Raw genomic sequence first — 56,009 nt, forward strand, 5'->3', positions numbered from 1 at the left:
CTCGCTTTGCGGCGCGCCCTGTTGGACGCCGACGCGTCACCCGCAGACGTCGACCATGTCAACGCCCATGGAACCAGCACCCAGTTGAACGACCGGGTCGAAGGGGCGTTGATCGAACGGCTGTTGACCGGCCGCCCGTCCGTGACCGGGACGAAGGGCGTCACCGGCCACACGATGGGCGCCGCCGGAGCGATCGAGGCCGCGCTCACCGCCCTGACCGTGTTCCACGAGATCACGCCGCCCATCGCCAACCTCCTACGCCCGCTTGAGGAAGCCGAGTTGGACTTGGTGAGCGACACGGCCAGAACCGGCAAGGTCTCCCTGGCGCTCAGTGACTCGTTCGGCTTCGGCGGGCAGAACGCGGTGCTGGCTTTCCGGCCCGCCTGAGCGGGCGGGTTCGGCGTAGCGCATGTCGAACGGATCAATCACCGTGGTCACGCCTCTCGATGAGCTGGAAACGGTGGGCCGGGAATCGAGGGAAGGATAATGATCAATATCTTGTGCGTGGACCGAGACGCGGCGCCCTACCGCCGAATGAGTTGTCCCGATCTTCGGTCGATGCGTCCGTGCGCTGGACCATGCGCCCCACCAGGGGTGATGTGATACCGGAACGCCGACGGGCGACCCGGCTCGCCCGACAGGAGACGCGGATGGCGCGAACGCGCATTCCCAACGCCCGGCTGCGCGCGCTGATCGAGGAGACGGACTGGACCCAGGGTGGCCTCGCGCGGGCGGTGAACGCGGTGGCGGCCGAGGCGGGGCTGGTCCTGCGGTACGACCGGACCACGGTGGCCCACTGGCTGACGGGCAGCCACCCCATGCCGCGCGTGCGGCCGTTGGCCTGCGAGGCACTCAGCCGGCGCTGCGGCCGGGTCGTCACGGCCGAGGAGGCGGGGTTCGCGGTCCAAGACCCCTTTGTTCCGGCGCAGTTGGCACCTCCACACGCCAACGACCTTGTCGGTCTGCTGCACGAGTTGTCCGGCCCGGTCGCCTACCGGCCCGCGCGGACCCGGCCCGCGAGCCGGGCATCGAGTACGGCGGCGGTGGTGGAGGTGGTGAGGGCGCCGAGCACGAGGAGTTCGGCATCGTTGTTCTTCACCCGGATCCTTCAGGCCCAGGGCGGCGGCTTCGCCCGCGGCACCCTGCGCACCTACCTGGCCGAGGCGGTGGCCGGTCAACTGCGCGCTGCGCGGGGCGAGTTACGGCGCGAGCGGTACGCCGAGGCGTCACAACTCGCCCTCGTCCTGGGCCGTATGTACGCGGACGACCTGCGCAACGGTGAGGCCCAGCGCTGCTACCTCGCGGCACGGGAGTTGGCGGTCACGGCCGGGAACCGGGAGTTGACCGTGATCGCCCTGCGAACCCTGAGCGTTCAGGCATACGGCCTGGGACATCTGCGGATCGCCGACGAGATCGCCCGCGCCGCTGTCAGCACCGCGCGTGACGCACCTCGTGCGGTACGGGCCTTCGCCCAGGCCCAGTTGGCGGTGACGGCCGCGAGTCGCGGCGAGCGCGGGGACGCGTTGCGCGCACTCTCCGAGGCCGAGGGGGGAGTCGGTCCGGAGGAGGCGGGGCGGCACCCGTTCGAGTCCTATGCGCGCGCCGACTTCGAGTTCCAGAGGGGCGAGGCCCTGATGGCGCTCCGCGAGCCCGCGGAGGCGGTGCCCGCCTTCGAGTACGCGCTCGCTGCCCGCACCCCGGATGATCGACGGGGCGCCGCACTGACCCGGCTACGGCTGGCGGACGTACTCCTGCCGCTGGGACGTGTCGATGAAACGCGCGCCCTGGAACGGGAGTTGAGGGAGGGCGCGGAGGGATTGCGGTCGGCGGCGGTCACGCGGCGGAAGGTGGAACTGCGGCGGTCGCTGTCGCGGTTCAGCGAGGACCGGAGCGCTGTTTAGCGGGCGGCGGGGCGGGACCCGGTACGACCCGATGACGTGGTTGCGCCAAACCGCTCGAAGATCCCGTGATCGACCCGCATGTGGACGTCGCCGCCCTCGAAGAGCAGGGGTTCCATGTCAGACCACCCGCCGGTCACACCACCTGCCGGGACTCACAGTGCGACAGCAACTGCCCCCACCGCGAACGTGGTTGCTCCGATGACAAGCGACAGGACGCTGAAGACGATGTCGGATGTGCGGGAACGCTGTTCGGACGCGAGGTTCAGGGTGAAGAGGGCCGGGTTCTCGGGCGTGTAGTGGATCGTCACGTCGCGGCCGTATGAATTCGTCGGGTCCGGCAGTCCGTCGGGGCAGTAGGCGGTGACGGTCGTGCCCTCGTGGGTGGTGAAGGTGATGATCGGCGTGTGGCTGGTGGAGGTGTAGCCCTCGTTGTCGGTGCTGGTGTCCGTGAGGACGGCGACGACACGGCCCTGAACGGGGGGTCGGGAGGCCAACGCGTCGATACGGCGCCGTGTCGTGCGTGCGCTCTGGGGCAGGTAGAGGGCGACGGAGGCGGTCCAGGGCACGCCGAAGCCGAGCAGGGCCCAGGGCCAACCCCAGTCGATCGCGGCGAGGACCACGAGCCCGACGTAGAGCAGGAAGACCGCGAAGTCGGGCCAGGCGCGACCGTGCCGGTTCGCCGAGAGGTCGGTGGTGAAGCGGTAGGCGTGCGGTCTGCCGCGCCGGTAGCGGATGCCGATCTCGCGGCCCGTCCAGGCCGCGGTGATCCGGTCGCCGTGATCGGCGTCGTTCGTCACGGTCAACTCCTGTCCGGTGGACGGGTCTTGGAAGGAGACGACCACGGGTATCCCGTCCTTCTGGGAGCTTCCGTGCCGGGGTTCCCGCACCCGCTCGATCCGGCCCACCACCCGGACCGTGCGCTGGGCCCGGGTCACCCCGGCCAGCGACAGGCCGTATCCGAGCAGCGCCCACGTGCCGGACACCGCGCACCACAGCACCAGGTACTCGTGCCAGCTCATGTCTCTTTCTCCTGTTTGTGATGGGGCCCTGCCGAGTGCCGGGTACGCCGGTGCCGGCCCGGAGCGGTGCTGTCAGCGGGCCGGGGTGCGTCGTACCACCTCGCCCTTGCCGTTCGCCTCCAGCGAGGCGGCGCCTTCGGAGCCGGTCACGCCTACGCGGATGGTGAGGGTGCCGGTGAGGCGGTCGGTGGTGATCTGCCAGGTCTGCGGGGAGCGGACGCCGAGGGAGGACCTGGCCTCCTCGACCAGCGCGGGAAAGCGCTCGTACGGGACGGAACTCGGGTCGAAGTGCGGGGCCTGCGAACCGGTGGGGGCGAACACGACCGAGAGCAGGCGTTCTTGTACGACGACGGTGAGCGCTTGGCCGGTATCCGGGCCCGTGCCCGTGCCTTTGCTTTTGCCCTTGGTCAACGAGTCGACTGCTCGGCGTAGTTCGCCCTTGTCGAGGAACGACTGGCCGGGGCCGAGAGCGACCGTGCCGGACGCCGACGACACGACCGTGGTCGACGACGTGGAGGAGACGGAGGGCTCGGCGGAGGAGGGCGGCTGCACGGAGGTCTCCTTGTCGACCAGGTCGGCGCGGAACTGCAGGATCACAGCGGCCGCGGCGAGCAGGAGCGCGAGGAGCGTGACGAGGCCGACTGCACAGCCCGCGGACGGCTCGCTCACGACGGCTGGTCCCGGCGCCGAGTCGAGGCGGGCCCCGGCCGCCCGCTCCTCCCACTCCGGTGTCGGCCGCTTCAGGATCCGTACCCGCCACAGCCGGTCCGGTGGGTACTGGACCACCACGACGCCGCCGGGGCGGTAGTCGGGCAGATCGGCGAGGTTGATGTGCTGGGTGAACTGGACGCGGTAGGCCGGTACTTCGTCGTCCGGGGCGACCGTGACGTCGAAGCGGACCGCCACGTCGCTCGTCGCCTCGCCCCCGACGGCCTCCAGACTCGCGATCTGCGCGAGAGCCGTACGGGGCGGGATCGCCGCCTCCCGGGCACGTCTCGGCACACCGGCGAGGAAGAAGAGCAGGCCGTAGACCGCGGGCAGGCCCACGCCCGTGACGCACAGCGGCACGCTCTCGATGACGCAGCCGACGACGAAAGCGGCCAAGGACGCGCCGATCACACCGCCCGTCAGCATCCCTCGGGCGAGGGCGACGGGAGTGTTGCGCGTGGGCGGCGATGTGCCCTTGGTGATCGTCACACGGGCGATTGTGCCGGGACCGGGTGATCACGAGTAGGTGGGGAAGGTATCGATACCGGCACGTATGCGGCACCGCATCGGCAGCTGGGCGGCACCCCTCCGCCGCTCCTGCCGTATACATGCACCGCTTCGGCCGTCGATCGTGGAGCCCTTTTCCGGCCCGTCCGTAGTGCTCACCGTTGCGCATCTTGCATGCTGGGAACGGGAGTTGAGTTCGTCCGTGCTCCGGGAAGGGGGCGTTCGTGAGGAACGGGTCCGGGAAGCGGCCTCGACGTGTCGCCGTCGTCGGAGTGGGCATCCTCGGAGCCTGCGTGGGCTGGAACCTGGCCCGGCGCGGTGCCGAGGTGGTCCTCGTCGACGCGGGTCGGCCGGGCGAGGGCGTCACCAACTGGTCCTTCTCGTGGGCCAACGCCAGCAACAAGACCGTGACCAGGCCCTACTTCGACCTGAACGTCGCGGGCCTGGCAGCGCACCGTGAGCTCGCCGGGATCATCGGGCCGGACTCGTGGTGGTATCCGAGCGGCCATATGCGCTGGGCGGACGATCCCGTGGCGGAGGCGAAGTTCCTCAAAACCGCTGAGCTGCTGGGCAGTTGGGGCTACCGGGTCGAGGTGTCCACGGGGGCCGAGGTGCGCCGCCGCCTCGAACCCGCGCTCGCGCTGCCCGACGAGGTTCCCGTCATGCTCTACCCCGATGAGGCCTGGGTGCACGGACGCCACCTCGTCGACCGCCTGGTCGGCCAAGTCGTCGCAGCGGGCGCGGAGTTACGGTCCGGCACCGAGGCGCGTGACATCGGGACCGATACCGACGGGAGCGTCCGGACCGTCGCCCTGTCCGACGGCAGCCGTCTCGACGTGGACATCGTCGTGAACGCGGCGGGCCCGGGCGCCTCCCACGTCGCCGGGCTCGTCGCACGGCAGTTGCCGATGCGCCGGGAACCCGGCGTCGTCACCCGGATCGACTGTGCGCAGGTCCCGATCGGCCGGGCCATGCACGCGCCGCACATCGAGATGCGCCCTGACGGAGACGCCTCGATGGTCCTCCACAGCCGCGAGATCGACGCGCTCATCGACACAGTCGACCCGGTCGACACGGCCGATACCGGGGAAGGAGCGGCGGAACTCGCCCGGCTGCTCCACGAGTTGGCGCGGCAGGTCGTTCCGGAACTCGCCAACTCCCGTATCGCACAGGCCCGGGTGGCTCACCGGCCGATCCCGGGCGACGGTTTCCCGTCAGTGGGAGCGGTGCCGTCCGTACCGGGCTACTACGAGGCGGTCTCCCACAGCGGCATCACGCTCGGGCCGGTGATCGGCCGGCTGCTCGCTGCCGAGATCCTCGGCGGGGAGAGGGACGAGTTGCTCGCGGACTTCCGGCCGGAGCGGTTCCCGCAGTAGTTCGGTGCCGTAGGTGCGTCCGTGTGTTTGTGGACCGTGTCCGGTTGGGACTCGGCCGGTCAGGCGATGAGCAGGTAGTCCTCGACGGGGTCGAAGGGGACGCCGTCGGGAGCGGTGTCGCCCGGGCCGGGAGAAGAGCAGCCTGTTCGACGTGTCGTACCCCATGGGGCGCGGTCGTCGGAGTCGGTCAGCTCGCGTCAGCCGATGGACGGCGGGGGAGTGGCCGGACGGGTGGACTCCGCCAGCCAGGTGTCGTACGCGGCGTAGGGCGGTACGACGCGCGACGCCGAAGTGGGACGCGGCGACCAGACCGGCGAACGACGCCGTCCCGTCCTCGGCCGGTATTTCCGTCCGGACCTCTCACCGGAGTCCTGACCAGGTCTCTCGCCGGAGTCCCGACCGGACCTCTCGTCGGCCTCCGCGGCTGCGGGCTCTCCCTCGGGCGTCGTGGTGTCGTACCAGAACACCTTGCCCGCTCGGCGCTCCCTGACAAGCAGGTACAGGGCGGTGACGAGTGATTCGGGGGCCATCGCGCAGGCCAGCCAGAGAGTCCACCAGACGCCGGCGAAGAAACCGAACAACAGGGAGAAGACCGTCGGGAGGGTCAAGAAGCTCCACTCCGCGCCGTGTGCCAAGGATGTGCTCGCGGTGGGCAGTACCGTCCCGGGCGCCAGTGGTCGTGCGCTCCTCGCTTCCGCCCGTACTCCGCTCATCCTTCCGGGCCAGAAGGCGAAGACCGCGCTCCCGACCGCCCAGCAGGACAGGTAGAACACGGTGTCGTTGTCGAACGGTTCGTCGAAGCCCCGCACGGCTCCCACCACCAGGAGCGAGATCGCCGAACCGATCAACGGCACGACACACCACATCACGTGAAAGTGAACCAACCGGTACATTCCACCCCCGCTTTCATCCCCTCTTCCACCGTCATTGCTACGACGAACTCGAACCGGGCTCGGGTTCGGCATACCTGGGCCTTTTCGTGGTAGGCGCCAGGGCGGCGGCAGATGCCGCGATCGGGCGGGGTGCGGCAGCCAAGGGCGCCGGGCACTCGCCGTCATGGATCACTCGGTGCGTACCGAGTCTTGAGACACGTTTTACGCGACGCACGCAACTGAGGCCCCCTCTGTCGCTGTCTGACAGTGAGTCGGGCCCGTCAGGGTCGAGGTCGAGGAGCTAGAGAGTGGGGCAAGTCGTGGGACGGCGCAAGGGCAGCATAGGGATCGCACTCGTCACGGGTGCGGTGCTGGTGGGTGCGAGTGCCTGTGGTGGGGGTGGCAGCGACAAGGCGAGCGGGGACGACGCCAAGGCGTCGGGCAAGGCGAGCGCGACTGCCTCGCCGTCGCCGACGAAGCCCGCGGGCCCGCCGATGCTGCTGGACACGATCACCCCGCAGACGGGAACCACGGTCGGCGTGGCCATGCCGATCTCGGTGATCTTCACGAACCCGGTGGCGTCCAAGGCGCGGGCCACGGTCGAGAAGCACATGAAGATCAGCGCCTCGCAGTCGGTGCTCGGCGCCTGGCACTGGATGGGCGACAAGCGCGTCGACTGGCGGCCGAAGACGTACTGGCCCTCCGGTACGACGGTGAAGATCGACGCCGACATGGAGGGCGTCAGCAACGGCAACGGGCGCTACGGCGTGCACAGTTACACGCACACCTTCAAGATCGGCGACGACGTGCGCGCGGACGTCTCCGTCACCAACCACACCATGAAGGTGACGAAGAACGGCTCGCCGGTGCGCACCCTGTCGATCAACGCGGGCAGCGCCGAGTACCCGACGTGGGACGGCACGATGGCCGTCATCGACAAGCAGAAGAAGGTCCACATGACCTCCTGCAGCGTCGGCATCAGCTGCGACAAGGGCAGCGCGAACTACTACGACCTGACGCTGCCCTGGGACATCCACCTCACCCAGTCCGGCACCTACGTGCACTACTCGACCGGCGACCCGAACCCGGGCAGCGGCAGCGCCCGCGGCTCGCACGGCTGCGTCCACCTGTCCCTGTCGGACGCCAAGTGGTTCTACGGCCAGGTCAAGCAGGGCGACCCCATCACCATCACCGGATCGCCCCGCGGCAAGGCCCCGGCCGACAACGGCTACGCCGACTTCAACCTCGGCTGGGACCAGTGGCTCGCGGGCAGCGGCTCCGGCGAGGGGACGACCGCGGCGCTGTGACGCGCCGCGGTGACGTCACCGGGCAGCACGACGATCGGTGTCAGCAGGTGCGCCCGGCGTAGTGGGCGCCCTGGATCTTGCGGGCCGAGCCCAGCCAGGTCGTACCGTGTGCGACGCACCGCTCGTAGTCGCGCGCCCGGGCGACCTCGACCTTGATGACGACCTGCGAACCGTCGGTCGTGCAGTGACGGTAGTAGGCGTCGGACCCGGTCTCGTAGAAGCCGCAGGGGTTGGCCGCCGCGGGACTCGCGGCGGCCACCGCACCGAGCGAGCCGATCACGAGGGCGGCGGAACCGAGGGCGCTGATCACCGTACGACGAAAACGCAAAGGAACTCCTTGGTCAGTGGAGGGAGCGGCCGTGGAAGCGGCTGCTTGTCCCGTCCGATCGGTCGGACAGTCGCCCCGATCGCTCGGACAGCCGCTCCAGGAATGCCGTACCGAGATTGCCGTACTGACCTGCGCGGTTGGTCGTATGCCGCCGTGTTCACCCGGTGAATCGATTTGTCGCTACGGCAATCGGATGGTTCTGGCGGAGGGGCCGCATGAATTGCGTCTGCCTCTGACGGCCCTTCCACCGCAAGCTGCCCGGCCGGACGACGGCGTCCGGGCTCGGGCAGCTGTCGGCGACGTGCGGTAACCAGTGGGCGGGGGTGCCTACGCCCAGCACCCGTTGACCGTGGCCGCGAGCCCGTCAAGGGCATCCTTCGTGGCGGCCGGATCGGCGGTGGAGTTGTTCTCGATGAAGGAGAAGACCTTCCAGCGCCCGTCCTCGGCCTTGGTCAGGCCGCTCAGCGCGATCGCGCCGGTGAGCGTGCCCGTCTTGGCGCTGACCTTGCCGACCGCGCACTGGGAGTCCGCGGTGTCGAAGCGGCCCCACTCGGGGCCCAGGGTCGAGCCCGCCTCGCCCGCGATCGGCAGGCCGTCCACGATGTACTTCAGGGTCTGGCTGTTGGCGGGGTCGTCGGCCAGGTCGAGGATGTCGGCGATCGTCTGGGCCGGGATGCGGTTGGCGCGGGAGAGGCCGCTGCCGTCGTGGATCTCGAGGTTGGCCAGCGAGATGCCGTAGCGGGTGAGGACCTGGCGTACGACGGCCGTGCCGTCCTCGAAGGTGGCCGGGCGTCCGGCGGCCAGCGCGGTGCTCCGGAGCAGTGTCTCGGCGATATCGTTGTCACTCACCTTGAGCATGTGCTCCACGATGGACGACAGCGTGCCGGACCGGTGCTGGGCGACGGGGACGGCCCCGGTACCGGCGGTTCCGTGCGTGACGCTCCCGGTGACGGTGACGCCCTGCCGGGCGAGGAGCTTCGCGAAGATCTGGCCGGCGTCCAGGGACGTGTCCGTGACGTGGCGGCCGTCGACCACCAGCGCCCGTACGGGGGCGATGGAGTCGGGGTAGTAGCCGTCGTTCCAGCCGGTCGCGAGGGTGGGCGCGGGGAAGAGGCTGTCGTCGACCGTCACCTTCACCGTGGTCAGGCCCGCGTTCTTCAGACCGGCTACGGCAGTTGTGGCCATCGCGGTCAGGTCTGCGGTGGTCAGGGTGCGGTCCCCGCCTCCGACCAGGGTGAGGGTCCCGTTGCCGTAGACGACCTTCGTGGTGAAGCGGTGATCGGGGCCGAGGACCGTCAACGCGGCGGTCGACGTGGCGAGTTTGGTGTTGGACGCGGGCATCAGCGCGGTGGTCGCGTCGTGGCCCCACACGGCCTTGTTGGTCTCAGCGTCGATGACGACACCGCTGAACGTGCTGCCCAGACGGACGTCCTGGACACGGGTGTCGAGGCTGTCCGCGATCTTCTGCTCGGCCGTGTCGAGCGTGGCCGCGGTCGAGGCGACGGACTTCTCGGCGGCGAAGGCCGAGGTGCCGAACAGGATCGTCCCGGCGACGGGGGCGGTCACCGCGATGACGGCGGCGCGGCGGAACGCCGGACTCATCGTCCTGCTCCTGCGGTGGCGTCCGCTCGCGCCGTCTACGGAGGGGGAGTTGGGCATGGGGGCCTCGCCGCGGGGTGTGTGGGTGGGGGAGGGGACAGAGATCCGGGGATCTTGAAAGGGAAAGTAACAGCTGTGAGGGGCCTTTGTTGTGCGATCGGCCGATGCCGTCCCCGTGACGCACGGCGACGCCTCCCCCGTGACGCACATCGAAGTCCCCGTCGGGGGCACGCGACAGTACGGGACGCGTACCGCGCGTCCGTGTCTCGGCTCGTCCAGTGTTTCCAGGAAAGGCATCATGACCTCGTCGCACACGCACAAGTGGGGCCTCCGGAGGGCGAGTTCGACCGCCCGGAGCCGCGCACCGGGACAGGCCGAGGGCAAGCAGGCGCTCGCCGTCACAGGGCGCGCGGGATTCGTCGCACGTGGTGTCGTGTACGTCCTCGTCGGTGCTCTCGCCCTGCAGATCGCGTTCGGCGGCGGGGGCCGGGAGGCGGACCGGCAGGGCGCGTTGCAGCAGGTCGCGGCGCAGCCCTTCGGGAAGGTGATGCTGTGGATGCTCGTCGTCGGCTTCGGCTGCATGGCGATCTGGCGGGCCTCCCAGGCGCTGCTGGCGAACGGGCCCAAGAACAAGGTCGGTTCGCGCCTGCTGGACGGAGGCCGGGCCGTGTTCTACGGCTTCGTCTGCTGGGGTACGGCCTCCTTCGCCGCCGGGGCCGGCGGGTCGTCCGGCGGTGATGCCGAGTCGCAGGACTGGACCGCCTCGGCGTTGAAACTCCCGGGCGGGCAAGTGCTGGTGGGGCTCGTCGGCTGCGTGCTGATCGGAGTCGGCGTGGTCCTCGCGGTACGTGCGCTGATGCGGCGATTCCTGCGGCGGCTGGAGACCGGGAAGATGAGCCGCCGGGTACGGCAGGTCGTCACCGGCCTGGGCGTGGGCGGCGGCGCGGCCCGCGGTGTCGTGTTCGCCGGGGTGGGTGTGTTCGCTCTGGTGGCCGCCATCCGCTTCGACCCCCACCAGGCCAAGGGCATGGACGCCACCCTGCGCACCTTCGCGCACACTCCGGCGGGGCCGTGGCTGCTGGTCGCGGTCGCCGTCGGACTGGTGCTGTTCGGTGGCTTCTCGTTCGCCTCGGCACGCTGGCGCCGCCTGTGAACCCCGGCACCGCGGCAGCGTCGTAGAACATCCGAAGGCGTACGCCATCGTCGTAGAACCCATGAAGTGGTGTGAAGGAACCGCGAATTGGTGTGAAACCGCGGGTGTTCCCCGTGTCGGTGGAGTCTGGCGGGGCAGGCTTTTCGGTCGGTCGCGGAATTGTGAGGTCCGGGGAGACATGGTTGTGCCGGAAGGGGGCACGCGACGTTCGTCCTGTTCTCCAGTTAAGGCGGCATCGTGGCTTCCTCCGTGAAGGTCCTCGAAGCAACTGCTCCTGCCCGCGCGGGAGCACCGGATGTCGTGGACGAGCTCCCGTGGATCGAGGACGGGGCCAAGGTCGCGCCCAAGGACGCTCGTGTCCTCTCCCGGCTCTTCCTCGACCGGCTCCAGGAGTTGGAGGAGGGCACCCAGGAGTACCAGTACGCGCGGAACACGCTGATCGAGATGAACCTGTCGCTGGTGTCCTTCGCCGCGCGCCGGTTCCGCAACCGGGGCAGCGGTGACATGGAGGACGTCATCCAGGTCGGCACGATCGGTCTGATCAAGGCCATCGACCGCTTCGACCTGACCCGCGAGGTCGAGTTCACCTCCTTCGCGATCCCCTACATACTCGGCGAGATCAAGCGGTTCTTCCGCGACACCACCTGGGCCGTGCACGTCCCGCGCCGGCTTCAGGAACTCCGGGTCGACCTTGCGAAGAGCAAGGAGACCCTCGGCACCGAGCTGGGCCGCACCCCCACGGTGAAGGAACTCGCCGCCCACCTGGAGCTGTCCGAGGACGAGATCATCGAGGGCCTGGTCGCCGCGAACGGCTATGTCGCCGGTTCCATCGACACCCCGAGCGGTGACGACGAGTCCGACAGCGCGCCGAAGTACGCGGACACGATGGGCGACGCCGACCCGGCGCTGGAGCTGTTCGAGGACCTGCACACGCTCGGCCCGCTGCTGCAACAGCTCGACGAGCGGGAGCGGACCATCATCGAGATGCGCTTCGGCCAGGAGCTGACCCAGGCCGAGATCGGCCGCGTGCTGAACCTCTCGCAGATGCACATCTCCCGCCTGCTCAACCGCACCCTCGCCAAGCTAAGGACCGGCCTCCTGCCCACGTGATCCGCCCGCCCGGCAGTTCTCCCCTCGCGCGGCACCGAAAGGATCACCCCGCATGAGCACCACGAGCACGGACCACGATCCGCTGCACCAGCCCGCCGCACCGATCGTGACGGAGCCCGTGCCCGACCTCCAACTCCAGATGCTGGTACGGCTGATCGGCCAGGACGCACAGGCCGCCCTCCCCATCACGCTCACCGTCTCGGGCGCCTTCCTCTACGGCGACCTGATCTCACACGAGGCCTGGACCACCGACTGGGCGCGCAGCCTGCACGGGATGGACGGCGCCGGCGCGCAGCTGCTGGAGCGGTTCCCGCGGCAGGTGGACGAGGTGGTCGAGGACAGGCAGGGGGGACCCGGCCCGCAACGGCTGCCGCAGTGGATCCACCTGCGCGACGCCACCGGTGTCACCGGCGGGGGCGGGTCCGCCGTCATGCCGCTGTGGCGCGGCCGGCTCACGGACGTGTCCGGCTGGTCCCTGGGCAAGCCGAAGCAGTCCTGAGGCGCCGGAGGAGTCGGTACAGGGCAGGCGTGGCGGGCGGAGAAGGAAGCGGTCTGTGAGGATGTGCCGCATGCCTATGCGGAGCAGGAACCATGTCACGGTGTCGGGCCGGGCCGGTGGGCCGGTCGTGATGCTGGCGCACGGGTTCGGGTGCGACCAGCACATGTGGCGGCTGCTGGTACCGCTCCTGGAAGGTGACTACACCGTGGTGCTCTTCGACCACGTGGGCGCCGGCCGCTCCGACCTGTCGGCCTGGAGCCACGAGCGCTACTCCACGCTGGACGGCTACACCGATGACGTGCTGGAGATCTGCCGTGAGCTGGCGCTCGGCCCGGTGACGTTCGTGGGCCACTCCGTGAGCGCGATGATGGGCGTCCTCGCCGCGGCACGCGAGCCGGAGGCGTTCGCCGGGCTGGTGCTGCTCGCCCCGTCGCCCTGTTTCATCGACGATCCCGCCGTCGGCTATCGCGGCGGTTTCAGCGCCGAGGACATCGACGAGCTGCTGGAGTCGCTGGACGCGAACTACCTGGGCTGGTCGGGCGCCATGGCGCCGGTGATCATGGGCAACCCCGAACGCCCGGAACTGGGCGAGGAGTTGACCAACAGCTTCTGCCGCACCGATCCCGACATCGCCCGCGTCTTCGCCCGCGTCACGTTCCTCTCCGACAACCGCGAGGACCTCGCCGAGGTCACCGTGCCCACGCTGGTCGCCCAGTGCTCCCACGACGCGATCGCGCCCCCGGAGGTCGGAACCTTCGTACGGGACCGGATCCCGGGCAGCCGGCTGGTCACCCTGAAGGCGACCGGGCACTGCCCGCAGCTCGCCGCGCCGGAGGAAACGGCCGCCGCGATCACCGACTTCGTCGGGGCCGTGCGCTGATGGGCGCGAGCGACGACAGCGAGAGCGGCGATCACCGGCCGCCCGAGAGACGTTCCGAGAAGCTCCCTGGCAAAGACCCCGGTGACGACCACGCGACCTTCTCCGCGCTCCTGGAGGACAGCGCCGAGGATCTGTACGAACACGCTCCGTGCGGCTACCTCTCCACGCTGCTCGACGGCACGATCGCGAAGATCAACGCGACACTGCTCGACTGGCTCGGCTACGACCACGGTGACCTGGTCGGCCGGAGGACCTTCTCCGACCTGCTGACCGTGGGCGGCCGGCTCTACCACGAGACCCACTTCGCCCCGCTGCTGCGTATGCAGGGCGAGGTCAGCGGGATCGCCCTCGAACTCAAGGCCACCGACGGCAGCCGGCTGCCCGTACTGGTGACCTCCACCGTCAAGACCGGCGGCGACGGACAACCGCTCCTGATCCGCACCACCGTCTTCGACGCCCGCGACCGCCGCGCCTACGAGACGGAACTGCTGCGCGCCCGCCAGGAGGCGGAACTCGAACGCGAGGAACTCAAGCGCCTCAACGCCACCCTCCAGCAGACCCTGCTGCCGCCAACTCTCGTGAACGTGCCGGGACTTGACGTGGCAGCGCACTACCACGTCGCCTCCACGGACATGGTCGGCGGCGACTTCTACGACCTCTTCCCGCTCTCCGCCGGGACCTGGGGGCTGTTCCTCGGGGACGTGTGCGGCAAGGGCGCCGCGGCCGCCGCCGTCACCTCGCTGGCCCGCTACACCCTGCGCGCCGCGGCCGTCTACGACCCCGATCCGGCCGCCGTGCTCGGCAATCTCAACACCGTCCTCAACCACGAGTACAACGGCCACGACCCGCGGTTCTGCACCGTCGTCTTCGGGCTGCTCACCCCCGAGGGCGACCGCGGCGGCTTCCGCATCACCCTGGCCAGCGGCGGCCACCCGCCGGCGCTGCTCCTGCGCGCGGACGGCAGCGCCGACCATCTGCACACCCCCGGCGGACAGCTCATCGGCGTGCTGCCCGACGCCCATATCGCCACCGCCACCGTCCACTTGGCGGCGGGCGACACCCTGCTGCTCCACACGGACGGACTCACCGAAGCCCGCCCGGACCGCGCCAGGGACGCCGACCGCTACGGGGACGACGCCCTCCTCGACTTCGCCCGCGCCCTGGCACCCACCACCGCCTACGCCGCCGTCGCCGCGATCCGCGACCTGCTCGACACCTTCGGTACCGGCGTCGACGACGACACCGCCGTCCTCGCCATCAACGTGCCCCGACCCACCAGCGAAGAGCAGCCGTGACCCAACTCGCCATCCGCACCCGGACCACGCCCGCGGGACCCGTCGTCGAACTCACCGGAGAACTCGACTACGACAGCTACACCCAGGTGCGTGAACTCCTGCCCGGGCTGGCGCTGTCGGACGGCCAGCAGCTCGTCGTCGACCTGGCCGGCGTCACGTTCTGCGACTCCAGCGGCATCACCGCCCTGCTCGCCGCCCGCAACCACGCCCTGGCCGCCCGGGCGGGCATCGCGCTGGCGGCGGTCCCGGATCACATCAGCCGGATCTTCCACATGGTCGGCCTCGACCAGGTCTTCACGACCCACTCCACCGCGCAGGAGGCCGAAGCGGCCTGGACACCTCCGGCCGCCCACCCCTGAAGCGTCAACGGGCCAGGTAGAAACGGATGGTTGTGCCGTCCGCGGTCGCATGGACGCGGACGAGATCGGCGACGTAGTGCACCAACAGCAGCCCCCGCCCGCCCGGTTGGTCGCGTGACGGCGGGCGCCGGCCTGCCAGCGGGTCCGTCAGCCGGCCCCGGTCGTGCACCTCGCAGACGATCCGCTCTCCCTCGGCCCAGATCCGCAGCGTCCCCGAACCCCCGCCGTGCAGCACGCTGTTGGTGGTCAACTCCGCGACGGCCAGCGTCAGATCCTGGAGCCGTACGCCCGCCAGGCCCAGCCGCTCGGCCTCCTGGACCGCGAAATAACGGGACTTGGGGAGATCTCCCGGGTCGAACACGATGGACGCGGCGCCCGGTGGGTGGGGGAGCGGCTCGTTGTAACGGGCGATGACGCGCCGCGGATCGTAGGTGGCGCTGGGCTGTTGGGTGTCTCCGTCGATGACGACCGGATGGGTGGCGCGGGCGTCGGCGAGCACGTGAGGCTCCAGCCGGTCCGCGTCGTACGGGCACAGGATCGTCACCTCGCGATCCCGGAACGCGGAGTTGATCAGCGCCTCGTGCTGCACGCACGCCGGGTACTCGACGGCGGTACGGCCGGGCCAGATCGGCTCCCCGATGATCCGCACCCTGCCGCTGTCGGCGTGGGCATCGGCGAAGGCCCGCAGTACGCCCGGGATGATCCGCCCCGGATTGCGGCCGACCTCGGTCATGTCGAGAAACCGCACACCGGCGCCACCCGACCCAAGTCCGGCCCGGATCAACGCGAGTTGGGTGCCGGGAACGGCGACCGCGACGGCCTCACCGGCGGCCAGACCCGCCCGCACGAACGGCACCGTACCGGCCGTGTACTGGGCCTCGCCCCGGTAGAACAGCGCGGGATGCGCGAACAGTTCACCGTCGGTGGCCGTGCTCATCGCGCCGCCACCTCGATCCTTGTCGGGCCGGGCCAGGGCATGTCCGCGGCGCGCGGTGACAAGGCGGACGGCGGTCACCGCTCCGGCAGTCTACGGGGGTAGCACGACAGGGGGTGGGCGCCGACAGAACTGCCGGCGCCCACCCCCCTGTCCCACTGCGAAACGCCGATCAGGTGCGGGGGTTCCCGTAGTAGCCGCCGACCTGCTCGTGGTAGCCGGCGTCACCGGGGTGCTTGTCCTTGTCGAACTCCGGGGAGTTCTTGATCTCTTCCTTCGTACGGCCGACGTGGATCGTGCGCTCCGCGACGTCGATGGACGCGATGGTCCCGACGGGCAGCAGCACGTGCTTGCCGAAGATCCACACACCGGTGTCGACGACGATGTACATGGCCCCGACGTCCTCGGAGTGCTTGTCCACCTTGCCGATCGAGCCGTCGCTCGCCTCGACCTTGAATCCGGTCAGATCCGTACCGGTCTGGTGGCCCGACTCGGCCTGGTAGTCCCACATGTTGTCCGCCATGTAAACCTCACTTTATGGTGGGTGAATTTCGAGATCGGTGATTTATCTCCTACCAGCGGTACCAACGTCCTCGAGTACCGCCGGAACCCGGCGAACGGGCGACAAATCCCAGCAGCCACAGGACGAGAACAACGATTGCGACCCACCAAAGAATTTTGATGGCGAATCCCGCACCGAAAAGCAGCAGTGCCAGGAGAAGAACAAGGATCAGGGGAAACATATGTATCGACCTCCAGGCATCCGAGTGCCCTGCCGGAAATAATCCATGCGCCTGGAGGAAACAAAAAAATGCGGCGGAGAGAGAAGGGCCGGTCGTTCCGGGGGCGCCACCACGGCGTCGGCGCCACCGATGTCACCCTGTCCGGACCGGTCTCGCCGGCGGTCCCGACCAGCGGCATCCCGTCGGCCCGCGAGACCCCCTGCGCGTCGGACACCAGGCCGTGCGTGAGCCCCCGAGGCCGATAACCCGGGGCTGACGGAGTCGATCGCGATCAGCCGCTCCAGGAGGCGTACCGGGAGGTGTACCGGGTCGAGTTCGTCGGGACGAGGGTCATCGCGACTCCTCATCTCCGTGGGGGTTCGCGTCTGCGTGCGGGTTCGCGGCCGTGCCTTCGGTGCTGAGCAGGACGACGGTCGAGGCGGGACCGACGCCCAGGGCTCTACGGCGTACGGCCGCGCCGTCACCGGTCAGGGCGGCGCGGGCACCCGCCAGGGAGGCCGCACCGCAGGGGCCCGAGGAGACACCGGCGGCGGCGAGATCGCGTGCGGGGCCCGCGCTGTCGGCGTCCGTGACCGCGACGGCGGCGTCCAGGCCGTCGCGCAGATACGGCCAGGCCAGGCTGGAGACGGTGCCGCAGTTCAGGCCGGCCATGGTGGTGGCGCCGGTCGGCACGCTGACCGGCTCTCCGCGGCCGAGGCTGGCCAGGACACAGGCGGCGGTGTCGGGTTCGACCGACATCAGGGCGGCCGGAGGCGACTCGGTCCGACTGCTGCGGTAGTGGGCGACGCCGGCCTGCGCGAGCGAACCGACGCCCGCCGGGACGACCACCAGCCCCGGCGCCTCGACACCCACGGCCCTCAACTGCCCGTCTGTCTCGGCGAACAGGGTCGAGTAGCCCTCCACGATCCAGCCGGGAATCCGCTCGTACCCGGGCCAGGCGGTGTCCTGCACGAGCACGGAGCCCTGCCCGCCCGCCGCCGCGTCGGCGGCCCGGCGCACGGCTTCGTCGTAGGCGCCGGGAACCAGGACGACGTCCGCGCCCTCGTCCTCGATCGCGGTCACGGCCGCCGGGTGGACGCCCCGCGGAACGAAGACCTGCGCACGTTGCCCGAACAGCCGCGCCATCCGGGCCACGGCCCGACCGTGGTTGCCGTCGGTGGCGGTGACGAGCCGCACCGGCCCGCCCCCGCGGTCCGCCCGCTGTGCCAGCACCCGGTGAATCGCCCAGGACGCGCCGAGCGCCTTGAACGCGGGCAGGCCCAGACGCGCGGACTCGTCCTTGACGAAGACCCGCCCGACACCGAACTCCGCGGCCAGGACGGGGAGTTCGGTCAGGGCGGTGGGTGAGTATCCGGGCAGCCCGGCATGGAAGTCCCGTACCTCGGCCGGGGGCGGCGCACAGGTCCACGTTCTGGCCGCGGACCGGACGTACCACGGCAGGTGGCGCGGGGCGGGGCTGCCGGAGCGGAACGAAGTCTTGGACACGCGACCAGAATGTGTCCAAGCACATGATTGGTCCAGCGGAGGTTCTCAGGGAATACCCGTCTCGTCCGCGTCGGCGGTGATGACGGGTTCGGGACCGGTGGGCAGGAGCTCAAGCACCAGGGCCACAGCCTCTTCGGCGGTCGCGACCTCGCCGACCACGGTGAAAGGACCGCGTCGGCGAACTCTGAACCGCCCGTTGCGCAGAGGCTCGATGGATCCGGCCTGCGCATTCCAGGGGTAGCTGGTGGAGCTGCTGAAGAGCAGGATGAAGTGGCTGGTGAACGGATACAGCCGCCGGAGCTGTGGTTGAGCGGCGGCAGCCTCCAGCAGCGGAACGATGCCCGGATAGCGGCGTCCGGGCGAGCGGACCTGATGTACTGCGTGCCGCCACTGCCAGCTGAGTCGTAGGGACTGCCAATGGGCCTCGACGACGTCAGCCGGTCCGCGAACGCGTGCCGCAGTCATGTCTGGCAGAACCGGTCTTGGAGGCAGGGGCACCTGTTGATCGGAGGTCTCGCTGCGCGTCTCCACAGTCACAGTGTCGCCCGCTTGAGCGTCTTCACCCGGTCCACGTGTCCCTCTCCTTCTCCTTCGACGACTCCGGAACTCCACGACAGACTCAGACCTCCAGCCACCCCGTGACCACGACCTCCCCGCCGGTCCGCAGCCGCAGGGCGAACGGACCGCCACGAGGTGCGGCACTGGTGAAACGGCCCATGTCGTCTGTCTCGACCTTGGTCGCCCGCGGGCCGCCGAGTACCTCGATCCACGTCTGCTGTGGCGGCATCAGCTGCCCCATCAGGCAGTGCGCGGTCACCTCCACGTCCACGGTCACCTCACCGGCGCAGAAGGTCAGCATGCGCGATACGCCCGTCGTTCCCCTGACCGGGACGGCGTCCACCATGGAGTCGAAGATCAGCTCGGCGACGCGGGCGTCGGGGTCTTGGAACCCGGCCGGGGCAAGTTCGACTTCCGTCGTGGCCGATTTCAGTGCCGTGCGCCTCTTCTCGTGCTCCCGGTCGTGGCGTAACGCCTCGGGTCAGCGTAGCCGCGTCGCGAACCGGTCCTCCGCTTCATCGACGGCCTCAGCGTTCGTGGTGCCCGGCCGGGCCGCGGCCGGTCCACCGAAGTTGAGCCTGGACTTGAGCCAGGGCAGGGACGAACCGAGCGCGTAGAACGCGAGGGGGAGAAGCACTGCGCCCAGAAGCATCGCCTGCCAACTGCTGACTCCGAGGTCGGGCGCGGGCGGGTCCGCCGGTTCCCGGCCCCCGCTGCCGGCCTTGGTCACATGCCCGGCCACCTCGCTCAGCAGGCCGCAGATCAGCGTGATCACGGCAGCCCATACCGCTACGAGATTGAGTTTCAGACAGGCCACCGCCCGGGCGACATGGGTGGCGACGGTGCCCGCGCTCCTGCCCATGTCCTCGGCCGCCTCCTGCTGGGTCCGGCCCATCGCCTTCGTCGCCCACACCGCGATCCGCTGTTGCGGAGGCAGCCCGCTGAGCGCCTGGTGCACCGCGATCCGGTGGGCGACCATGTCGCTGAAGTCCGCAAGTACCGGTTCGCCGGCGGACACGGCCTCGAACCGGTGCGCCGCATCCCACTCGGCCGGCGGGCCGCACCGTCTGGCCTCCGCCTCCACCTCGCGGCGGATCACCGCGTACAGGTAGGCGTGTGGGTTGTCGGGGGTGCGGGGCGCGCGGAGCACTTTGGCGAACGCGTTGTGCACGACGTCCTCGGCCTCAAGTCTTGATGCCGGGATGTTCGCGTCCGACAGCAATCGGCGGGCCTTCCCGGTCATCTCCCCACGGAACTCCGTGTACACGGAGTTCCACGTCTCGACGGACACGGCTCCCTCGTCAGCCATCGTCCCTCCCGCCTTCGCTCACCCTGCGGGAACGCGGCTCCGTTCCGCGCTGCGCGCGGATCACTTCAGCCCGCCCACAGGCCTTGTTCCGGTAGGCCACGCTGTCGATCAGCTTCTTGAGACTCGGAGCAAGAATCACGATCAGGAACAGCACTGCGCTGGCGACCTCCACCGAGCACCTCCTTCAGTCTGCGGCCTCCAGTGCCTCGCCTCGAAGCAAACGGCCGTACATCACTGAAGAGGGGGCGGCAGCCGATTCTCTTGACACGCTCGTCAAGATCTTTCCGCCACGGGCTCAGGGCCCATCCGGGACGAGTCGTGGTCGGCAGGCGGTCGGGCGTGTTGGAACTCGGCTATGGCGCAGGCTTGTTGAGGTCGAGCAGGCCGATGCGGGCCACGTTCTCCCGGTCGTCGTCGTCCTCGCTGGCCGCCGCGGCGAACCAGGCGTCGAGGATCTCCTTGAGCAGGGGCTCGGACGTCAGCCGCAGGCTGAGGGCCAGTACGTTGGCGTCGTTCCAGCGGCGGGCGCCGTCCGCCGTGTACGCGTCCGTGCACAGGGCCGCCCGTACGCCCGGCACCTTGTTCGCGGCGATCGACGCGCCCGTACCGGTCCAGCAGCACACGACCGCCTGCTCCGACGTCCCGGCGGCGACCTCACGGGCCGCCGCCTCCGAGCAGACCGCCCACTGCGGGTCGTCCCCGGGACGCAACGCCCCGTGCGTCACCACCTCGTGGCCCCGGCCGCGCAACTCCGCGACGAGGGAACGCGCCACGGGTTCGTCCATGTCAGAGGAAACAGAGATCCGCATGTCGCGGAGGCTACTCAGCGGTTGAGCTCGGTGCCAGCTTGAAGGGGGCTTGTTGAGCGGCTCCCGTCGGGGCGTCATCAGTGGACGACGTCGAAGACGTTCAGCTGAAGGCCGTTGGCGTACACGGCCTGCTCGACCAGCTTCAGCTTCTGGGCGTCCTTGTCGGTGGCCGGGAACAGGCGCTTGCCGGCGCCGAGCAGCAGCGGGAAGACGAGCAGGTGGTAGCGGTCGACCAGGCCCGCGTCCGCGAGGCCGTGGTTGAGGGCCGCGCTGCCGTGGACGATGATCGGGCCGCCCTCGGTCTCCTTGAGGGCGGCGACCTCGTCGAGGGTGCGGAGGATCGTGGTCTCGCCCCAGTTCGACACGAGCTCGTCGTCGGTGAGGGTGCTGGAGACGACGTACTTCGGCAGGGTCTTGTAATGCGCGAACTCGTCCATGTCCGGCCACACCGGGCTGAACGCCTCGTAGCTGGCCCGGCCCATCAGCATCGCGGCGGACTCCAGCTGCTCCCGCCCCTTGATGTCGAACGACTCGGGCAGGAACTCGACCTCCTTGAAGGTCCATCCGGAGTTGCGGTAGCCGGGTTCGCCGCCGGGGGCCTCCATGACGCCGTCGAGGGAGACGAAGGCGGTGCTGATCAAGGTGCGCATCGTGGGTCCTTGGGTGGTCGGTGCGGGTGTGTGTGCCTGTGCTGGTGGCTCCAGCATCCAACCGACAAAAATAATTGTCAAGGAGGGGGAAGTTGTCGGAGGGGGGTTAAGGGGAGTTGTCGGGTGGGCATGGTCCCGGCCGGCCGGGTAGAGGCCTAGAGGCAATGTCGGGGCAGGGCGCCGGAAGGGAGGTGCGGGGTGGCCGGACTGGCGGTCCCGTTGTGGGACGTGAGCAACGGGCAAGGGCTGCGCCAACTCGCCGAACTGGGGCTGGCGTTGCTGCTGTCGACCCTGATCGGCTGGGAGCGGGCGGCACAGCAGAAGAGCGCCGGGCTGCGCACGCACACGCTGGTCGGGATCGCCAGCGCGCTGATGATGGAGGTCTCCCAGCACGGCTTCACCAACGTCCTCGGCCTGGACAACGTGTCCTTCGACCCGTCCCGCGTGGCGGCCCAGATCGTCTCCGGCATCGGGTTCATCGGCGGCGGCCTGATCTTCGTACGACGGGACGCGGTGCGGGGACTGACGACCGCCGCGACCATCTGGCTCACCTGCGCGGTGGGTATGGCGTGCGGTGGCGGTCTGCCGATCCTCGCGCTGGCCACGACCGCCGTGCACTTTCTCGTCGTACGCGGATATCCGCGGCTCTTCGCGCACATGACGTCCGGCGCCGATCCGGGGGCGTTCGAGGTACGGCTGACCTATCGGACCGGTACGGCGCTGCTGCCGCAGTTGATGGAGACGTGCACGCGGAGGGGGTTTCGTATTCAGGAGGTCAAGGTCGATCGGTTGCCGGAGCGGGCGGATCCGGCGGCGCGGGTGCTGTTGCGGCTGGAAGGGGCGGCGGACGCGGGTCAGTTGACGTCCGAGCTGTTCCAGAACGAGGGAGTGACGGAGGTCGAGCTGACGGCGGCCGGCGATGAGGAGTGACACCGGGTCCTCTGTGGTGGGGCCGGTATCCGGCGTGGTGAGGCGGCGCCAGGTGTGGTGAGGGCGTCCGGTGTGGTGAGGCAGTATCCGGCCTCCGGCCGCGGAGCCTTCGCGAAAACCCGTTGGTGGACCACGGCGACCGCTGCTACTTTCGCGGAGGCCGTGCGAGAGAACGAGGAGGTGGTACCCGTGAACGCTATTTCGACATGGGTGCTCTCCTCTGGAGTCACGGTCGGGCGATAGGTCGTCCGGGAGCGCCGTAAAGCAGGCCTCCCGAAAGGCACGACCATGCACTTCACCTCTGAGCGACGCCTCGAAGACGGCGTCCTCGAACGCGAATTCACCCTCGGCGAGATCCCCGGCACCCTGTGGACGCCGGAATCCGACGCGCCGGCCCCGCTGGTCCTGATGGCCCACAACAACGGCCTGCCCAAGGCGGAACCCCGGCTGGTGGCCCGGGCCCGGCTGTCCGCGGCGTCCGGCTACGCGGTGGCCACCATCGACGCCGACGGGTGCGGTGAGCGGCCCCGTTCCGCCGCCGACGAGCAGGGCCGCGCGGACCTCCGCCGGGCGATCCAGGCGGGTGAGCCCGTCGATGACATCTTCGAGTCCTTCGTCGGCCCGCTGGTCGAAAAGGCGGTCCCGGAATGGCGGACCACCCTCGACGCCCTCCTCGCGCTGCCCGAGATCGGCGGCCCGGTCGGGTACGCGGGGTGGACCGCCCTCGGCATTCGGCTGGCGGTGGCCGAGCCGCGCATCGCGGCCGCCGGTTTCTTCGCCGGGGGTTATGTGCCGCGCGCCCAGCGCGAGGAGGCCCGACAGGTCACCATTCCGCTGCTGTTCCTGTTGCAGTGGGACGACGAGGGGAACCCTCGGCAGCGGGCCCTGGACCTGTTCGACGCGTTCGGCACCAAGGAGAAGACGCTGCACGCCAATCTGGGCGGCCACACCGGCACACCGTCGTTCGAGAGGGAGGACGGGGATCGGTTCTTCGGGCGGCATCTGAAGTGAGGGCGGGCCGTCGGGTCGGCAGCGGCCCCTAGGCGATAGCGGCCGGTCGGGGCGGCGCTCGGCCCGTACCTGGCGGATCGTTGGGCAGGCGAGCGACTCGATCACCAACCCCGGCTCCCGGCTGGGCCGGGGTTGGTGGGCGGCGGGCTCGGTAGTAGGTGCGGATTGAAGATGACCGTTCTGAACTGGTCCTCGTCTACACGCTCGCCCCCTTGATCCCCGCGCCCTGCCGAAGAACTAGAGCCTGTCTGGAGTCGGGATCAGCACGGCCTGCCGGTGGCTGTGGCTGTGGCTGTGGCTGTGGAAGCGTAGGCCGGCCCGTTACTCGTACCGGTACTTCAGCGAGTCCGCCTCCGACTGCTCGATGTCGGCGATCGTCAGCTCCGGCATCCGCAACTGGGCCAGCGTCACCTCGGCGGAGGTCGGCTGGGCGTCCGCCGGCAGCCACTGCTCGGGCTTCCAGGCCGCGCTGCGCAGGAGCGCTTTGGGGCAGTGCGGGTAGACCTCCTCGATCCCCACCACCAGCGCGCTGGCCGGCGGCTTGCCCACGGCGGTCAGCTGCGACAGCAGCTCCGGGTGGGTGGAGATACAGGCTCGGCCGTTCACTCTGAGCGTCGTGGTGCGCCCCGGGATGACGAACAGCAGCCCGGCCCGTCCGGTCGCGATGACGTTCTCCAGGGTGTCCAGACGCTTGTTGCCGGTCGCGTCCGGTATCGCCACCGTCCGCGCGTCCAGGACGGCCACGAATCCGGCGGGACCGCCGCGCGGGGAGACGTCACAGTTGCCCTCGGCGTCCGCGCTGGCGACCAGGACCAGCGATGAGCAGCCGATCAACTGCCGTGTCTGCTCGGTCAGTTCGGTCATCTGTTTGCGCCTGGCCGTGTCGCGCGGGAGTCCGTAGACCTGGCGCAGCACCTCCTGGTCGCGCACGGCGTCGAGACGGAGCGAATCGAAGGCACTGTCGGCAAGGGGTGACGTCATGCCTCCGACCCTAACCAGCCGACCTGGGATTGACCTTGGTCGGTGGGTGCGGAGACATGGCATATAGACGGTCGCGCGAGCTGTCTGGTGCGGTTAGATCCAGCAGGTCCGCATGGCCATGTCCCACCCCGCGCCCTCAGGCGTGCGGCAGTACACCGATCTGGTACAGCTCGTAGTGGGTCGAGGCGTCCAGGTCGTCGTGGTGCGGCGGCCCGGCAGTGAGCAGCCCGACCACCGTCCCGTCCGTGTCTTCCGCGACCACCGTGGCGCGCGTCGGCGTGGCCAGCACCCGTGCCCAGGCGTCGCGCCGTTGCCCCCGTGCACTGGGGTCGGCGAGTTCGTCCTCGGGCATGCCGCCCGCGGTGTAGTACGCGGTCCGGGTCCGGGTGTGCACATCGGCGAGGACATCGGCGTCCTCCGCGGTCGCCGCACGCAGTCGGAAACCTTGGTGCATGCCCGTCTGGACGCCCGTACCTTCCGGACGGTTCCCCATCGTCACCTTGGTCTACGGCCGCTCCGGAAAACGGTCCCCGGCGCATGTCCGGCACCGAGTTGGTCCACGTTCGCATGCCGAGGGGCCTTCGACAGCGGCCGTACATCGACTCCGGCTGCGTTCATCGCCCTGAGCCGGGCGCGGATGTCCCCGAGTTCCGAACCGCCGTACCTCCAAAGGCCGTTGCCCGTTCGGCTCGATGGGGGAGCGGGCCCCGGTCCGTGGTGGTGGACCGGGGCACTCGTCGCGATCGTCAGCTGACGGCCCTGGCGGCGTCCGTGATGAGGTCGGCGACGATCTTGGGGTGGCTGATCATCACGACGTGGGACGAGCGCGGTACTTCGACGATCTTGCGCGCGTTCGCGCGGCTGTACATCCAGCGCTCGCACGCCGGCGGGATCGCCTTGTCCTGGCCGGCGACCAGGCCCCACGAGGGAATCGTCTTCCAGGCCGCCGCCGTGGTCGGGAAGACGAAGGAATCGGCGTCGAACGGCCGCTGCGTGGCCTGTAGCACCCGGAAGTCGGCGGTGGAGATGTCGGCGGCGAAGGCGGCCTGGCCGTCCCTGCTCAGGTACAGATCGGTTCCGGTCGTACCGTCGGCCTTCGTGTACGGGACCGGCACGCTCACCGGCCCGACCTCGCTGCCGGGGAACTTGGTGATGAGTTCGCCCTGCGTCTCGCCCACTTCGGGCACGAACGCCGCGATGTAGACCAACGCCTTGACGTTCGCCTTTCCGGCGGCGGCGTTCGTGATGACCGTTCCGCCCATTGCGTGCGCGACCAGTACGACCGGTCCGCTGATGGAGTCCAGCAGACTCGCGATGTACGGGGCGTCGGTCGGAATACCCCGCAGCGGGTTCGACCCGCAGACGGTGGTGTAGCCCTTGTGCTGCAACTCCCCGATGGTGGCGTTCCAGCAGGACGAATCTGCGTAACCGCCGTGCACCAGGACGATCGTGGGCTTCACCTTCGACTTCTCCTCACCGGTACCGCTTGTGGCCGTCGCTGCGCCGGCCGTTCCTTCCGAACCGGCGACCAGCGCCGCCGACCCGGCCAGCGCCGCGCCGGCGGCCAGTACCCGCCGGCGGGAAACATCGGTACTCATGGGACTCCTCAGGCATGGGGTGGGTGGAACGGGTCCGACGGAGAGCTCACCGCCGAGCTGCTGCGCGAGGGTGGCTGGCGCCAACTGAACAGGTGGCCGTGGGGAGTTCGGTTCGTTCGGCGGGCCCAGCCGCGCACGGGCGGCTTCATCGGTGTGGCATGCCTGTGACCTTATGAGGAGCGCTTTTGCCGTGGCATCGGCAATGTGACCTAGATGCCGGGGCCGGCGGCCCGGCAGTCGCCTTCCGCTCTTGACGTGTGCCCACCCTGTGCGGGCCTGGGACTGTCCCGACCCTTGCTCGACCTATCGAAAATCGATAGATTCCCATCGTGAGTCGATGGAAGGGCGAGTCGTGGGAAAGCTGACAGTGGGTGCGCTGCGCGCCGTGCTCGTGGTGGTGCTCGTCGGCACCGTGTTCGTACAGACGTTGATGCTGTGGGTGTTGATCAGCGGGAACGATCCCGAGGACGGGACGCTCCCGCTGACCGCGCTGCGCGTGATCACGATCCTGGGCACGGTGTCGGTCCAGGTCGCCCTGGTCTGCGTATGGCGGCTGGTGACGATGGTGCGGCGCGGCACCGTGTTCTCCGACGTCGCCTTCCGGTACGTGGACGGTGTGATCGGCGCGATCGTGGCGGCTGCCCTCGTGTGGTTCGCGGTCACGGCCGTCAACGCGCCGGGCCAGCGGGACGATCCCGGCGTGACCCTCATCATGGGCGGGGTCGGCGTGGCCATCCTGGGGGTCGCGCTCATCGTGCTCGTGCTGCGGATGCTGCTCGTCCAGGCCGTCGCGCGCGACGCCGAAGCGGCGCAGATGCAGGCCGAGTTGGACGAGGTGATCTGATGCCGATCGCCGTCGACATCGACGTGATGCTGGCCAAGCGGAAGATGTCCGTGGGCGAACTCGCCGACCGGGTGGGGATCACGCCCGCCAATCTGGCGGTGCTCAAGAACGGGCGCGCCAAGGCGGTTCGCTTCGCGACGCTCGCCGCGCTCTGCGAGGTGCTCGAGTGCCAGCCGGGGGACCTGTTGCGCTGGGAGGCCGAGGTCGAGGCCGAGGCGGAGATCGAGGCTGCGGCGGGCGGATGACGTGCCCATCCAACTCGATCCCGCCCGGCGTGTGGTGGGCTGTGTCGACGGCGACGCGTTGGACCGGGTGGTGGGTTGCTTCGTAGCGACCGGAAGATTCAAGTCCGGTACGACGTCCGATACGACGTCAGGGACGTCACCTTCGTCGAGGACGCCGTCCCTCCCGCCTTGGCGTCGACCTTCGGGTTGTTGCGGAAGCCGAGTGCCTGGACGAAGTCGATGCGGGCGGTGCCCTTGACGTAGGCGCCCCAGCCGCTGGAGGTGCGGGACCCGACCGTGGTGGTCTTGGCCTTGAACTCAGTGTCAGGACGACGGCGCCGGTCAGCGCGCGCCACGTTCCGCGCGCGCGGAGGGCGGAGCGGAGTGGGGAAGGGTGCGGGGCGGGAGAGTGGGGGGACATGGTGTCCGGGGACATGTGCGGCACGCTCACCTCGACGTGCGTCCCCGATGTCATGGGTGACGGCTGCGGATGAGTTTCGCGAGGCTAGCCGTTTTCCCGGCCCGGCAAGGGTGCACCCTTCAGGAAGGCGTTGTAGGCCTCGACGGCTTCCGGCTCGATTTCGGGGTTGGCTGGGCCGTAGCGGGTGTCGGTGCGGTCCCGCTTCGGTCCGGAGACCCAGAAATCCTCGTCGGTCTGCACGTCGTAGAAGTTCGCATCGGACATTCCCCCTGCCCGGCGCAGCGTCCTCCGGTGGAAGTACGCGGTGCTCCAGGTCTTCGAGAAGTCCACCCACCCGATCCACGAGGGCCCGCGCCTGCCTATGCCTCCTCGGGTCCTGGGGGCTACTGGGTTCAGGCAGGGCAGGGCACCGGCAGGCAGTGTCCGGAGCCATGGACGATTGCTCCGCATGTCCCGGCCAGGTGCAGGCCCGTCCTGGAGCTGTGGCTATCTTCACAAATCGTCCGGTTAGGGCCTTTTCGTGGCACCGGTCACGTCACGGAACCGCTGCCTCGTCTACGTTTCGCAGGTCTCTGCCCCCGAATCGTTGAGGCCCCATGCCGTACCGCCCGAACCCCCGACCGACCACGCGGAGCGCGAGCACGCCCGGCCGGAGCGGCAGGCGTACCCGCCTGTCCGCAGCGCTTCTCACCGGATTCGTGACCACCCTCATCACGGCCGGTGTAGTCGGTCCGGCCGCAGCGGCCGGCACCGGGACATCGGTGAGCTCCGGAACCGGAACCACACCGGCGACTGCGCGGAGCGAGGCGCGCGTGACGACCGCCGTGCTGGACCTGGACCACCCCGACCGGCAGCCGCAGGTGCGGGGGAAGGACGTCCCCTACGACACGGCCAGCATCATCAAGGTCGACATCCTCGCCGCGCTGCTTCTCCAGGCGCAGGACGCCGGCCGCGGCCTCACCCAGCAGGAGCGCACCGAGACCGAGGCGATGATCGAGCGCAGCGACAACGACGCGGCGACCGCGCTCTGGCGGCGGATCGGCCTGGCGCCCGGCCTGGAGGCGGTGAACAAGCGACTCGGGCTGTCCTCGACGGTGGGCGGGGCCGGCGGCACGTGGGGACTCACACGCACCACGGCGACCGACCAGATCCGCTTGCTGCGCGCGGTGTTCGCCGACGGTGGGACCTCGTCCGCGAGCGGGTCCGCACTGACCACGACGTCCCGGAACTACATCCGTACGCTGATGACCCGTATCGACGCCGGACAGTCATGGGGCGTCTCGGCGGCCTCCGACTCCGGATGGGCGCTCAAGAACGGCTGGCTGCAACGCAGCACCACCGGCCTGTGGGACATCAACAGCGTCGGACGGGTCACCTCGGGAACGCACCACTACCTCGTCGCGGTCCTCTCCGACGGCAACGCGTCGATGGCGGGCGGCATCGCGACGGTCGAACACGCGGCCCGCACCGCGGTCTCCTCGGCGCGAGCGGCCGGCTGACGCCGGAACACGACAGCACGCCTACCGAGGCGCCGCCGTAGACATCGCCGGCCGTGCGCGCGCCAAGGGTCCAGCGCAACCGGGACATGGGATCCCCGCGAACGTAGGCCTCGACCAGAGTGAGAGGCGCCTTGCGGACGGCCGGGTTCAGTTCCCCGACAGGCGCAGCGACCACCGCTCGGTGACGCGGCCACGCCCTGTGCGGCTCGGTGCGCAGCGGCGAGAACCGCCTCTGCCTGCGGAGCCTCTCCACGACGAGAACGCGCACTACGTCACCGACCCCGCCGCCCCCTGGTCAGGCGCACCGCTCCACTCCCGATACGCCGCCACAGCCGTAGGCAAGGTCGGGAAGATGTGGTCGGTGCCGACCGAGTCCACCAGGCCGTACGCCTCCAGGTCGGCCAGGAGGTCCTGTTTGACCCGGGCGAGGGCGAACACGACGCCCCGGTGGGCGAGTTCGCGGCGGAGTTCGTCGACCGCGTCCAGGGCGGTGATGTCCACCTCCACGTTGGCCTCGGCGTTGAGGACGAACCAGCGGACAGGGACGGCCTGTTGGGCTACAGCGGCCAGCGCGCGGCGGCGGAAGTTCTCCGCGTTGGCGAAGAAGAGGGGTGAGTCGTAGCGGTAGACCAGCAGGCCGGGGATCGTGCGGGCCAGCGGGTAGTCGTCCACGTCGTGCATGCCGGCGACACCGGGAACCAGGCCCTCGACGGCGTCGTGCGGACGGGCCACCCGGGTGAGGAGTTCGGCCACCGACAAGCCTACGGCGACGATCACGCCGTAGAGGATGTCCAGGGCCAGCACTCCGGCCAAACAGCCCAGGGCCAGGAGGAGTTCGCGGCGGCGGAAGGTGGCCAGGCGGTGGAAGCCGGTGAGGTCGATCATGCGGACGGCCGCGTAGACGACGAGGGCGCCGAGTACCGCCGAGGGAGTGCGGGACAGCAGGGGGCTCAGGAAGAGGAGGACCGAGAGGACGACCGCCCCGGCGATGAGCGAGTACGTCTGGCTGCGGGCGCCCGCCGACGAGGCCAGCGCGGTGCGGCTGGCGCTGCTGCTCACCGGGAAGCCGTGGAGGACGCCTGCGCCGAGGTTGGCCGCGCCCAGCGCCAGGAACTCCTGGTCGGCGTCCAGGCCGGGGCCGTCGTCCTCGTCGCCGCCGGTGAAGGCGCGGGCGGTGAGGATGAAGTCGGTGTACGCGACCAGTAGGACACCGAGCGCGGGCAGCACCAGGTGGGGGAGTTCGGTGAGGTCCGGCAGGCCGATCGTGGGAAGCCCCGCCGGGACGTGGCCGATCACCTTGATGCCGTAGCGGTCGTCGAGGTCCAGGGCGGCCACGGCAGCCGTGCCCAGCACCACCGCCAGCAGCGGGCCCGGCACCATCCGGGACAGGCGCGCCACCGCGAACAGGAACGCGAGCGTGACGGCGGCGAACACCAGCGTGGGCACGTGGAGTTGATGCAAGTGCCGTAGGAACGACCAGAGTTGCGGGAAGAAGGCCGAACCTGTCGTCGACACCCCGGTGAGCTTGGGGAGTTGGTCCACGATCATGATCAGGGCCACGCCCGCCAGGTAGCCGATCAGGACCGGGCGGGAGAGGAGGTCGGCGACGAAGCCGAGCCGTACCGCCCATGCGACGAGGCAGAGCAGACCGACCGTGACCGCCAAGGCGGCCGCCAGCGTGGCGTAGCGGCTCGGGTCGCCGGCCGCGAGCGGGCCCACCACGGTCGCCGTCATGAGCGCGGTCGTCGACTCCGGGCCGACCGAGAGCAGCCGGGACGAGCCCAGGACGGCGTACAGGGCGAGCGCGGGGAGGATCGCCCACAGGCCGGCGACCGGTGGGAGGCCGGCGACCCCGGCGTACGCCATCACCTGCGGGACGAGGTACGCGGCGACCGTGACTCCGGCGAGCAGATCGCCGCGCAGCCAGGCGCGCCGGTATCCGGCCAGCGTGGCGATTCCGGGCGTCAGGCGCCGCCACTCCAGGACGCGCCCGCCCGGGCCGCGGGACATGGTGTTCCTCGCCCCGACCGGCTCAGAGGCTCGCCGCGTGGTCCGGGACGAAGGTCTGCAGGTCGCGCGGCGGGCGTTCGTAACCGGTGGACGGCGGGCGGGGCGGGAGTTCGAGGACCGGGGGCGACACCTCGCGGTAGGGGAGGGAGCCGAGGAGGTGGGCGATCATGTTCAGGCGGGCCCGGCGCTTGTCGTCGCTCTCGACGACGTACCACGGGGCCTCGGAGATGTCGGTGTGCACCAGCATCTCGTCCTTGGCGCGGGAGTAGGCCTCCCAGTGGGTGAGGGACTCCAGGTCCATCGGGGACAGTTTCCAGCGGCGCAGCGGATCGTCCAGCCGGCGGCGGAAACGCTCCTCCTGGACGTCGTCGCTCACCGAGAACCAGTACTTGCGCAGCACGATCCCGTCCTCGACCAGCATCCGCTCGAAGATGGGGCACTGGCGGAGGAACAGCTGGTACTCCTCCTTGGTGCAGAAGCCCATCACGTGCTCGACGCCGGCCCGGTTGTACCAGCTGCGGTCGAACAGGACGATCTCACCGGCGGCCGGCAGATGTTCGACGTACCGCTGGAAGTACCACTGGGTGCGCTGCCGGTCGGTCGGCTTCGGCAGTGCGGCGATCCGGGCGACACGCGGGTTGAGGTGCTCGGCGACGCGCTTGATGGTGCCGCCCTTGCCCGCCGCGTCCCGCCCCTCGAAGACCACGACCAGCCGGGTGCCCTCGGCCCGCACCCACTCCTGGAGCTTCACCAACTCGGTCTGCAGACGCAGCAGTTCGGTCTCGTACTTCTCGCGCGGCAGCTTCTTCGCCTTCTTGCCGGCCATGCTGCCTCAACCCCTCGATGACGTGCGCGGTTCCTCGTGTCCAAGGTCGAACACCTGGACAGCACCGTACTGACCGGCGGGGGAGCGCGCACCCCGGATGCCTGCTCTGCCGGGTTTGCGGTGGACGGCAGCGGCAACCCGGACCGTGTGACAGCGATGACCACGCAACAGGAACTCGTCCGGTTCCTGGAGGACCGCTTCGCCTGCGCACAGGCCTGCACCGAGTGTGCGCGGGCCTGTGTGCTGCGCGTCAGCCGCTCGGATCCGGACGCCACCGACCACGAGGCACTCGTACGACGCAAGGCGCTGCTGTGCGCCGAGGTGTGCGACGCGACCTGCCGGATGCTGGCCGAGCAGAACCAGGACGAGTCCGCCCTGCGCCTCCAGGCCAAGTGGTGCCTGCTCGTCTGCCTGGAGTGCGCGCAGGTCTTCGACGCGCAGCCGGGCGCCGAGGCGGACGCGGAGGCGTGCCGGGACTGCGCGCGGGCGTGCACGGAGTTCATGGCCACGCTGAACTGACGCGCGCCTACGGCCTCTTCAGGGGCAGCGCCGCTTCGTCGAGGGGCATTGCCGCCTCGCCATTCCCTATTTCTGGAACACGTTCTACGGTGTGCGCCGTCAGGACGACCGGCCTTGGGGAGCCTGGAGGCGCCGTGCATCTCGAATACACGCCCGAGCAGCAGCGGCTGCGTACCGAACTGCGCGCCTACTTCGCCGAGTTGGTGCCCGACCACGCCTACTCGCGCTACGCCGACCCGGCCGCCCAGAAGCGCTTCTACCGCGAGACCATCCGCCGGCTCGGCACGGACGGCTGGCTCGGCGTCGGCTGGCCCGAGGAGTACGGCGGGCGCGGGCTGTCGCCGATGGAGCAGTTCATCTTCTTCGACGAGGCCGCGCAGGCGGGCGTACCACTGCCGTTGATGGCGCTCAACACGGTCGGCCCGACGATCATGGGGTTCGGCACCGACGAACAGAAGGGGTACTTCCTCCCGAAGATCCTCGCCGGCGAGATCGACTTCGCGATCGGTTACAGCGAGCCCGAGGCCGGCACGGACCTGGCCGCGCTGAAGACGCGCGCCGTACGGGACGGCGACGAGTACGTCGTCAACGGCCAGAAGATCTGGACGACCAACGGCGACACCACCGACTGGGTCTGGCTCGCCGTGCGCACCGACCCGGACGCCCCGCCGCACAAGGGCATCACCATGCTCCTGGTGCCGACCGCCGACCCCGGCTACTCCTGCACGGTGATCAACACCCTCGCCTCGCACGACACCACCGCCAGTTACTACGAGAACATCCGCGTCCCCGTCACCCGACGCGTCGGCGAGGAGAACCAGGGCTGGCGCCTGATCACCAACCAGCTCAACCACGAACGCGTCACCCTCGCCGCCCACGGCACCATGGCGATCCGCGCCCTGCACGACGTCCAGCACTGGGCCATGGAGACCAAACTCGCCGACGGCCGCCGCGTCGTCGACCTCCCCTGGGTCCGCCGCCTCCTCGCCCGCACCCACGTGAGGCTCGACGCGATGAAACTCCTCAACTGGCAGATGGTGAACGCCGTCCAGGAGGGCACCCTCACCCCACAGGACGCCTCCGCCGTCAAGGTCTACGGCTCCGAGGCCCGCCGCGACGCGTACGCCTGGCTCATGGAGATCGTCGCCGCGACCGGCGCCCTGAAGGAGGGCTCGGCGGGTGTCGTCCTGCACGGCGAGCTGGAGCGCGGCTATCGCTCCGCCGTGATCTTCACGTTCGGCGGCGGCAACAACGAGATCCAGCGGGAGATCATCTCGTGGATCGGGTTGGGGATGCCGAGGGTGCGGCGTTAGTCGTGTGTGGCGTGGATTCCTGGTTCGTCCGCGTCGGTGGTGATCACGTCGACGTCGGTCGCCCGTGGGTTCTGCCGGTCGCGGGCCTGGGACAGCGTGGCGGCGTAGCGTTCCGGTAACTCCCTTGCCCGGATTCGGAGTTGCGGCGCGACGTGCGTGGGAGTCGTGACGAGTTCTCGCATGGTTCCGGGGATTCGGTCCTGGGAACGGAAGGGCCGGGAGCCTCACTCGGCGCTCGCGAGCAGAGCGGGCGCCGCTCCATGCGATGGGAGACCGATCAACGATGTTCACTCCGGTACGGAGAAGAGTACGGACGGCCGCGCTCGCGCTCTCGGCCATGGCGGCCCTCGCCTTGGGCGCGACCGCCACAAGTGGCGCGGCAGCGGCCCCCGTTGCCGCGAAACAGGGACCGACCTCGGTGGCGTACGTCGAGGTGAACAACAACAGCATGCTGAACGTCGGCAAGTACGCCCTCGCCAACGGCGGCGGCAACGTCTTCGACGTCGCCGTGATCTTCGCGGCGAACATCAACTACAACACGGGCACGAAGGCGGCGACCCTGTACTTCAACGAGAACGTGCAACGCGTCCTCGACAACGCCGCCACGCAGATACGGCCGTTGCAGCAGAAGGGCATCAAGGTCGTCCTCTCGGTGCTCGGCAACCACCAGGGCGCGGGCTTCGCCAACTTCCCGTCCCAGCAGGCGGCTTCGACGTTCGCGAAACAACTGTCGGACACCGTGACCAAGTACGGCCTCGACGGCATCGACTTCGACGACGAGTACGCCGACTACGGCAACAACGGCACCGGCCAGCCCAACGCCAGCTCGTTCGTGTACCTGGTGTCGGCACTGCGCGCCAACATGCCGGCCAAGATCATCAGCCTCTACAACATCGGCCCGGCCGCTTCGCGCCTGTCCTACGGCGGCGTCGACGTCTCGTCCAAGTTCGACTACGCCTGGAACCCGTACTACGGCTCCTGGCAGGTCCCCGCCATCGCCCTGCCCAAGTCGAAGCTGTCGCCGGCGGCCGTCGCGATCGGCGGAACCTCACAGAGCACGGCCGCCAGCCTCGCCCGCCGCACGGTCAGCGAGGGGTACGGCGTCTATCTGACATACAACCTCGACGGCGCCGATCGCAGCGCCGATGTCTCCGCGTTCACCAGGGAGCTGTACGGCAGTGACGCCCGCTACACGCCGTAGGCCGACCGTGCTCCCCGGCGTCCGGTGCTCCTTCGGGTCCGGCTGCATCCCGTAGGGCCGCGCCTCGGGCAGGCCGCGCTTTCGACAACGATGTCGGAGGCGTGGCCTGCACAGGTACACCGCGGAAGCGGTAAGCCGGGCGGGGCAGAGGCGCGCGAGGCGCTCCGACGGCGCGTGGAGCACCAGCCGTACGTCTCCCTGCCGTCGTACGCCCATCAGTTCTACGGCAGACCGGCCCCCGGGTCCCGACAAACCGACCCCCGCACCCACCACCGTCACCCGGCAACTCCACGCCCCAGGCACCCTGTTGCGCTGTGTCCCCGCACATGTGCGTCGGCACCACCCGTCCAGGCTCATCCTGTGTGCCGTGTCACGGCTCGCCCCGGCTCGCGTCCACCCCCGTACAAAGTCGGGCGATCGCTCGCCATACTGGACGAGCCAGGGGAGGGCGGGACGAACACTGACGGGGGCGATCGCGGGAGATGGGGGACAGCAGACTGATCCAGGGTCGCTACCGCCTGCTTGAGCGGATCGGGCGCGGCGGCATGGGCGAGGTGTGGCGTGCGCGGGACGAGTCGCTGGGGCGGCATGTCGCCGTGAAGTGCCTCAAGCCGCTGAACCCGCACCACGACCAGTCGTTCACCCGGGTCCTGCGTGAGCGGTTCCGGCGTGAGGCCCGGGTGGCCGCCGCGTTGCAGCACCGCGGGGTGACCGTCGTCCACGACTTCGGCGAGTCCGACGGCGTCCTCTACCTGGTGATGGAGCTGCTCGACGGCCGCAATCTCTGCCAGCTCCTGGAGGACAACGAGCAACGGCCGTTGCCCGTCGGCGACGTCGTCGACATCGCCGAGCAGGTCGCCTCCGCCCTCGCCTACTGCCACCAACAGGGCATTGTGCACCGGGACTTGAAGCCAGCGAACATCATGCGGCTGTCCGACGGCACGGTGAAGATCTGCGACTTCGGCATCGCCCGGCTCGGCGCCGACATCGGGTTCACCTCCCGGCTGACCGGCACCGGCATCGCGATGGGCACCCCGCACTACATGTCGCCGGAACAGATCAGCGGTACCGAGGTCGACCAGCGCAGCGACCTCTACTCCTTCGGCTGCGTGCTGTACGAACTCACCACCGGGGCACCGCCGTTCGACCTCGGCGACGCCTGGGCGATCCTCATCGGCCACCGCGACACCCCGCCCCGCCCGCCGCGTGCCGAGCGGGCCGAAGTGCCCGAGTACCTGGAGAAGGTCATCCTCGACCTGCTCGCCAAGCTCCCCGAGCAACGTCCGCACGACGCACGGGAGTTGGGCCGCCGGATCACCATGGGGCGTACGACACCCCTGTACGTACCGACCGTTGTGACCCCGCAGCCCCAACTGCGCCCGTCCGAAGTCGTTTCCGAGCCGGTGTCCGAGCCTGCCTTCCGCGAAGCGCGCCTGCCGTCCTGGACGCGCGGGATGACCACCGGGCACAAGGCGACCGGCGCCGGACTGCGCACCACCCCACCGGACGCCGGAGCCGGACTCACCGGCGAATGGATCGCCCGCCCGACCACAGGCCACGCCGGGGAACCCGCGCCGGAGTCACCGTCCGCACCGCCCACGGAGACCCTCAACGCCCTGGCCGGACGTCACAACGCGGGCCTGAGCCTGGGGAGGCTGGGCCGCTGGGCGGAGGCCGGCGAGGTGCACCGCGCGGTCGCCGCCGAACGCCGGCACCTGCTGGGCCCGGACCACCCCGACACCCTCGCCAGCCGTTACGAACTCGGCTTCACCCTCAGCCGCACCGGCCACGCCGCCGACGCCCTGCACGAGTACACCCACGTCGCCCGCGCCAGGGAACGGGGGTTGGGCGCCGACCACGCCGACACTCTCGCCGCCCGGCAGGAAATGGCCTACGTCCTGGGCCAGTTGGGCCGCCACTTCGACGCACACCAGGTGTACACGTCCGTGCTCGCCGCCCGGGAACGCACGATGGGCCCCGACCATCCGGACACCCTGCGCTGCCGCCACAACCTCGCCTTCAACCTCAGCCGGCTCGGCCGCCTGGAGGACTCGTACCGCATGGCCTGCGAGGTCGCCGCCGCCCGCGCCCGCGTGCTGGGCCCCGGCCACCCCGACACCCTGGTCACGCGATATGAAGTCGCTTACGCGCTCGGCCAGTTGGGCCGCTGGCCCGAGGCGCTTCAGACCTACGGCGAGGTCGCCGAGGCCCGCGCGCGAGCCCTCGGCGCGGACCACGCCGACACCCTCGCCGCACGCTACGAGATCGGCATCAGCCTCGGCCGCCTCGGCCGCAGCGCCGACGCCCTCAAGCTCTACCGCGACCTGATCGACGACCGCACCCGCGTCCACGGCCCCGCCCACCCCGAGACCCTCCGCGCTCGCCACGGCCTCGGCGTCAACCTCGGGCGGCTCGGCCGCTGGGAGGAGGCCCTCGCCGAGTCCCGCGACGTGTGCGCCATCCGCGAGCGCGTCCTGGGCGCCGACCACACCGACACCCTGGTCAGCCGCCGCGAGGTCGCCGTAGGGCTCGGCTGGCTGGGCCGGTGGGCCGACGCCCTGACCGAGTACCGCCGGGTGGCCGCCGCCCGCGAGCGCGTGCTGGGCCCGGACCACCCCGACACCCTCGCCAGCCGCAACGACGAGGCCCACTGTCTGGAACAGCTCGGCCGCAACGCCGAGGCGGTCGAGCTGTACCGCCGGGTGGCGGCGCTGCGGCAGGGGCGGGCGTCCGGCGGTCACTGAGGGCACGGTGCCCGTCCCCCCTCTGGCCGACCTAGATCACCTCGTGTTACGAAGAACCATGCCTGCACACGAGGGACACGGACACCGGACGTACGACGCCGTCATCGTCGGCGGTGGCCACAACGGCCTGGTCGCCGCCGCCTACCTGGCCCGGGCCGGGCGCTCCGTGCTCGTCCTGGAACGCCTCGACGGCACCGGCGGCGCCGCCGTGTCGACGCGCCCGTTCGCCGGCGTCGACGCGCGGCTGTCCCGGTACTCGTACCTGGTCAGCCTGCTGCCCAAGAAGATCGTGCGGGACCTCGGCCTCGACTTCCGCGTCCGCGGCCGCACCATCTCGTCGTACACCCCCGCCGAACGCGACGGACGTCCCACCGGCCTCCTCGTCGGCGGCGGCGAGCGCCGCACCCGCGACGCCTTCGCCCGGCTGACCGGCGGCGACCGCGAGTACGCGGCCTGGCAGCGGCTCTACGGCATGACCGGCCGCCTCGCGCAGCGGGTCTTCCCCACGCTCACCGAACCGCTGCCCACCCGCGACGAACTGCGCCGCCGCGTGGACGACGAGGACGCCTGGCGGATGCTCTTCGAGGAGCCGATCGGCGTCGCGATCGAGGAGAACTTCACCGACGACCTGGTCCGGGGCGTCGTCCTCACCGACGCCCTCATCGGCACCTTCGCCGACGCCCACGACGTCTCCCTCGCGCAGAACCGTTGCTTCCTCTACCACGTCATCGGCGGCGGAACCGGCGCCTGGGACGTCCCCGTCGGCGGCATGGGCGCGCTGACCGACGCCCTCGCCACCACCGCGCGCGAGGCCGGCGCCGTACTCGCCACCGGGCACGAGGCCGTACGGATCGACACGGACGGACGCGCCGCCGAGATCACCTACCGCACGGCCGACGGCGAGGGTGTCGTAGCCGCCCGGCACGTCCTCGTCGGCGCCTCGCCGCAGCAACTGGCCGCCCTCACCGGCGACGAGCCGCCCGCGCCCGCCGAGGGCGCCCAGCTCAAGGTGAACATGCTGCTCAAGCGGCTGCCCAGGCTCCGCGACACCTCCGTCGACCCGCGCGAGGCGTTCGCCGGCACCTTCCACATCGCCGAGGGCTACGACCAACTGGCCGCCGCACACGCCCAGGCCGCGTCCGGTTCGCTGCCCGCCGCGCCGCCCTCCGAGATCTACTGCCACTCGCTCACCGACCCGAGCATCCTCGGGCGGGACCTGGTCGAGGACGGCTACCAGACCCTCACGCTCTTCGGTCTGCACACTCCGGCGCGGCTGTTCGAACGGGACAACGACGCCGTACGCGACGAGCTGTTGAAGGCGACGCTGGCCCAGTTGGACAACCACCTCGCCGAACCCCTCGCCGACTGCCTGGCCACCGACGCGGACGGCCGCCCCTGCATCGAGGCGAAGACCCCGCTCGACCTGGAACGCGACCTCGGACTCCCCGGCGGCAACATCTTCCACCGCGAACTGACCTGGCCGTACGCCCAGGACGGCACCGGCCGTTGGGGCGTCGAGACCCGGCACGCGAACGTCCTGCTGTGCGGGGCGGGCGCGGTGCGGGGTGGCGGCGTGAGCGGGGTCCCGGGGCACAACGCGGCGATGGCGGTGCTGGAGGCGGGGGAGTGATGTCCTCCGTCCGGGATTTCTACGACGCGTTAGCCGCCGACTACCACCTGATCTTCCCGGACTGGGACGCGAGCATGGCCCGCCAGGCGGCGGCACTGGACGGAGTCGTCCGGGCTCGGTTGGGTGCGGGACCACACCAGGTACTGGACTGTTCATGTGGGATCGGCACACAGGCGATCGGGCTGGCGGGCGTCGGACACCGGGTGATCGGGAGCGATCTGAGCCCGGCCGCGGTCGCGCGGGCCGCCGTCGAGGCCGCGGCCCGGGGCCTCCGTCTTCCGGTGACCGTGGCGGACATGCGGGCGCTGCCGTTCCGGTCAGCCGCCTTCGACGTCGTGGTCTGTGCCGACAACTCCCTCGCGCATCTGCTCACCGCCGACGACGTCGGTACGGCTCTGGGCGGCATGCGGCGGGTCCTGCGCGACGACGGGCTCCTGATGATCAGCATCCGGGACTACGACGAGCTCCGGGCCACCCGGCCCACGTCGACGCCTCCCCAGCTGTCGACGACCGCCGAAGGCCGGGTGATCACCTTCCAGCTGTGGCGCTGGCACGAGGACGGCGAGCGGTACGACCAGGAGTACTTCCAGCTCCTCCCCGTGCGGGACAGCTGGGAGGTGCGGGTGCGCCATGTCACCTCCTGGGCCCTGACCCGCGGCCAGTTGAGCGATGCGGTGGCCGACGCGGGCTTCACAGACGTCAGTTGGCACGAGCCGGAGGACAGCGGCTTCTATCAGCCCGTGCTTACGGCGCGACGGACCTAACAGTCGAGAAAATCTGACGGAGCATCAGAAAAGGCCTTCCGTCGTCCGGAGGACTGCGGCATTCTGCGCCCATGCAGACGGAGTTGAGCAAGAAACTGGGAGTCGAGCACGCCATCTTCGGCTTCACGCCGTTCCCCGCCGTCGCCGCGGCCATCAGCCGGGCCGGCGGTTTCGGAGTGCTCGGCGCGGTCCGCTACACGGCCCCCGACGACCTCAAGCGCGACCTCGACTGGCTGGAGGCGCACGTCGACGGGATGCCGTACGGCCTGGACGTCGTCATGCCGGCGAAGAAGGTGGAAGGCGTCACCGAGGCCGAGGTCGAGGCGATGATCCCGGAAGGGCACCGGCAGTTCGTCACCGAGACCCTGGCCAAGTACGGCGTGCCCGAACTCGCCGAGGGCGAGGTGTCCGGCTGGCGCATCACCGGGTGGATGGAACAGGTCGCCCGCAACCAGCTCGATGTCGCCTTCGACTACCCGATCAAGCTGCTCGCCAACGCGCTGGGATCCCCACCGGCCGATGTCGTCGCCCGCGCCCATGACCGCAATGTGCTCGTCGCCGCACTCGCGGGCAGTGCCCGGCACGCCCGCAAGCACGCGGAGGGCGGCATCGACATCGTCGTGGCCCAGGGCTACGAGGCGGGCGGCCACACCGGCGAGATCGCCTCCATGGTGCTCACGCCCGAGGTCGTCGAGGCCGTGGACCCGTTGCCGGTCCTTGCCGCAGGCGGCATCGGCAGCGGGCAGCAGGTGGCCGCCGCGCTCAGTCTCGGCGCCCAAGGTGTGTGGCTGGGCTCCATATGGCTGACCACCACAGAGGCCGATATGCACTCGCCCGCCCTGACCCGCAAACTGCTCGCCGCCGGGTCCGGCGACACCGTCCGCTCCCGCGCCCTGACCGGGAAACCGGCCCGTCAGCTGCGCACCGAGTGGACCGACGCCTGGGACGGCACGGACGGCCCGGGCACCCTCCCCATGCCCCTCCAGGGGTTGCTGGTCGCGGAGGCCGTCTCACGCATCCAGAAGTACGAGATCGACCCACTGCTCGGCACCCCCGTCGGCCAGATCGTCGGCCGCATGAACAGCGAACGCAGTGTCCAGGCCGTCTTCGACGACCTCACCCGCGGCTTCGAGCACGCCGTCGACCGCATCAACCGCATCGCCGGAAGGAGCGGCCAGTGAGCACCCAGGGTGAGACCACACAGGGCGTGAGCACACCCCCCGCCGGCTTCTGGGCCCAGGCGGCTCAGGACCCCGACCGTGAGGTCCTCGTCGCGCCCGACGGCGAGGTGTGGACGGCAGGGCGACTGCACGCCGCCACCAACCGACTCGTCCACGGTCTGCGCGCCGCCGGACTCGAACGCGGCGACGCCTTCGCGGTCGTCCTGCCCAACGGCGTCGAGTTCTTCACGGCCCATCTCGCCGCCACCCAGGCCGGGTTCTACCTGGTCCCCGTCAACCACCACTTCGTCGCACCCGAGATCGCCTGGATCGTCGCCGACTCCGGCGCGAAGGTGCTCATCGCGCACGAGCGGTTCGCCGAACCCGCCCGCCAGGCAGCCGACGAGGCAGGCCTGCCCGCCACCCACCGGTACGCGGTCGGCACGGTCGAGGGCTTCCGGCCGTACGCCGAACTCCTCGACGGACAACCGGAGTCGGCGCCCACGGACCGCACGCTGGGCTGGGTCATGAACTACACCTCCGGCACCACCGGCCGCCCCCGAGGTATCCGCCGCCCCCTGCCCGGAAAGCCGCCCGAGTCGGCGTACCTCGGCGGATTCCTCGCCATCTTCGGCATCAAGCCCTTCGACGACAACGTGCACCTCGTCTGCTCACCGCTCTACCACACGGCCGTCCTCCAATTCGCGGGCGCGAGCCTGCACATAGGGCACCGCCTGGTCCTGATGGACAAGTGGACCCCGGAGGAGATGCTCCGCCTCATCGACCGCGAGAAATGCACCCACACACATATGGTCCCCACCCAGTTCCACCGCCTCCTCGCCCTCCCCGAGGACATACGGGCGCGCTACGACGTCTCGTCCATGCGGCACGCCATACACGGCGCAGCCCCGTGCCCCGACCATGTGAAGCGGGCGATGATCGACTGGTGGGGCCACTGTGTGGAGGAGTACTACGCGGCCAGCGAGGGCGGCGGTTCCTTCGCGACCGCCGAGGACTGGCTGAAGAAGCCCGGCACGGTCGGCAAGGCCTGGCCCATCAGCGAACTCGCGGTCTTCGACGACGACGGCAACCGACTCCCGCCCGGTGAACTCGGCACGGTGTACATGAAGATGAGCACCGGCGGCTTCGCCTACCACAAGGACGAGGCCAAGACGAAGAAGAACCGCATCGGCGACTTCTTCACCGTCGGCGACCTCGGCATTCTCGACGAGGACGGCTACCTCTTCCTCCGCGACCGCAAGATCGACATGATCATCTCGGGCGGCGTCAACATCTACCCGGCCGAGATCGAGTCCGTGCTCCTCGCCCATCCCGCGGTCGCCGACGCCGCGGCCTTCGGCATCCCGCACGACGAGTGGGGCGAGGAGGTCAAGGCCGTCGTCGAACCGGCCCCTGGCCACGACCCCGGCCCGGCCCTGGCCACCGCCCTCCTCGACCACTGCGCCGAGCAACTCGCCGGCTACAAGCGGCCCAAGAGCGTCGACTTCATCACCGAGATGCCCCGCGACCCCAACGGCAAGCTGTACAAGCGGCGGCTTCGGGACCCGTACTGGGAGGGGCGTACGCGGCCTGTGTGAGAGGGGCACATGTGGGTGCGGCCAGCACCCGGTAGGGAGAGGTGTGGCCCCGGCCCATGTGGTCTCGGCCTATGTGGGACGGGCCCCCGACCCGTCCGCTTGACCTGCCCGGGTGGCGGCCCGAGGATCATGTGTCATGACGACCGGACAGGGCAGCACGGTTGACGGGATACTGCGGCGCAGTGCCCGGCGCACTCCCGCACGCGTGGCGGTGGACTACGGCGAGCGCTCCTGGACGTACGAGGAACTCGACGACGCCGTCTCCCGCGCGGCGAGCGTGCTCCTCGACCAGGGCCTCGCGCCGGGCGACCGGGTCGGCTCCTACGGCCACAACTCGGACGCCTATCTGATCGGCTTCCTCGCCTGCGCCCGCGCGGGCCTCGTACACGTGCCGGTCAACCAGAACCTCACCGGCGACGACCTCGCGTACATCGTCGGCCAGTCCGGCAGCACGCTGGTGCTCACCGATCCCGACCTCGCCGGCCGACTCTCCGACGACGTACGGACGTTGCCGCTGCGGGACGCGGACGGTTCGCTGCTGGAGCGGCTGGCGTCCGCGTCGCCGTACGACGGGCCGGAGCCGCGCACCGACGACCTGGTGCAGTTGCTCTACACCTCGGGCACGACCGCGCTGCCCAAGGGCGCGATGATGACCCACCGGGCCCTGGTACACGAGTACTTGAGCGCGATCACCGCCCTGGACCTGAGCGCGGGGGACCGGCCCGTGCACTCGCTGCCGCTCTACCACTCGGCGCAGCTGCATGTGTTCCTGCTGCCGTACCTGGCGGTCGGGGCGACCAACATCATTCTCGACGCGCCCGACGGCGACCGGCTCTTCGACCTGATCGAGGCCGGGCGCGCGGACAGTCTGTTCGCCCCGCCCACGGTGTGGATCGGCCTGGCGAACCGGCCCGACTTCGCGACCCGCGACCTGAGCGGGCTGCGCAAGGCGTACTACGGGGCGTCGATCATGCCGGTGCCCGTCCTGGAGCGGCTGCGCGAGCGGCTCCCCAAGCTGGCGTTCTACAACTGCTTCGGGCAGAGCGAGATCGGTCCGCTGGCCACGGTCCTGGGCCCCGACGAGCACAAGGGCCGGATGGACTCCTGCGGCCGGCCCGTCCTGTTCGTGGACGCGCGGGTGGTCGACGAGGACGGCAAGGAGGTGCCCGACGGCACGTCCGGTGAAGTCGTCTACCGTTCACCGCAGTTGTGCGAGGGGTACTGGGACAAGCCCGAGGAGACCGCCGCGGCCTTCCGCGACGGCTGGTTCCACTCCGGCGACCTGGCGGTGCGGGACGCCCACGGCTTCTTCACCGTCGTCGACCGGGTGAAGGACGTCATCAACTCCGGTGGCGTACTGGTCGCTTCACGCCAGGTCGAGGACGTGCTCTACACCCACGAGGGCGTCGCCGAGGTCGCCGTGATCGGCCTTCCCGACGACCGCTGGATCGAGGCCGTCACCGCGGTCGTCGTCCCGCGCGGCGAGGTCACGGAGGCCCAACTCATCGACCACGCGCGGGAGAAGCTCGCCCACTTCAAGGCGCCCAAGCGGGTCGTGTTCGTGGACGAGCTGCCGCGCAACGCCAGCGGAAAGATCCTCAAGCGGGAGCTGCGGGAGCGGTTCGCCGACTGAGCGTTCCCGGTCGGGACCCTGAGCGTTCTCAACCGCGCGCCTGCGCACTCTCACCCGGGAGCCGGGAGCCGGGAGCCGGGAGCCGGGAGCCGGGAGCCGGGAGCCGGGAGCCGGGTCCGTGCGTGCCGCCGCTCCCGCGATCGTGTCCCGCAACACCTCACGGGCCAGGGCGAGTTCGACGGCACGGCGGTCGAGATCGCTCAACTGGGCACGCAGCGCGTCGAGTACACCCGGGCAGGGCTGTACGGCCGCCTAGTCCGTGGTGCAGGGCAGTACCTGCCGGATGACCCGGGTGGGCAGCCCGGCGGCGAGGAGTGCGCGGATGCGGAGTACGGCGGCGGTGTCCGAATCGGCGTACTCCCTATAGCCGTTGGGCAGCCGCGCCGGGCGTAGCAGCCTCGCCCGCTCGTAGTAGCGCAGCAGTCGGTCGCTGGTTCCCGTCCGCTCGGCCAGCTCCCCGATCAGCACAGGTCCGTACCCTTCTCCGACTTGACCTTCCAACGGTGTCAGGGCTCAGCACCGGCTCCCGCCGCCCGCATTCCGCCGGGCGGCCGGCCCGCGCAGGGAGGCACACATGATTCTCGACGCCCACAGGCATGTCCACGACCCGCTGGACGCCCACCTGTTGGCGCTCGACGACGTGGGCGTGGACCGCACGGTGCTGTTCCCCGCCCGCGCCCACCCGGAACGGTCCACCGACCTGGACTCCCTCCGCCACGAAATAGGCGCCCTGGAAAGGGCGTTGGCCGGCGGTTCCGGCGACGACGGATTCGCCCTGGCATTGCGGGAGTTGCACGAGGCCCTCACCGAACACCCCGACCGCTTCCTCGGCTTCGGTTCCGTCCCTCTCGGCCGTCCCGACGCCGAGACCGCGACCCGCGTGGAGCGCGAGGTGACCGGCCGCGGGCTGTACGGCATCGGGGAACTCACCCCGCCCCCGAATCGGGCGGCCCTCGTCGAACCGGTGCTCCGGGCGGCCCACGACCACACCGGCCTCCCCGTGGTCGTCCACGGCGCCGCGCCCACGACCGCGGCGGACGTGCGCACACTCGCCGAACTGGCCGCCCGCTACCCGAAGGTGCCGCTGGTCATCAGCCAACTGGCCGGAGCCCATTGGATGTTGGCCATCGAGCTGGCCCGCGCCACCCCCAACCTCCACCTCGAACTCTCCACCGCGAACATCGTCTTCGCCGTCCGCCTCGCCATCCACGAACTCCCCACCCGCACCTTCTCCGGCTCGGACGCGCCCTACGGGGACCCGGTCGTCGCGCGCACGACGGTGGAACGCGTCACGTCTCCGGGCGAGGTGCGCGACCGGGTGCTGGGCGGGAATCTGGCGGAGCTGCTGGGGCTTGGCTGAGCAGGCGGAAGTGTCCCGTGAGACGCCTCACCGCACGGGAAGCAACGCCTCCCCGAGCGCGCGCCAGTACGGCATCGCCGAACTGCCCGGCTCGATCCCGATCACCTGTACGGCGACGTGGTCGGCGCCGGCCTCCACATGGCCGTGGAGCTTCCCCACGATGGTGTCCAGGTCGCCCCAGAACACGAAGTCGTCGACGAGCCGGTCGCTGCCGCCCCCGGTGATCTCCTCCTCGGCGTAGCCCAGGCGGCGGAACTTCGCGATGTTGTATGGGGTGTTGAGATAGCCGTGCAGATGGTCGCGTGCGATCGCGCGTGCCGTGTCCGGGTCCGCCTCGAACAACACCGCGTGCTCCACGGCCAGGAAGGCGTCCGGACCGAGGATCTCCCGTGCCTGGGCGGTGTGTTGGACGTTGACGTGATAGGTCTTCGCGCCGCCCGTGCGGTCACGGGCCAGCTCCAGCATTCTGGGCCCGTACGCGGCCAGGATGCGGCGCAGGGGGGTTTTGGGCGTGGGGTTGGGTGTCTCCGTGGCCAGGGCGTCCATGGCGTCGAGGTACTCGGTCATGGCTGCCAGCGGCTTGGTGCCCGGCTGAGGTGTCCCACCGAGTCCCAGGCCGAGCACATGCCGGTCCGGATAGGCGTCGGCGAGGAGGAGGGCGGCGCCGTACGCCCACCGTGCCTCGCGCGACGTGATGCGGGCGATGGCGTTGACGACGTGCATCCGCTCCGTGCAGGAGAGCAGATAACCGGCGTGCGTGAACGCGTCCCGACCTAGCAGCTCGGGAATCCACAGCGCCCGCCACCCCTGCTCCTCGAGGCCCTGCACCGACTCGCGCACCTGCGCGGCCGGCTGGTACTCGAAGTCGAACGTGTAGATCCCGAACGTGCCCAGTTCCAGGCCCTCGATACCGCTCATGGAACAACCCCTCGTGTGTGACGCGCGAACGACGCCGACGGATACACATCGAAATATCGCAGAATCTCGATATGAGAAGCAAGTGCGTGGTGGGCAAGTGGAGTTGGGTGTTCGGCTAGAGGGCGCGTCCCAGTTCGGCGACCAAGTGGGCGATGCGCTGCTCGTCACGCCGGTAGTGGGTCCACTTGCCGACCCGCGTCGCCTGCACCAGACCGGCCCGCTGGAGTTCCGCCATATAGGCCGACACCGTCGACTGGGCCAGCCCGGCCCGGGCCTGTATGTGGGTCACGCACACACCGACCTCGACAGGGTCGGCTATGGCGCCCTCCAGGGAGAAGTGGCGCTCGGGCTCACGCAACCACTGCAGCAGCTGGAACCGCATCGGGTTCGACAGCGCCCGCAACGCGCCGACCAGGTCGGGATCGGGTGAGGTCGCAGTCTCCGCCATGGGTCCGAAGTATAGGTCGACACCTACGATTCGAAGAATGTCGATGTGTATGACGGGTGAGGTGAGGGCTGCGTCAGGGCGTCCGCAGGTCCACGATGCGGCGGATCTTGCCCACGCTGCGCTCCAGCGACTCGGGCTCCACGATCTCGACCGTGACCGAGACACCGATGCCGTCCTTCACCGCGGTGGTGATGGCGCGGGCCGCCGCCTCCCGGGTCTCGGAGCCGGCGTCGGGGCGTGCTTCGGCCCGTACCGTGAGGGCGTCGAGGCGGCCCTCGCGGGTGAGTCGGAGTTGGAAGTGGGGTGCGACGCCCGGGGTGCGCAGGGCGATCTCCTCGATCTGGGTGGGGAACAGGTTCACCCCGCGCAGGATCACCATGTCGTCGCTGCGGCCGGTGACCTTCTCCATGCGCCGGAACGCAGGTCGGGCGGTGCCGGGGAGGAGGCGGGTCAGGTCCCGGGTGCGGTAACGGATCACCGGCATGGCCTCCTTGGTGAGGGAGGTGAACACCAACTCGCCCTTCTCGCCCTCGGGCAGGACCTCCCCGGTGATCGGGTCGACTACCTCCGGGAAGAAGTGGTCCTCCCAGATGTGCAACCCGTCCTTGGTCTCCACGCACTCCTGCGCGACACCCGGACCGATCACCTCCGACAGCCCGTAGATGTCGACCGCGTCGATCGCGAACCGCTCCTCGATCTCCCGCCGCATCTGCTCGGTCCAGGGCTCCGCCCCGAAGATGCCGACCCGTAGAGAGGTGCCGCGCGGATCCACCCCTTGCCGCACGAACTCGTCGAGGAGGGTGAGCATGTAGGACGGGGTGACCATGATGATCTCGGGCTTGAAGTCCTGGATGATCTGCACCTGGCGGGCCGTCATACCGCCGGACGCGGGGATGACCGTACAACCCAGTCGCTCGGCACCATAGTGGGCGCCCAGACCACCGGTGAACAGCCCATAGCCATACGCCACATGCACCTTGTCACCGGGCCGACCGCCCGCGGCGCGGATGGAACGGGCCACCATGTCGGCCCACATGGAAAGGTCGTTCTCCGTGTAGCCGACCACTGTGGGGCGTCCGGTGGTGCCGCTCGACGCGTGGATACGGCGGATGTGGTCCTCGGGGACGGCGAACATGCCGAACGGGTAGTTCTCGCGCAGGTCCGCCTTGGTGGTGAACGGGAAAAGGGCGAGGTCGGAGAGCGTGCGGCAGTCGTCCGGGTGCACTCCGGCCGTGTCGAAGGACTGGCGGTAGAAGGGCACGTTCACGTAGGCGTGCCGGAGCGAGGCCCGTAGCCGCTCCAACTGCAGTGTCCTGAGTGCGTCCTGGTCGAGCCGTTCCCCCGAGTCGAGCAGCTCCGCCGCGTCCGCCATGGGCGCGCCCTTCCATCAATCGTGCCATTTCGGGCGACCGATCATTCGGTCGACGCATGTGGGAACAGTAATCCAGCCCGCCGCCCACCGAGGCAAGAGGTCCGGCCCCACTTTCTCGACGCGCCGCCCGGCGGAATGGGCGCGTGGATCTTCGTCCGGTACTCCTGCCACCACCCGTCTCCATGGCGCGAGTTGAGGAACTCAGCCGCGAGATAGAGCGCATCGAGATTCTCTTCTACGGCGCCGACCGCCGGGCCGCGGAAGAGGCGGTGGCCGCGTTCGCCGAGCAGATCGTCGACGTGGCGCCGGCCCACCGCTCCATCGCCCTCTGAGGAACTGCCTTGCGGTGCGGCCCGGTTGGCGGTGAGGATCAGCCGCATGCCGACCTTCATCGCTGCCGACGGCACCGAACTCGCCTATCACGTCCGGGGTGAGGGCGAGCCGCTGGTCGTTCTGCCCGGAGGGCCCATGCGGGCCTCCACATACCTCGGCGATCTGGGTGGGCTGGCCGCGCGTCGTCGGCTGATCCTGCTCGATCTCCGGGGCACCGGCGACTCCGCGGTGCCGGCCGACCGGACGTCCTACCGCTGCGACCGACTCGTCGATGACGTGGAAGTGTTGCGCGCCCACATGGGGTTGGACCATATGGATCTGCTCGCCCACTCGGCGGGCGGCAGCCTCGCGATGCTGTACGCGGCCCGGTATCCCGAGCGAGTCGCACGGCTGACCCTCATCACCGCCACCCCGTGGGCACTGGACATGTCGGCCACGCCCGAGGACCGACTCGCCGCCGCACGGCTACGGAAGGGTGAGCCGTGGTTCGAGGGCGCGTTCCCGCCGTTCGAGGCGTGGTTGGCGGGCGAGGGCGCCTTCGACCCGGTCTTCGAGCCTTTCTTCTACGGCCGTTGGGACGCCGTGGCCGAGAAGCACTCCGCGCTTGCCGACGAGCAGTGCAACGACGAGGCCGCCGACCTGTACTTCTCCGAGGGTGCCTTCGACCCGGACGCCACCCGGGCCGCCCTCGCGGACTTGCCCGCACCCGTCCTGGTCCTCGCGGGCGAGCTGGACGGCGGTCCCCGGCCCGACCTCGCCCGCCGTGCCGCCGGCGTCTTCCGCGACGCCGAGTCGGCGGTCCAGCCGGGTGCCGGGCACTATCCGTGGCTCGACGACCCGGAGTGGTTCGTGCGCCGCGTCACCGCGTTCCTCGACGGGAGGAGCGGGTCTCTGCCCTCGGCAGAGTAGGAGGACGACTCGGCGGCCCACCGGCTACGTTCCCGGCATGGACACCGAGATCCGCGCCGTCAAAGCGAACGGCATCACCCTCGCCTGCCGCGCCTGGGGCCCCGAAGACGCGCCGCCCGTTCTTCTGCTCCACAGCCGGGGCGCCGACGGCACCGACTGGACGCCGATCGCGGAAAGACTCGCCACCGGAGCCGTCCCGCACCACGTGTTCGCCCCCGACCTGCGCGGCCACGGAACCAGCGACTGGCCCGGCACCGAGCCGGGTGCCACGGCGGAGGCATACGCCTACGAGGCGATGCGGGACGACATGCTCGCCCTCCTCACCGCCCTCGGCATCGAACGCGTCGACGTCGTAGGGCACTCCCTGGGCGGCATCGTCGCGTACCTGCTCGCGCAGGAGGCGCCCGGCGTCGTACGGCGGCTGGTTCTGGAGGACGTGCCCGCGCCGATCGCCTTCGATCCGCCACGGCCTCCCACCGAACGACCTGTGGGGGAGCTGCCGTTCGACTGGGCCATGATCGAGGCGACCGACGCCACAGCGAACGACCCCGACCCCATGTGGTGGGACCACATGGGGCGGATCACCATGCCCACGCTGGTGATCGCGGGTGGCCCCACCAGCGGGATTCCTCAGGACCGGGTCGCCGTGCTCGCCGAACGGATCCCCGACGCGCGCCTGGTGACTGTCGACGCAGGACACCTCGTGCACGAGAACCGGCCGGAGGAGTTCCTCGCCGCCGTGGAAGCGTTCCTTGTAGGGGAACAGGTCACTTCGCGTACGCCGTCATGAAGCGGTCCCGGAACTTGTCCATGCCCAACACCGGTGCGCTGTCGGCCGGCTTGAGGCCGTCCGTCCAGCCCCAGCTGGAGATCTTGTCCAGCACCTTCGGGTCGTGGGCGACGATGGTGATCGGCACGTCCCGGTCGGCGGTGCCGCCGGTGACCGTCGGGACGGGCTGGTGGTCGCCGAGGAAGACGAGGACGGTGTTCTTGTTGCCGTAGCGCTGGACCCACTGGGTCAGGCTGTCCACGGAGTACTGGATGGCCTTGCGGTACTCGGTCCGCACACGCTTCGCGCTCTTCCAGACCTCCGTCGGGTTCGTGCCCTCCTTCTTGATCTGGTTGAAGATCGTGCCGTCCCCGAGCTGGTTCCAGGGGATCGTGTGGGCGATGGGGGACCAGGGGTTGTGGCTGGAGGCGAGGATGATCTCCGCCATGATCGGGTCGCGGTTCTTCTTGCCGTACTCCAGCTTCTCGAAGGACTCCAGGCTGAACTGGTCGGGCACCGGAGTCCAGCTGAAGTACGGGCCGTTGTAGCCGAGATGGGTCGAGTCGTAGATGTTGTCGAGGCCGAAGTACTTGCCCTCGGGCCAGGACTTGCGCACCCCGGGGACGATGCCGACCGTGCGCCAGGCGCCGGTCTTCTGGAAGTAGCTGGTGAGGGTCGCGCGGGTGCTGGTGGTCACGGTCCGGTACCGCTGCTGGTTCTTGATCCACAGGCCGGACAGGAACGTCGAGTGCGCGAGCCAGCTGCCCGCGCCCGTCACGGGCGACCTCAGCCACGCGCTGCGCGACGAGAAGCCGGCCGCCTTGAGCCGGGAGTCGCCAGCCGTGAGCGTCTTGTCCATCTCCGGTGCCATCGTCGGGTCGTCGAGCGCGACCCGACCGTAGCTCTCGATGAAGGTGAACAGCACGTCCTTGCCGCGCAGTCCGGTCAGCAGCTGGTCGGGCGGGGTCTTCGCGAAGGCGTCGACGGCGAGCTGCTTCTTGAAGACGTCGGCGTCCCCCAGACCGTCGCGGACGTACTGCACACGGTTGCTGAGGAACTGGCTGTAGCCCTTGGTGGCGAGCGTGACACCGCCGACCTGCACGCTCAGGGTGAAGCACATGATCCACACAACACCGAGGACAAGTGTGGTGCGTACGGCCATGGGGCGGTGCCTGGCCATCACGTCCGCCAGTCGCACCATCGCGAGTGCGCTCGCGATGAGCACACCGACCAGCAGGACGATCACGCCGATGATCGCGAGCACCTCGCCCGAGCGGCCGAACGAGTCCTTCATCCAGTCCGCGGCGTCGCTCAACAGGACCCAGTCGAAGACCAGGTCGAAAGGCCGCGCGAGGGTCTCGTAGAAGCCCATGTCGAGGCACTTCAGGACGGTGGACAACCCCACGAACGCGCCCAGGACGACGGCGGTGATCCGCCGGGCCCGTGACGGCAGCGCGAGCAGCACGACCGCGAGGACGATCAGCTCCACGGGGAGGCGGAGGAACGACTGGTACGTCATCCGGTCGAGACGGTCGGGCACGACGAGCGCGACGAGCAGCAGCGCACCGGCCAGCACACTCGTGCCCACCCCGACGGCACGGGAGGTGCGCGGGTAACGACGGCGCCAGCCGAACCAGCCCGCGCGGGGAGGGAGTTGAGACGGCTCATCGGCAGAGTCGGCGGGTTCGGCCAACTCTGCGGGCTCGGTGGGCCCAACAGGCTCAGTCGACTCTGCGGACTCAGCCAGCTCGGTCGATTTCCCTGATTCGGTCGACTCGGCCGATTCAGGTGCGTCGGGCGCGTCGGCAGAGGAGACTGTCGAGTCGGGTGCTTCGGCCGACTCGGACGCGTCGTCCAAGTCGGTCGGCTCGGCTGATGTGTTCGGCTCGGGTGGGTCCTGTTGTTCGGGCGATTTCGCGGCCTCCGTCGCCGCTGTCGGGTCGGTCTCCCCAGAGGCCTGCTGATCCGGCAGTGGGTGAGAGCGAGTGAAGAGCGGCACCCGAACGTCCTTCCGTGCTGAGCCCGGTGACGGCACGGCGGACCTGGCCCGGGCCACCAGATTCGTCACCATCGGTACGGCCGCACGCTACCGTCAGTTCAATCTGGCCCGCGCGTTGACCCACTGTTGACTCACTGATCTGCGGTGACTGCCACCTCCCGCGCCCACCGGTAGTCCGCCTTGCCGCTCGGCGACCGCTGGATCAACTCCGCGATCACCAGTTGGCGCGGGATCTTGTAGCCGGCGAGGTGGGTGCGGCAGTGCGTCTGGATCTCGTCCAGCGACGGCCGTACGGCACCCGCGCGCAGTTGTACGACGGCGGCCACATGGTTGCCCCACCGCACGTCCGGCACCCCGGCCACCAGTGCGTCGTAGACATCCGGATGCGACTTGAGCGCCTGCTCGACCTCCTCCGGATAGACCTTCTCCCCACCGGTGTTGATGCACTGCGAGCCACGGCCGAGAACGGTGACGACGCCCTCCTCGTCCACGGTCGCCATGTCGCCGAGCAGGACCCATCGCCGGCCGTCCTTCTCGAAGAAGGTCTCGGCGGTTTTCCTCGGATCGTTGTAGTAGCCGAGCGGCACGTGACCGCACTGGGCGACCCGGCCGATCTCACCGACGGCGACGGGCTCGTACGTAGCCGGATCGACGACCTGAGTACGGGAGTTGACGCGGATGCGGAAAGACTTCCCGGCCCCGGAGTCGGCCGTCGCCGTGCCGTTGAAGCCGGACTCGGACGAGCCGTAGTTGTTCAGCAGCATCGTGTTCGGGAGCAGCTCCTGGAACTGCCGGCGCACCGTCTCCGACATGATCGCGCCCGACGACGAGACACTGAACATCGACGAGCAGTCGGTGCCCTTCATGGGCCCGTTGAGGGCGTCGATCAGCGGGCGCAGCATCGCGTCGCCGACCAGGGACATGCTGGTGACCTTCTCCTTCTCGACGGTCCGCAGCACCTCCTCCGGCACGAACTTGCGGTGGATCACGATGCGTTGGCCGAAGTTGAAGCCGATGAACGCGGTGAGCGTGGACGTGCCGTGCATCAGCGGGGGAGTGGGGAAGAAGGTGATCCCCGCCCCGCCGGCCGCGACCCGCTCGGCCAACTCCTCGGGTTTCTTGACAGGTTCACCGGTCGGCGCGCCGCCGCCGAGCCCCGAGAAGAACAGGTCCTCCTGGCGCCACATCACGCCCTTGGGCATCCCGGTCGTGCCGCCGGTGTAGATGATGAACTGGTCGTCCGCCGACCGCGCCGGGAACCCGCGCTCGGGAGACCCGGTCGCTTCGGCGTCCGTGAAGGCCACGGCGGGTACGTCCGGTCCGTCCGCCCGCGCCGGTCCCACCCGTACCAGGTGCCGCAGTCGCTCCACACGCGGCAGCGCGGCCGCCACCCGCTCGATGAACTCCGTGTCGAAGACCAGCGCCACGAGGTCGGCGTCCTGGTAGAGGTACACCAACTCCTCTTCGACATAGCGGTAGTTGACGTTGACCGGTACGACCCGTGCCTTGAGGCAGCCCAGCACCGTCTGCAAGTACTCGATGCCGTTGTAGAGATGGAGCCCCAGGTGCTCGCCCGGACGTATCCCGGTGTCGATCAGATGATGGGCGATGCGGTTCGCGGACGCGTCCAACTCCGCGTAGGTCAGGCGACGTTCCGCGCCCGTGCCCGGGTGGTCGATGTACACGAGCGCCTCGCGGTCCGGGACCACGTCGACGACCGACTCGAACAGGTCGGCAATGTTGTACTCCACCACTCCTCCTGACGTCGGTTCGCCGGTCATCAGAGCAAAGGGCGCGGCAACTGTGAAGGGTCCGCGCAGAAGAAATCTGACTGAGTGTCAGAAACCCCTTGTACTGGCAGGGCGGCTCCTGCAACCTGTTCTCGTTCCGGAGGCGGTACGGCGACGGGAGGACGGCAATGGGCGGTACGGAACACCTGACCGTGCGGCGCGAGGGCGCCACACTGGTGCTCACGCTCAACAGGCCCGAGGCGAAGAACGCGCTCTCGTTGCCGATGCTGGTCGGCCTCTACGACGGCTGGATCGAGGCCGACGAGGACGACGCGATCCGCTCGATCGTGCTGACCGGCGCGGGGGGTGCGTTCTGCGCGGGTATGGATCTCAAGGCGCTGGCCGGGAAGGGCATGGAGGGGCAGCAGTACCGGGACCGGCTCACCGCCGACCCTGACCTGCACTGGAAGGCGATGTTGCGCCACCATCGGCCGCGCAAGCCGGTGATCGCCGCCGTCGAGGGGTACTGCGTGGCCGGCGGTACGGAGATTCTCCAGGGCACCGATATCCGGGTCGCGGGGGAGTCCGCGACGTTCGGGCTGTTCGAGGTCAAACGCGGACTCTTTCCGATCGGTGGCTCAACTGTCCGTCTCCAGCGGCAGATTCCGCGTACGCATGCCCTGGAGATGTTGCTGACCGGGCGTCCGTACAGCGCGCGGGAGGCGGCGGACGTCGGTCTCGTCGGACATGTAGTGGCGGACGGTACGGCGCTTGCCAAGGCGTTGGAGATCGCCGAACTCGTCAATGGGTGCGGGCCGTTGGCGGTTGAGGCGGTCAAGGCGTCGGTGTATGAGACGGCGGAGCTGACCGAGACGGAGGGGCTTGCGGCCGAACTCAAGCGGGGGTGGCCGGTGTTCGACACCGCTGATGCGAAGGAAGGGGCTCGTGCCTTTGCGGAGAAGCGGGCGCCTGTTTACAAGCGGGCGTAGCTGCACTGCTGGTCGGCCCGTTCGTGTCTGCGGGTTCGTTGTGGCTGGTCGCGCAGTTCCCCGCGCCCATGGGTGGGAGTGCTCGGCCCCAACTGTTCAGTTAGGAGAATGTCGTGCCTGAAGTGCTCAAAGCTCCCCTCGTCCTCGAATTTCCCTTCACCCGCTCCCTCGGTCCCGTCCAGAGCGCGTTCCTCACCGGGCTGCGTGAGCGTGTTGTCCTCGGGGTGAAGACCGCTGGTGGGCGCACCCTTGTCCCTCCCGTCGAGTACGACCCCGTCACCGCCGAGGAGATCCGCGATCTCGTCGAGGTCGGCGCGACCGGCACGGTCACCACCTGGGCCTGGAACCACGAACCCCGGCGCGGTCAGCCGCTCGGCACGCCCTTCGCCTGGGTTCTGGTCCGGCTCGACGGTGCTGACACCGCCCTCCTGCATGCCCTGGACGCGCCCGGCCCTGATTCCGTCCGCACCGGCATGCGCGTTCGTGTCCGCTGGGCCGAGGAACGCACGGGTGCCATCACCGACATCGCCTGCTTCGAGCCGTACGAAGGCGGAGAGGATGGCGACGAGGGACGCCACCCCGCCGCCCACACCGGTGAGTTCGAGGACATGGTCACCGGCATCGTGGCGCCCGCGCGTCTCGACTACCTCTACTCGCCCGGGCGTGCCCAGACCGACTACATCCACGCGCTCTCCGAGCAGCGCACCGTCGGTGAACGCTGCCCGTCCTGTCGCAAGGTGTACGTCCCGCCGAGGGGTGCGTGCCCCACATGTGGTGTCGCCACAGTGGAACATGTCGAAGTGGGGCCGCGCGGCACAGTCACCACGTTCTGCATCGTCAACATCAAGGCGAAGAACCTCGACATAGAGGTGCCG

Annotated in this window: 57 protein-coding genes and 2 pseudogenes (2 of these 59 cut by a window edge); 30 read left to right on the top strand and 29 right to left on the bottom strand. The window is 69.8% G+C overall.

Translation table 11 applies throughout. The features are described 5' to 3' along the window. Both OG714_RS47590 and OG714_RS47595 read left to right on the top strand, forming a co-directional pair. Positions 1-387, top strand: the end of a protein-coding gene (locus OG714_RS47590) for a beta-ketoacyl-[acyl-carrier-protein] synthase family protein (protein WP_406130661.1). The gene continues 849 nt to the left of window position 1, outside the view; the window shows 387 of its 1,236 coding nt (coding positions 850-1,236); its start codon lies off the left edge, out of view; its stop codon occupies positions 385-387. A 263-nt stretch (positions 388-650) separates the two neighbouring features. After that, complete coding sequence (locus OG714_RS47595; RefSeq protein WP_406130662.1) at positions 651-1,901, top strand: hypothetical protein; 1,251 nt, start codon at positions 651-653, stop codon at positions 1,899-1,901. A 152-nt stretch (positions 1,902-2,053) separates the two neighbouring features. Here the strand turns inward: OG714_RS47595 and OG714_RS47600 are convergent, their stop codons facing one another. Continuing rightward, positions 2,054-2,920, bottom strand: a complete 867-nt coding sequence (locus tag OG714_RS47600; protein ID WP_406130664.1) for a DUF3592 domain-containing protein — start codon at positions 2,918-2,920, stop codon at positions 2,054-2,056. Positions 2,921-2,992: 72 nt separating this feature from the next. Continuing rightward, on the bottom strand, positions 2,993-4,117 hold the full coding sequence (locus OG714_RS47605; RefSeq protein WP_406130665.1) for a hypothetical protein: 1,125 nt from the start codon (positions 4,115-4,117) through the stop codon (positions 2,993-2,995). A 242-nt stretch (positions 4,118-4,359) separates the two neighbouring features. Between OG714_RS47605 and OG714_RS47610 the strand changes: the two genes are divergently transcribed. After that, positions 4,360-5,511 (top strand): NAD(P)/FAD-dependent oxidoreductase, encoded by a 1,152-nt coding sequence (locus OG714_RS47610; RefSeq protein ID WP_406130666.1) that lies wholly within the window; start codon positions 4,360-4,362, stop codon positions 5,509-5,511. Between the two features lie 197 nt (positions 5,512-5,708). Here OG714_RS47610 and OG714_RS47615 read toward each other — a convergent pair whose 3' ends face one another. Then, positions 5,709-6,365, bottom strand: coding sequence for a hypothetical protein (locus OG714_RS47615; protein WP_406130668.1), 657 nt, complete (start codon positions 6,363-6,365; stop codon positions 5,709-5,711). Between the two features lie 326 nt (positions 6,366-6,691). Here OG714_RS47615 and OG714_RS47620 point away from each other — a divergent pair, with 326 nt between their 5' ends. Beyond that, the gene (locus tag OG714_RS47620; protein ID WP_406130670.1) at positions 6,692-7,690 is read left to right on the top strand and encodes an Ig-like domain-containing protein; all 999 of its coding nucleotides are present in this window, start codon (positions 6,692-6,694) and stop codon (positions 7,688-7,690) included. 40 nt (positions 7,691-7,730) lie between these two features. Here OG714_RS47620 and OG714_RS47625 read toward each other — a convergent pair whose 3' ends face one another. Together OG714_RS47625 and dacB are read right to left on the bottom strand one after the other, a co-directional pair. Then, positions 7,731-8,018, bottom strand: a complete 288-nt coding sequence (locus tag OG714_RS47625; protein ID WP_406130672.1) for a DUF6355 family natural product biosynthesis protein — start codon at positions 8,016-8,018, stop codon at positions 7,731-7,733. Positions 8,019-8,345: 327 nt separating this feature from the next. Next, on the bottom strand, positions 8,346-9,620 hold the full coding sequence (gene dacB, locus OG714_RS47630; RefSeq protein ID WP_406130674.1) for a D-alanyl-D-alanine carboxypeptidase/D-alanyl-D-alanine-endopeptidase: 1,275 nt from the start codon (positions 9,618-9,620) through the stop codon (positions 8,346-8,348). 295 nt (positions 9,621-9,915) lie between these two features. On the opposite strand from dacB, the gene OG714_RS47635 reads away from it, so the two are divergent. The 6 genes from OG714_RS47635 (at position 9,916) to OG714_RS47660 (ending at position 14,913) form a co-directional block, all read left to right on the top strand. After that, on the top strand, positions 9,916-10,770 hold the full coding sequence (locus tag OG714_RS47635) for a DUF1206 domain-containing protein (RefSeq protein ID WP_406130676.1): 855 nt from the start codon (positions 9,916-9,918) through the stop codon (positions 10,768-10,770). 234 nt (positions 10,771-11,004) lie between these two features. Beyond that, positions 11,005-11,880: an RNA polymerase sigma factor SigF gene (locus OG714_RS47640; protein WP_406132189.1), complete on the top strand. Its 876-nt coding sequence runs from the start codon at positions 11,005-11,007 to the stop codon at positions 11,878-11,880. A 52-nt stretch (positions 11,881-11,932) separates the two neighbouring features. Next, positions 11,933-12,379: a hypothetical protein gene (locus OG714_RS47645; protein WP_406130678.1), complete on the top strand. Its 447-nt coding sequence runs from the start codon at positions 11,933-11,935 to the stop codon at positions 12,377-12,379. A gap of 70 nt (positions 12,380-12,449) precedes the next feature. Then, the gene (locus tag OG714_RS47650; RefSeq protein ID WP_406130680.1) at positions 12,450-13,259 is read left to right on the top strand and encodes an alpha/beta fold hydrolase; all 810 of its coding nucleotides are present in this window, start codon (positions 12,450-12,452) and stop codon (positions 13,257-13,259) included. Next, the gene (locus OG714_RS47655; protein ID WP_406130682.1) at positions 13,259-14,554 is read left to right on the top strand and encodes a PP2C family protein-serine/threonine phosphatase; all 1,296 of its coding nucleotides are present in this window, start codon (positions 13,259-13,261) and stop codon (positions 14,552-14,554) included. Before OG714_RS47650 ends, OG714_RS47655 begins: the two co-directional genes overlap by 1 nt. Continuing rightward, the gene (locus OG714_RS47660; RefSeq protein ID WP_406130683.1) at positions 14,551-14,913 is read left to right on the top strand and encodes an STAS domain-containing protein; all 363 of its coding nucleotides are present in this window, start codon (positions 14,551-14,553) and stop codon (positions 14,911-14,913) included. The genes OG714_RS47655 and OG714_RS47660 overlap by 4 nt, the downstream gene beginning before the upstream one ends. A gap of 4 nt (positions 14,914-14,917) precedes the next feature. Here OG714_RS47660 and OG714_RS47665 read toward each other — a convergent pair whose 3' ends face one another. From OG714_RS47665 to OG714_RS47710, 10 genes and pseudogenes are all read right to left on the bottom strand, one after another. After that, positions 14,918-15,850 (bottom strand): anti-sigma factor RsbA family regulatory protein, encoded by a 933-nt coding sequence (locus tag OG714_RS47665; RefSeq protein WP_406130685.1) that lies wholly within the window; start codon positions 15,848-15,850, stop codon positions 14,918-14,920. A 169-nt stretch (positions 15,851-16,019) separates the two neighbouring features. Beyond that, a complete protein-coding gene (locus tag OG714_RS47670) occupies positions 16,020-16,370 on the bottom strand; it encodes a PRC-barrel domain-containing protein (RefSeq protein ID WP_406130686.1) in 351 nt (116 codons plus the stop codon). A 49-nt stretch (positions 16,371-16,419) separates the two neighbouring features. Next, positions 16,420-16,590 carry a hydrophobic protein gene (locus OG714_RS47675; RefSeq protein ID WP_384160302.1) on the bottom strand — a complete coding sequence of 57 codons (171 nt, stop codon included), beginning with the start codon at positions 16,588-16,590 and terminating at the stop codon, positions 16,420-16,422. A gap of 330 nt (positions 16,591-16,920) precedes the next feature. Next, a complete protein-coding gene (locus OG714_RS47680; RefSeq protein WP_406130688.1) occupies positions 16,921-18,075 on the bottom strand; it encodes a diaminopropionate ammonia-lyase in 1,155 nt (384 codons plus the stop codon). A 45-nt stretch (positions 18,076-18,120) separates the two neighbouring features. Further along, positions 18,121-18,606 carry a DUF6193 family natural product biosynthesis protein gene (locus tag OG714_RS47685; RefSeq protein ID WP_406130690.1) on the bottom strand — a complete coding sequence of 162 codons (486 nt, stop codon included), beginning with the start codon at positions 18,604-18,606 and terminating at the stop codon, positions 18,121-18,123. An 88-nt stretch (positions 18,607-18,694) separates the two neighbouring features. Beyond that, positions 18,695-19,018: pseudogene (locus OG714_RS47690) on the bottom strand (hypothetical protein); the annotation flags it as partial. 96 nt (positions 19,019-19,114) lie between these two features. Next, entirely contained in the window at positions 19,115-19,942 is an 828-nt protein-coding gene (locus tag OG714_RS47695) for a sigma-70 family RNA polymerase sigma factor (protein WP_406130691.1), read from the bottom strand. Continuing rightward, positions 19,935-20,114, bottom strand: coding sequence for a hypothetical protein (locus OG714_RS47700; RefSeq protein ID WP_406130693.1), 180 nt, complete (start codon positions 20,112-20,114; stop codon positions 19,935-19,937). Before OG714_RS47700 ends, OG714_RS47695 begins: the two co-directional genes overlap by 8 nt. 181 nt (positions 20,115-20,295) lie before the next feature. After that, positions 20,296-20,751 carry an RpiB/LacA/LacB family sugar-phosphate isomerase gene (locus OG714_RS47705; protein WP_406130695.1) on the bottom strand — a complete coding sequence of 152 codons (456 nt, stop codon included), beginning with the start codon at positions 20,749-20,751 and terminating at the stop codon, positions 20,296-20,298. A gap of 77 nt (positions 20,752-20,828) precedes the next feature. Continuing rightward, positions 20,829-21,401: a dihydrofolate reductase family protein gene (locus OG714_RS47710; protein ID WP_406130697.1), complete on the bottom strand. Its 573-nt coding sequence runs from the start codon at positions 21,399-21,401 to the stop codon at positions 20,829-20,831. Positions 21,402-21,599: 198 nt separating this feature from the next. Here OG714_RS47710 and OG714_RS47715 point away from each other — a divergent pair, with 198 nt between their 5' ends. After that, positions 21,600-22,331, top strand: a complete 732-nt coding sequence (locus tag OG714_RS47715; protein WP_406130699.1) for an MgtC/SapB family protein — start codon at positions 21,600-21,602, stop codon at positions 22,329-22,331. A gap of 288 nt (positions 22,332-22,619) precedes the next feature. Beyond that, positions 22,620-23,342: a dienelactone hydrolase family protein gene (locus tag OG714_RS47720; RefSeq protein WP_406130700.1), complete on the top strand. Its 723-nt coding sequence runs from the start codon at positions 22,620-22,622 to the stop codon at positions 23,340-23,342. 321 nt (positions 23,343-23,663) lie between these two features. Here OG714_RS47720 and OG714_RS47725 read toward each other — a convergent pair whose 3' ends face one another. The 3 genes from OG714_RS47725 to OG714_RS47735 form a co-directional block, all read right to left on the bottom strand. Continuing rightward, positions 23,664-24,323 (bottom strand): MSMEG_1061 family FMN-dependent PPOX-type flavoprotein, encoded by a 660-nt coding sequence (locus OG714_RS47725; RefSeq protein ID WP_406130702.1) that lies wholly within the window; start codon positions 24,321-24,323, stop codon positions 23,664-23,666. Between the two features lie 136 nt (positions 24,324-24,459). After that, positions 24,460-24,816: a hypothetical protein gene (locus OG714_RS47730; protein WP_406130704.1), complete on the bottom strand. Its 357-nt coding sequence runs from the start codon at positions 24,814-24,816 to the stop codon at positions 24,460-24,462. A gap of 253 nt (positions 24,817-25,069) precedes the next feature. Next, positions 25,070-25,921, bottom strand: a complete 852-nt coding sequence (locus OG714_RS47735; RefSeq protein ID WP_406130706.1) for an alpha/beta hydrolase — start codon at positions 25,919-25,921, stop codon at positions 25,070-25,072. Positions 25,922-26,273: 352 nt separating this feature from the next. On the opposite strand from OG714_RS47735, the gene OG714_RS47740 reads away from it, so the two are divergent. Next, positions 26,274-26,765 (top strand): DUF2975 domain-containing protein, encoded by a 492-nt coding sequence (locus tag OG714_RS47740; RefSeq protein ID WP_406130707.1) that lies wholly within the window; start codon positions 26,274-26,276, stop codon positions 26,763-26,765. Continuing rightward, entirely contained in the window at positions 26,765-27,010 is a 246-nt protein-coding gene (locus OG714_RS47745) for a helix-turn-helix domain-containing protein (protein WP_406130709.1), read from the top strand. Before OG714_RS47740 ends, OG714_RS47745 begins: the two co-directional genes overlap by 1 nt. Positions 27,011-27,108: 98 nt before the next feature. Here the strand turns inward: OG714_RS47745 and OG714_RS47750 are convergent, their stop codons facing one another. Both OG714_RS47750 and OG714_RS47755 read right to left on the bottom strand, forming a co-directional pair. After that, complete coding sequence (locus tag OG714_RS47750; RefSeq protein WP_406130711.1) at positions 27,109-27,345, bottom strand: hypothetical protein; 237 nt, start codon at positions 27,343-27,345, stop codon at positions 27,109-27,111. 149 nt (positions 27,346-27,494) lie between these two features. Then, a complete protein-coding gene (locus OG714_RS47755; protein WP_406130712.1) occupies positions 27,495-27,740 on the bottom strand; it encodes a hypothetical protein in 246 nt (81 codons plus the stop codon). 266 nt (positions 27,741-28,006) lie between these two features. Between OG714_RS47755 and OG714_RS47760 the strand changes: the two genes are divergently transcribed. Continuing rightward, positions 28,007-28,909 carry a serine hydrolase gene (locus OG714_RS47760; RefSeq protein WP_406130714.1) on the top strand — a complete coding sequence of 301 codons (903 nt, stop codon included), beginning with the start codon at positions 28,007-28,009 and terminating at the stop codon, positions 28,907-28,909. Positions 28,910-29,176: 267 nt separating this feature from the next. Here OG714_RS47760 and OG714_RS47765 read toward each other — a convergent pair whose 3' ends face one another. Further along, a complete protein-coding gene (locus tag OG714_RS47765) occupies positions 29,177-30,919 on the bottom strand; it encodes a SulP family inorganic anion transporter (protein WP_406130716.1) in 1,743 nt (580 codons plus the stop codon). Between the two features lie 22 nt (positions 30,920-30,941). Next, positions 30,942-31,745, bottom strand: coding sequence for a polyphosphate kinase 2 (gene ppk2 / locus OG714_RS47770; protein ID WP_406130718.1), 804 nt, complete (start codon positions 31,743-31,745; stop codon positions 30,942-30,944). A gap of 156 nt (positions 31,746-31,901) precedes the next feature. Here ppk2 and OG714_RS47775 point away from each other — a divergent pair, with 156 nt between their 5' ends. Both OG714_RS47775 and OG714_RS47780 read left to right on the top strand, forming a co-directional pair. Next, positions 31,902-32,264, top strand: a complete 363-nt coding sequence (locus OG714_RS47775; RefSeq protein WP_406130720.1) for a ferredoxin — start codon at positions 31,902-31,904, stop codon at positions 32,262-32,264. Between the two features lie 134 nt (positions 32,265-32,398). Beyond that, on the top strand, positions 32,399-33,577 hold the full coding sequence (locus tag OG714_RS47780; RefSeq protein ID WP_406130722.1) for an acyl-CoA dehydrogenase family protein: 1,179 nt from the start codon (positions 32,399-32,401) through the stop codon (positions 33,575-33,577). Here OG714_RS47780 and OG714_RS47785 read toward each other — a convergent pair. Next, entirely contained in the window at positions 33,574-33,759 is a 186-nt protein-coding gene (locus OG714_RS47785) for a hypothetical protein (RefSeq protein ID WP_406130724.1), read from the bottom strand. The two genes, OG714_RS47780 and OG714_RS47785, sit on opposite strands and share 4 nt — an antisense overlap. Before the next feature lie 101 nt (positions 33,760-33,860). Between OG714_RS47785 and OG714_RS47790 the strand changes: the two genes are divergently transcribed. The 7 genes from OG714_RS47790 (at position 33,861) to OG714_RS47820 (ending at position 44,307) form a co-directional block, all read left to right on the top strand. Then, positions 33,861-34,778, top strand: coding sequence for an endo-beta-N-acetylglucosaminidase H (locus OG714_RS47790; RefSeq protein WP_406130725.1), 918 nt, complete (start codon positions 33,861-33,863; stop codon positions 34,776-34,778). Between the two features lie 482 nt (positions 34,779-35,260). Next, positions 35,261-37,522, top strand: a complete 2,262-nt coding sequence (locus OG714_RS47795; RefSeq protein ID WP_406130727.1) for a tetratricopeptide repeat protein — start codon at positions 35,261-35,263, stop codon at positions 37,520-37,522. 58 nt (positions 37,523-37,580) lie between these two features. Next, positions 37,581-39,152 carry a phytoene desaturase family protein gene (locus OG714_RS47800; RefSeq protein ID WP_406130729.1) on the top strand — a complete coding sequence of 524 codons (1,572 nt, stop codon included), beginning with the start codon at positions 37,581-37,583 and terminating at the stop codon, positions 39,150-39,152. After that, entirely contained in the window at positions 39,152-39,916 is a 765-nt protein-coding gene (locus tag OG714_RS47805; RefSeq protein ID WP_406130731.1) for a class I SAM-dependent methyltransferase, read from the top strand. The genes OG714_RS47800 and OG714_RS47805 overlap by 1 nt, the downstream gene beginning before the upstream one ends. A 71-nt stretch (positions 39,917-39,987) precedes the next feature. Then, positions 39,988-41,097, top strand: coding sequence for a nitronate monooxygenase (locus tag OG714_RS47810; protein ID WP_406130733.1), 1,110 nt, complete (start codon positions 39,988-39,990; stop codon positions 41,095-41,097). Continuing rightward, positions 41,094-42,674 (top strand): acyl-CoA synthetase, encoded by a 1,581-nt coding sequence (locus OG714_RS47815; RefSeq protein WP_406130735.1) that lies wholly within the window; start codon positions 41,094-41,096, stop codon positions 42,672-42,674. The genes OG714_RS47810 and OG714_RS47815 overlap by 4 nt, the downstream gene beginning before the upstream one ends. A 136-nt stretch (positions 42,675-42,810) precedes the next feature. Beyond that, positions 42,811-44,307 carry an acyl-CoA synthetase gene (locus tag OG714_RS47820; RefSeq protein ID WP_406130737.1) on the top strand — a complete coding sequence of 499 codons (1,497 nt, stop codon included), beginning with the start codon at positions 42,811-42,813 and terminating at the stop codon, positions 44,305-44,307. Positions 44,308-44,559: 252 nt separating this feature from the next. Here OG714_RS47820 and OG714_RS47825 read toward each other — a convergent pair whose 3' ends face one another. Beyond that, entirely contained in the window at positions 44,560-44,775 is a 216-nt protein-coding gene (locus tag OG714_RS47825; RefSeq protein ID WP_406130738.1) for a MerR family transcriptional regulator, read from the bottom strand. A gap of 106 nt (positions 44,776-44,881) precedes the next feature. Here OG714_RS47825 and OG714_RS47830 point away from each other — a divergent pair, with 106 nt between their 5' ends. After that, entirely contained in the window at positions 44,882-45,667 is a 786-nt protein-coding gene (locus OG714_RS47830) for an amidohydrolase family protein (RefSeq protein ID WP_406130740.1), read from the top strand. A 27-nt stretch (positions 45,668-45,694) separates the two neighbouring features. Here OG714_RS47830 and OG714_RS47835 read toward each other — a convergent pair whose 3' ends face one another. From OG714_RS47835 to paaK, 3 genes are all read right to left on the bottom strand, one after another. Beyond that, a complete protein-coding gene (locus tag OG714_RS47835; protein WP_406130742.1) occupies positions 45,695-46,585 on the bottom strand; it encodes a TIGR03620 family F420-dependent LLM class oxidoreductase in 891 nt (296 codons plus the stop codon). A 115-nt stretch (positions 46,586-46,700) separates the two neighbouring features. Beyond that, a complete protein-coding gene (locus OG714_RS47840) occupies positions 46,701-47,033 on the bottom strand; it encodes an ArsR/SmtB family transcription factor (RefSeq protein ID WP_406130744.1) in 333 nt (110 codons plus the stop codon). A gap of 73 nt (positions 47,034-47,106) precedes the next feature. Next, positions 47,107-48,405, bottom strand: coding sequence for a phenylacetate--CoA ligase PaaK (gene paaK / locus OG714_RS47845; protein ID WP_406130746.1), 1,299 nt, complete (start codon positions 48,403-48,405; stop codon positions 47,107-47,109). A gap of 143 nt (positions 48,406-48,548) precedes the next feature. Here paaK and OG714_RS47850 point away from each other — a divergent pair, with 143 nt between their 5' ends. The 3 genes and pseudogenes from OG714_RS47850 to OG714_RS47860 all read left to right on the top strand — a co-directional run. Beyond that, positions 48,549-48,737 (top strand): hypothetical protein, encoded by a 189-nt coding sequence (locus tag OG714_RS47850; protein ID WP_406130748.1) that lies wholly within the window; start codon positions 48,549-48,551, stop codon positions 48,735-48,737. Positions 48,738-48,783: 46 nt separating this feature from the next. After that, positions 48,784-49,647 (top strand): alpha/beta fold hydrolase, encoded by an 864-nt coding sequence (locus OG714_RS47855; RefSeq protein WP_406130750.1) that lies wholly within the window; start codon positions 48,784-48,786, stop codon positions 49,645-49,647. Positions 49,648-49,684: 37 nt separating this feature from the next. Continuing rightward, a pseudogene (locus tag OG714_RS47860) lies at positions 49,685-50,437 on the top strand (alpha/beta fold hydrolase); the annotation flags it as partial. On the opposite strand, the gene OG714_RS47865 reads toward OG714_RS47860, so the two are convergent. Further along, positions 50,415-52,109, bottom strand: coding sequence for a sulfatase (locus tag OG714_RS47865; RefSeq protein WP_406130752.1), 1,695 nt, complete (start codon positions 52,107-52,109; stop codon positions 50,415-50,417). The pseudogene OG714_RS47860 and the gene OG714_RS47865 sit on opposite strands and share 23 nt — an antisense overlap. A gap of 437 nt (positions 52,110-52,546) precedes the next feature. Further along, the gene (locus OG714_RS47870) at positions 52,547-54,166 is read right to left on the bottom strand and encodes an acyl-CoA synthetase (protein WP_406130754.1); all 1,620 of its coding nucleotides are present in this window, start codon (positions 54,164-54,166) and stop codon (positions 52,547-52,549) included. 167 nt (positions 54,167-54,333) lie between these two features. Here OG714_RS47870 and OG714_RS47875 point away from each other — a divergent pair, with 167 nt between their 5' ends. Then, positions 54,334-55,134 carry a crotonase/enoyl-CoA hydratase family protein gene (locus OG714_RS47875; protein ID WP_406130756.1) on the top strand — a complete coding sequence of 267 codons (801 nt, stop codon included), beginning with the start codon at positions 54,334-54,336 and terminating at the stop codon, positions 55,132-55,134. A 113-nt stretch (positions 55,135-55,247) separates the two neighbouring features. Continuing rightward, a protein-coding gene (locus OG714_RS47880) for a Zn-ribbon domain-containing OB-fold protein (protein WP_406130758.1) crosses the window boundary here: on the top strand, positions 55,248-56,009 show its 5' portion. The gene runs 195 nt beyond the window's last position; 762 of the gene's 957 nt are visible here — the first part of the coding sequence; its start codon is at positions 55,248-55,250; its stop codon lies off the right edge, out of view.

The sequence above is a fragment of the Streptomyces sp. NBC_00989 genome, assembly GCF_045162655.1.
Lineage (GTDB): Bacteria > Actinomycetota > Actinomycetes > Streptomycetales > Streptomycetaceae > Streptomyces.

Coding starts and splice junctions, on each gene's coding strand:
- OG714_RS47595 (WP_406130662.1), top strand. CDS start 651: ATGGCGCGAACGCGCATTCCCAACGCCCGGCTGCGCGCGCTGATCGAG.
- OG714_RS47600 (WP_406130664.1), bottom strand. CDS start 2,920: ATGAGCTGGCACGAGTACCTGGTGCTGTGGTGCGCGGTGTCCGGCACG.
- dacB (WP_406130674.1), bottom strand. CDS start 9,620: ATGAGTCCGGCGTTCCGCCGCGCCGCCGTCATCGCGGTGACCGCCCCC.
- OG714_RS47635 (WP_406130676.1), top strand. CDS start 9,916: ATGACCTCGTCGCACACGCACAAGTGGGGCCTCCGGAGGGCGAGTTCG.
- OG714_RS47645 (WP_406130678.1), top strand. CDS start 11,933: ATGAGCACCACGAGCACGGACCACGATCCGCTGCACCAGCCCGCCGCA.
- OG714_RS47650 (WP_406130680.1), top strand. CDS start 12,450: ATGCCTATGCGGAGCAGGAACCATGTCACGGTGTCGGGCCGGGCCGGT.
- OG714_RS47655 (WP_406130682.1), top strand. CDS start 13,259: ATGGGCGCGAGCGACGACAGCGAGAGCGGCGATCACCGGCCGCCCGAG.
- OG714_RS47665 (WP_406130685.1), bottom strand. CDS start 15,850: ATGAGCACGGCCACCGACGGTGAACTGTTCGCGCATCCCGCGCTGTTC.
- OG714_RS47670 (WP_406130686.1), bottom strand. CDS start 16,370: ATGGCGGACAACATGTGGGACTACCAGGCCGAGTCGGGCCACCAGACC.
- OG714_RS47675 (WP_384160302.1), bottom strand. CDS start 16,590: ATGTTTCCCCTGATCCTTGTTCTTCTCCTGGCACTGCTGCTTTTCGGT.
- OG714_RS47695 (WP_406130691.1), bottom strand. CDS start 19,942: ATGGCTGACGAGGGAGCCGTGTCCGTCGAGACGTGGAACTCCGTGTAC.
- OG714_RS47705 (WP_406130695.1), bottom strand. CDS start 20,751: ATGCGGATCTCTGTTTCCTCTGACATGGACGAACCCGTGGCGCGTTCC.
- OG714_RS47710 (WP_406130697.1), bottom strand. CDS start 21,401: ATGCGCACCTTGATCAGCACCGCCTTCGTCTCCCTCGACGGCGTCATG.
- OG714_RS47720 (WP_406130700.1), top strand. CDS start 22,620: ATGCACTTCACCTCTGAGCGACGCCTCGAAGACGGCGTCCTCGAACGC.
- OG714_RS47725 (WP_406130702.1), bottom strand. CDS start 24,323: ATGACGTCACCCCTTGCCGACAGTGCCTTCGATTCGCTCCGTCTCGAC.
- OG714_RS47730 (WP_406130704.1), bottom strand. CDS start 24,816: ATGGGGAACCGTCCGGAAGGTACGGGCGTCCAGACGGGCATGCACCAA.
- OG714_RS47735 (WP_406130706.1), bottom strand. CDS start 25,921: ATGAGTACCGATGTTTCCCGCCGGCGGGTACTGGCCGCCGGCGCGGCG.
- OG714_RS47745 (WP_406130709.1), top strand. CDS start 26,765: ATGCCGATCGCCGTCGACATCGACGTGATGCTGGCCAAGCGGAAGATG.
- OG714_RS47760 (WP_406130714.1), top strand. CDS start 28,007: ATGCCGTACCGCCCGAACCCCCGACCGACCACGCGGAGCGCGAGCACG.
- OG714_RS47765 (WP_406130716.1), bottom strand. CDS start 30,919: ATGTCCCGCGGCCCGGGCGGGCGCGTCCTGGAGTGGCGGCGCCTGACG.
- ppk2 (WP_406130718.1), bottom strand. CDS start 31,745: ATGGCCGGCAAGAAGGCGAAGAAGCTGCCGCGCGAGAAGTACGAGACC.
- OG714_RS47775 (WP_406130720.1), top strand. CDS start 31,902: ATGACCACGCAACAGGAACTCGTCCGGTTCCTGGAGGACCGCTTCGCC.
- OG714_RS47785 (WP_406130724.1), bottom strand. CDS start 33,759: ATGCGAGAACTCGTCACGACTCCCACGCACGTCGCGCCGCAACTCCGA.
- OG714_RS47790 (WP_406130725.1), top strand. CDS start 33,861: ATGTTCACTCCGGTACGGAGAAGAGTACGGACGGCCGCGCTCGCGCTC.
- OG714_RS47795 (WP_406130727.1), top strand. CDS start 35,261: ATGGGGGACAGCAGACTGATCCAGGGTCGCTACCGCCTGCTTGAGCGG.
- OG714_RS47800 (WP_406130729.1), top strand. CDS start 37,581: ATGCCTGCACACGAGGGACACGGACACCGGACGTACGACGCCGTCATC.
- OG714_RS47805 (WP_406130731.1), top strand. CDS start 39,152: ATGTCCTCCGTCCGGGATTTCTACGACGCGTTAGCCGCCGACTACCAC.
- OG714_RS47810 (WP_406130733.1), top strand. CDS start 39,988: ATGCAGACGGAGTTGAGCAAGAAACTGGGAGTCGAGCACGCCATCTTC.
- OG714_RS47820 (WP_406130737.1), top strand. CDS start 42,811: ATGACGACCGGACAGGGCAGCACGGTTGACGGGATACTGCGGCGCAGT.
- OG714_RS47830 (WP_406130740.1), top strand. CDS start 44,882: ATGATTCTCGACGCCCACAGGCATGTCCACGACCCGCTGGACGCCCAC.
- OG714_RS47835 (WP_406130742.1), bottom strand. CDS start 46,585: ATGAGCGGTATCGAGGGCCTGGAACTGGGCACGTTCGGGATCTACACG.
- OG714_RS47840 (WP_406130744.1), bottom strand. CDS start 47,033: ATGGCGGAGACTGCGACCTCACCCGATCCCGACCTGGTCGGCGCGTTG.
- paaK (WP_406130746.1), bottom strand. CDS start 48,405: ATGGCGGACGCGGCGGAGCTGCTCGACTCGGGGGAACGGCTCGACCAG.
- OG714_RS47855 (WP_406130750.1), top strand. CDS start 48,784: ATGCCGACCTTCATCGCTGCCGACGGCACCGAACTCGCCTATCACGTC.
- OG714_RS47875 (WP_406130756.1), top strand. CDS start 54,334: ATGGGCGGTACGGAACACCTGACCGTGCGGCGCGAGGGCGCCACACTG.